Source organism: Micromonospora sp. DT41 (assembly GCF_049841715.1).
GTDB lineage: Bacteria > Actinomycetota > Actinomycetes > Mycobacteriales > Micromonosporaceae > Micromonospora > Micromonospora profundi.
Genome location: NZ_JBNCKU010000019.1, coordinates 1 through 56180, shown reverse-complemented (window position 1 = coordinate 56180; position 56180 = coordinate 1). Strand labels below are relative to the sequence as shown.

Here is a 56180-nt window from a genome sequence, read left to right as displayed (position 1 = left end):
CGGGGCCAGCCGGGCACAGACGTTCCGCCTTGTGCTGTTTCCGCTCGTCGCGCCCGGCCTGGTGGCCACCAGCATCTTCTCGTTCATCACCGCGTGGAACGAGCTGATCTTCGCGTTGACGTTCATCAACGACCAGAGCCGCTACACACTGCCGGTGGCGATGACGTTCTTCTTCGGTCGGGACGACACGAACTGGGGTCCGGTCATGGCCGCCTCCACCCTGTTCACCCTGCCGGTCATCATCTTCTTCCTGCTGGTGCAGCGGCGGATGGTCTCCGGCCTGGTGGCCGGGGCCGTCAAGGGCTGACCCCGCGCGGAAGTCGGCCGCGGGTGGCCGCCACTAGGCTGGCGGCCATGACGGGCAGGGTGGCAGCGGTGAACCTCGGCATCGTGACCGAGGCGAAGTGGGCCGGCGACGCGAGCGGTCGCAGCGGCATCGACAAGCGGCCGGTCGACGGGCCGGTGTTGATAAGCGTCGACGGGGTGGCCGGCGACTTCATCGCCGAGCGGGCCCATCACGGTGGCCCCGACCAGGCGGTCTACGCCTACGCCGAGGAGGACGCCGCGTGGTGGGCGGCGGAGCTGGGCCGTGCCATCGGGCCGGGTGGCTTCGGTGAGAACCTGTCCACGTACGCGGTCGACGTGACAGGTGCCGTGATCGGCGAGAAGTGGCAGATCGGCTCCGCCCTGCTTCAGGTCACCAAGCCTCGGACGCCCTGCACCACCTTCGCCGGATTCTGGGGCGTACCGGATCTGATCCGGCGCTTCACCGTCCGGGCCAGCCCGGGGGCGTACCTGCGGGTGCTGCGCGACGGTGAGGTGGGCGCCGGCGACCCGGTCGAGGTGGTGGAGCGGCCCGCGCACGGCGTGACGATCGGCGAGGTGTTCCGGGCGACAAGCCTGGAGCCGGAGCTGCTGCCCCGCCTGCTCGACGCGGACGACCTGCCGGAGTCGATCCTGGACAAGGTCCGCCGCCGTCTCGCCACCCGCAGCTGACGTCGCCGGAGTCGGCCGCTGTTCGGAGGCCATTTGGACGATGACGCTCCTTCATTATCATTATCAGTAGTGATAACGTGTGCCCGTGGAGATGGCGAGAGAACGCTGGGCGGACCTGGCACTGCACCCCGTGCGAATCCGGATCCTGCGTGCGGTCGCGGGCACACGTCTGACCACACAGGGCCTGCTTGAGCTGCTGCCCGATGTCCCGCAGGCCACGATGTACCGGCACCTGGCGATCCTGGTCAAGGCCGGGCTGGTCGAGGTGATCGATGAACGCAGGGTGCGCGGTGCCGTCGAGCGGGTGTACGCATTGCCCGCGCGCGGCGCGACGCTCGACCCCGCGGCCCTCGCCACGGCTACGCGGGAGGACCACGCGCGTTACTTCACGGCGTTCATGTCGAGTCTGCTGTCGGAGTTCTCCCGCTATCTCAGCCGGGAGCGGATCGACTTCAACGCCGACGGTGTGGGCTACCAGCAACTCGTGCTGCACCTGACCGACGCCGAACTGGGCGAGTTCGCCGCCGGTCTCAACGCTCTGGTGGGTCCGTTGCTCGCCCACCAGCCCGGCGGCGAACGAATACCGCGACTGTTGGCGACCGTTCTGCTGCCCACCGATCCGCCGACGGCCGACAGGCGCGCAGCGGCGCCGACGGACGAAAGGCGCGCACCGGCGCCGACGGACGACTCCGACACGACGACAGGGGATGACTGATGGCATCGGTAATGGTGACCAACGATGTGATCGACATTCGGTTCACCGGATGGGAGCGGGTCTGGGTCGGGCGGGAGTGGTTCGCGCTGCCCCTCACCGCGGTGCGGAAGGTCGCCCTGGCGGACAACCCTCTGCGTCTGGCCCGTGGCGCCCGCCGGGGATATGTGGTGTCCGGCTTCGCCAAGATCGGAGTGTGGGGCCTGTACGGCGGTCCCCGGCAGCTCGTGGCGGCCCGACGGGCGGAACCAGGGCTGCACCTCGTCCTGGACCGGGCGGCGGCCGGCGGCGAGTTCGACGAGGTCGTGCTCTCCGGGCCGGCCGCGCCGGGCCTCGTGGAGACGATCACGCGTGCCATGGCGGCCCGCGCGTGACCGGCGACCACCTCGCGATCGAGGTGTCGTGCCTGACGAAGCGCTACGGTGACGTCACTGCCGTCAATGATCTGAGCTTCACCGTGCGACCCGGCGTGATCACCGGCTTCCTCGGCCCGAACGGCGCCGGCAAGACCACCACGATGCGCATGATGACCGGGCTGGTGTCGCCGAGCAGTGGCACCGCCACGATCGGCGGGCAGCCGTACGGTCAACTGGCCCGGCCGTCGCGCACGGTGGGCGCGGTGTTCGACGGCAACGCGTTCCACCCTGGACACACCGCCCGCGACCACCTGCGCGTCTACGCCGCGATGGGCGGATACCCGGACAGCCGCGTCACCGACCTGCTCGACCTGCTCGGCCTCGCCGAGGCTGCGCACCGTCGTACCCGGGGATTCTCCACGGGCATGCGGCAGCGGCTCAACCTCGCCACGGCGTTGCTCGGCGACCCCCGCGTCCTGCTGCTGGACGAGCCCGGCAACGGCCTGGACCCGGCAGGCGTGTCGTGGCTGCGCGGCTTCCTGCGCCAGTTCGCCGACCAGGGCCGCACCGTCCTGATCTCCAGCCATGCGCTCGGCGAGATCCAGCAGCTCGTGGATGACGTGGTGGTGATCCGGCGCGGCGAACTCGTCGCCGCCGGGCCCTGTTCCCGGCTCGCCGGTCCGCCAGCGGTGCTGATCACCTCACCCGACGCGGACGCGCTCGTTGCCGTTCTGGCGGCCCACCCGCCCAACGGCGGCACGGCACCGCATGTCGAAGCCGTCGGGCCCGACCGGCTGCGGGTACGCGGGCTGGACGCGCCGGGCGTCGCCGACCTCGCCGCGGCCCATCATGTTCGGGTGCACGAGCTGGTCGTCGAGACCACCGGTCTCGAAGAACTCTTCCTCGATCTCACCAGGGACAAGGCGGCCATCTGATGAATCTCCTGATCAGAGCGGAGTTCCGCAGGCTTCTGGCCACCCGGATGTGGGGTGGCCTGCTGCTCGCCGCCGCTGCGCTGGGCGGCGGCATGTTCGGGGCCATGGCGCTGGTGGGGCCGGAGAACTTCGACCCGCCGATGCCCGGTCTGGACACCGAGGCCGGTCTCCGCGCGATTCTCGGCATCCTCGGCTACACCGCCTTCGTGCCGGCCGCGGCCGGGGCCCTTGCGGCCACCTCCGAGTACCGACACCGCACCGCCGCTGTCACCTTCCTGTTCGCTCCGCGCCGTGGGCGGGTGCTCGCCGCCAAACTCGCCACGTACGCGGTCGTCGGTCTCGCCTATGGGCTCGTCCTCGCGGGCACCGCCGCGGTGGCGCTGTTCGCCGTCGCCGCCGCCCGCGGCGTCCCACTCGGTCTGCCGGTCACCACCGTGCTGGCGCTGCTCGGCCGCATCGCCGTCGCGATGGTGGTCTACCTGCTCCTCGGGGCTGGGGTGGGCGCCCTCGTCCACCACCAGATCGCGGCGCTGTGCGTCGTGGTCGGCTATCTGTACGTGGGGGAGCCGGTGCTGATGATGATCCCGGGCATCAACACGCTGTACCCGGTCCTGCCCGGCGGAGCCACCGCCGCGCTCACCGACTTCACATACGTCGCCGACGCCATCTCCGCGGAACTCGGCAGCGGCGCCGTCCACCTGCTCCCACCGACGGCGGGCGCTCTCCTGCTCACTGCGTACGCGGTGCTCGCCGCGGCGATCGCCGTGCTGCTCCCGCTGCGCCGGGACGTCAGCTGACCGTCCCCGGGACGACACGCCGATGAGAACAGGATGACGGGGCGGACCCCTGGTTTCCCGGAGGCCGTTCTCAGCCGCAGTTGTTAGGAAGGGCCCCCTGTTATGCAAAAAGCGATAACAGGGGGCCCTTCCTTACATCGTCAGCGGAGCCAGGGGATGCTGCGGTCGAGCAGGCCGCGCTCCTTGAGCTCCTTGCGCAGCGGGATCTCGTCGTCGACGTATCCGTCCCAGTTGATGCCCCAGTAGTTGGCGGTGTGGGTGCCCTCGCCGATCAGCTGGCGCTGCACGGGGGTGCGGTTCTGGTACCACTCGCCGTTCACGTCGGGGTGCAGCTCGTCAAGCGGACGGATCCACCGGTAGGTGTAGCCGACGAACAGCATCTTGCGGGTGATCGTCGACAGGTTCGTCGACCGCGAGTGCCACTGCCGGCGGTCGAAGATGAAGGCGTCGCCCGGGTTGGCGGTGATCTCCACCGTGCCCTCCGGGTCGGGGTTGTGCACGCTGAGGTCCTTGGGCCGGTCCAGCGAGTTCCACAGGTGGCTGCCCGGGATGACCTTGGTGGCGCCGCGACCGGTCTCGGAGAGGTCGGACAGCACGTACGCGACCTTGAGCGAGAACATCGGCCGGGGCAGGTTCGGGTCCATCGTCTCCGGGTCGGAGTTCTGGCGGTACCCGTCCTGGTGCCAACCCCAGTACGGCTTCTCCGGCTCGGCGGCCGGCGGGGTGACGTCCAGGTGGTTGTGGTGGGTGTAGATGTTCCAGCCGGCCAGTCCCCACATGTACGGGAAGGCGATCGGGTGGGTGAGCAGCTCACCGAACAGCTCGTCGCGCTCCAGGAAGCCCAGCAGGTGCAGGGTGCCGTCCTTCTTGGTGGTGCCCTTTGCCTGCTCCTCCGCGTAGACGCGGTCGACAGCCGCCTCCAGCGCCGCCCGGTGGTCCTCCGTCAGGACGTTGCGCAGCAGGAGAAACCCCTGCTCATGGAACTCCTTGCGGTCAGTGTCGCTGATCGGTTCGTAGCCGGTCCGGTCGCCGTAATCGAACACCGCGTCGTACCCCTCCCCATGAGGTGAATCTGTTTCTGGCACAGGCCGCCGATCGTAACGCGGGCGTCCCGGCGGTGGGAGGGCGAGCGGTGGGAAGTGGCCCGGTGCCCGGACGGCATGCAGCGAGGTGCGTGCCGAGAGTCACATTCGTGTCGTCGGCAACGGGGTTTGCAAGTATTTGCCCGATTGTGCGGTCACTGCCGGTAAAGAGATCCGGGAACTCACCCCTCGGTGAACACCTCGGCCACTACCTGACCGGTAGGGCCCTGCTCACCGGACACCTGACCCCAGGTGCCGTTTCGGGCCGTCCACTCCTGGTCGCCGAAACGGACCCGCTTCACGCCGTGGTCCTGGGCGTGCGACACCAGCCAGTGCGCGTACCGCCAGCCGTCACGCTGGTCGCCCGCCGTCACCGCCAGCCCGGTCGGGTCGGTCGGGTCGATCCCCTTCAACCCCCAGTCCAGCACCAGGTTGCGGGTCAGCTGCGCGGCCGCCGCCGCGCCGAACATCACCGGGGTACGCCCCACAGTGCAGGCCACAGCGCTCGTGGCGTCGCCGAGCAGCGCCTTGCTGAGCACCTCGGACTCGTCGGCCCACTTCTGGTACGCCTCGGGAAACGCCGAACGCTGCACCCGCTGGGCGGCGTCGGTGACCCGCATCTCCTCCCAGCCGCGCACCTTCTTCAGCGCCGCGTAGAAGCGGTTCGCCGCGTAACGCTGGTCCCGGATCTGTGCCGGAGTGCCCCAGCCCTGACTCGGGCGCTGCTGGAACAGGCCCACCGAGTCGCGGTCACCGTCGGCGAGGTTGCGCAACCCCGACTCCTGGTACGCGGTTGCCAGCGCGACCACCACGGCCCGCTCGGGCATACCGCGCTGGGCGCCGATCGCCGCGATCGTCGCCGCGTTGGCCATCTGGTCGGCGTCAAGCACGACCCGGCCGTCGGCCTGGACCGTGCAGGTCCGGCCCGCCAGCGGCAGCCGGAGCCGATCCCCGGCCTGCCGGACCACGACCCAGATCGCGATCACGGCGACGAGGATGAGCACCACACCACCCGACACGGCTGCCCGAGTCCGCACTCACACCCCCAGATTCGACAGTCCGACAAGCGTACGTCCCCGTTGACGCCGTCCGGGTCGTCCGACCGGTTCCCGCCCCGAAAAGCGGGGAAGGTCGAAGTGACGTTCCCCGCTTTCACCAGGACAAACCGCTACTCGGCGGCCGGCACCCAGGCGGCGTCCCGCTTCTCCCGGAAGGCCATGATCCCCTCGCGTCCCTCGTCGGAGAGGAAGAAGCCTGTCGACAGGGCGGAGAGGCGGGCCAGTTCGTCGCGCAGCTCGGCGGTGCCCGGCCGGCGCAGCAGATCCTTCGCCCCGGCCAGCGCCCGGGGCGCGCCGCGCACGAGCGAGTCGCAGTAGCGGGCCACCGACGCGTCCAGACCGTCGGCCGGCACGGCGGCCGTGACCAGACCGATCTCGGCGGCCCGCCGGCCCTCGAAGGTGTCGCCGGTCAGGTACAGCTCGGCGGCGGCACGCGGGTGCAGCCGGGGCAGCACGGTTGCCGAGATCACCGCAGGGATCACGCCGATCCGCACCTCGGTGAAGGCGAACGTCGCCTCCTCGGCGCACACCGCAAGGTCGGCGGCCGCGATCAGACCCAGCCCGCCCGCCCGGGCCGGCCCGGCGACCTTAGCCAGCACCGGCTTCGGGCACTCCCACAGGGCGGTGAGCACATCGCCGAGCATCGCCGCAGGCACCGTCCCGCTGGCGTACGCCATGGCGGTCTCCTTGAGATCCGCTCCGGAGCAGAAGACCGGGCCGGTGTGGTCGAGCACGATCACCCGAACCGTGTCGTCGGCGACCGCGTCGGCGAGGCCGGTCAGCAACTGGGTCATCAGGGCCGTGGAGAGCGCGTTGCGGTTGTGCGGACTGTCGAGGGTGAGGGTGGTCACCCCATGGGCCGTGGCGACCCGCACGAGGACGTCGGGAGAGGTCATGCCGGGCACACTAGTGGCCATGCCCGGCGTCCTTCCAGATGGTGAGACCGTCCCCGTCGACGGATCGCTGCCCGCCACCGCCACCAGCGCTGTCGGCGCGCGCGGTTTCGGCGTGTACGTGCACGTCCCGTTCTGCGCCAGTCGCTGCGGCTACTGCGACTTCAACACGTACACGGCCGCCGAGTTGGGCGGAGGGGCCAGCCGTGAGGGGTACGCCGACACTGTGCTCGCCGAGTTGGCGCTCGCCGCCCGGGTGCTCGGCGACAGCCCGCCGCCCCGCGTCGACACGGTCTTCGTCGGCGGCGGCACGCCAACCCTGCTGCCCGCCGACGACCTGGCCCGCATCCTGGACGGCATCGACAGCACCTGGGGGCTGGCCGCCGACGCCGAGGTGACCACCGAGGCGAACCCCGAATCGGTCACCCCGGAATCGTTGAAGCTGCTGCGCAACGCCGGCTACACCCGGATCTCGCTGGGCATGCAGTCCGCCTCCCCGGGCGTGCTGGCGATCCTGGACCGCAAACACAGCGCCGGCAGGGCGACCGCCGCCGCCCTGGAAGCGCGCGACGCCGGTTTCGAGCACGTCAACCTGGACCTGATCTACGGCACGCCGGGGGAACGGGCCGAGGACTTCGCCGCCTCGCTGGAACAGGTCGTGGCCGCCGGGGTGGACCACGTCAGCGCGTACGCCCTGATCGTGGAGGACGGCACCCGACTGGCCGCCCGGATGCGACGCGGCGAGCTGGCGTACCCCAGTGACGACGTGGCCGCGGACCGCTACCTGGCAGCGGAGGCAGCCCTCGACGCGGCCGGCCTGTCCTGGTACGAGGTGTCCAACTGGGCCCGCACCGACGACGCCCGGTGCCGGCACAACCTGCTGTACTGGACCGGCGCGGACTGGTGGGGGCTCGGGCCCGGAGCGCACAGCCACGTCGGCGGGGTGCGTTGGTGGAACGTGAAGCACCCCACGACGTACGCCCAGCGGCTGGCCGCAGGCGCGTCACCGGGTCTGGCCCGTGAGGTGCTCACCGCCGACGAGGCGCACATGGAGGACGTGATGCTGCGACTGCGGCTGGCAAGCGGCCTGCCGCTGGCGGTGCTTGACGTCGCCGGCCGGGCCGGCGCCGATCGGGCGCTCGCCGACGGCCTGCTGGCCGCCGACGACTACGCGGCCGGGCGGGCGGTGCTCACCCTGCGCGGCCGGTTGCTCGCCGACGCCGTGGTCCGCGACCTGCTGCCCTGAACCGACGCGCCGCCCCCGACCGGCGACGTGCGCCGGACCGGCCGGGGGAGCGGCCGGCCCGGGTCACTTGATGAAGGTGGCCGACATCGGGTAGCGGTAGGACGCGCCCTCGTTGGCCTTCATGCCGGCGATGATTCCGAACAGGATCTGGATCACCACTACCGCGACGCTGGGCAGGAAGAGCAGGCACCAGCTCACGAAGAGCAGCACGAACGCGATGATCGACCAGAGGATCTGGAAGTTGAGCGCGGCCAGGGCCTGCGCCCGCACGGTCGGCGACTGGTTGCCGCGGACCAGGTAGGCGATGAGCGGGGCCACGAAGCCCAGCGGACCGAAGCTGATCAGCGCGCCGGCGGCGCCGCCGAAGTGCGCGACAAGCGCCCAGGTCTTGTCCTCGTTGTTGGCGTAGCCGCCGCCGGGGCCGCCGTAGGCGCCGCCCGTCGGATAGCCGCCAGTGGGGCCACCCGGCGGGTAGCCACCGGGCGGGGGATAGCCGCCACCTGGGGGGTAGTCGCCCGGCGGGGGATATCCACCAGGCGGAGGGTAGCCACCTGACGGCGGTTGGTCACCGGTGGGCGGCGGATACCCGCCGGCCGGGGGATAGCCGCCCGAGCCAGGTGCCCCGGACAGTGGTGCGGTGGGTGGCTCGGCCGAGTAGGGCGAGCCTGCCGGTGAGGTCGGCTCCGGCGGGTAGCCGCCAGGGTCTCCCGCACCGGGTGGGCGAGGTGGTTCAGTCATGGTGTCACGGTAGGGGTGGTTGGCAACGCCACACCAGAGCGACACCGCCGAGCCCGACCCGGCTGAACGGGCAACGAGGAACGAACAGCGGCGACCTTGATCATCGCGTCGGCGGGCGCGCCGACGTAGACTGGCACTCGTTACAGTCGAGTGCCAAGCGGCCCGCCGGCCCCGTTCGGGTCGGTGGCCGACGTGCGACAGGAGGTGCGGAGGATGGGTCTGGACGACCGGAAGCTCGCCGTGCTCCGCGCCATCGTCGAGGACTACGTCTCCACCCAGGAGCCGGTCGGCAGCAAGGCGCTTGTCGAGCGTCACCAGCTCGGTGTCTCCCCGGCCACGGTCCGCAACGACATGGCCGTGCTGGAGGAAGAGGGCTACATCCGGCAGCCGCACACAAGCGCCGGCCGGGTGCCCACCGACCGCGGCTACCGGCTCTTCGTCGACAGGCTGTCCCGCGTCAAGCCGCTCAGCCCGGCCGAGCGCAGGGCCATCGAGCGGTTCCTGGTGGGTGCTGTCGACCTCGACGACGTGGTGCACCGCACAGTCCGGCTGCTCGCCCAGCTGACCCGCCAGGTGGCCGTCGTGCAGTACCCGAGCCTGGCCCGCTCCTCGGTGCGGCACCTGGAACTGGTGCCGATCTCCACCACCCGACTCATGCTTGTCATGATCGCCGACACCGGCCGTGTCGAGCAGCGGCTGGTGGAGCTGCCCGGCCCGGTGCCCGCCGACGACGTCACCGACCTGCGCCGCATGATCAACGAGAAGCTCGCCGGCGAGCGGCTGTCCGACACCCCGCCGCTGGTGCAGGCGCTGGTCGAGGAGGTGCCGGCCACGCTGCGCCCGGCCATGACCACACTCGCCTCCGTCCTGCTGGAGACGCTCGTCGAACGGCACGAGGAACGCATCGCGCTGGCCGGCACCGCAAACCTCACCCGGGGCGGCCTGCTCGACTTCCAGGGCTCACTGAGGCCGATCCTCGAAGCCCTGGAAGAGGAGGTCGTGCTGCTCAAGCTCATCGGCGAGACCGAGCCGAGCACGACCCGGGTGCTGATCGGCGACGAGAACGAGTTCGACAACCTGCGCGCCGCCTCGGTGGTGAGCACCGGATACGGCCCGGGCAGCACAATTGTCGGCGGCCTCGGGGTGCTGGGGCCGACCCGGATGGACTACCCCGGCACCATCGCCACGGTGCGCGCCGTGGCACGCTACGTGGGCGAGCTGCTGGCCCAGAACTGACAAGTCAGGGCCGACGGCCGGCTGCGGCCGCCGGTCGGCGCAACGCGAGACGAACATGAGGACACGGAACGCAGTGGCCAGGGACTACTACGGCATCCTCGGTGTCAGCCGGGAAGCCTCCGATGATGAGATCAAGCGCGCCTACCGCAAGTTGGCGCGCCAGTTCCACCCGGACGTCAATCCGGACCCGGAGGCTCAGGAGAAGTTCAAGGACATCAACGCCGCGTACGAGGTCCTCTCGGACGACCGCAAGCGGCAGATCGTCGACCTGGGCGGCGACCCGCTCGCCCCGGGCGGCGGTGGCGCCGGCGGTCCGGGCGGCCCGGGCGGGGCCGGCCCGTTCGTCGGATTCCAGGACATCATGGACGCGTTCTTCGGCGGCGCGGCGGGCGGCGCCCGTGGCCCCCGCCCACGGACCCGTCCGGGCTCCGACGCGATCCTGCGACTCGAACTGGACCTGCACGAGACGGCGTTCGGCGTCGAGGCCCCGATCACCGTCGACACGGCTGTGCTCTGCACCACCTGCTCGGGCGCCGGCACGGCAGCCGGCACCCACCTGGCCACCTGTGAGGCGTGCGCCGGTCGGGGCGAGGTGCAGTCGGTGCAGCGCACCTTCCTCGGCCAGGTGGTGTCGGCCCGCCCGTGCACCGTCTGCCAGGGCTACGGCACCACGATCCCGCACCCCTGCCCCACCTGCGCCGGCGACGGCCGGGTGCGTACCCGACGCTCGCTGACCGTCAAGATCCCGGCCGGCGTCGAGGACGGCATGCGGATCCGCCTCGCCCAGCAGGGGGAGGTCGGCCCGGGTGGCGGCACCGCCGGCGACCTCTACGTCGAGATCCACGAGAGGCCCCACGACGTCTACTCGCGCAAGGGTGACGACCTGCACTGCCGGGTCACCGTGCCGATGACCGCCGCGGCGCTGGGCACCCGCCTCACCATCAAGACCCTCGACAGCGAGGAGACCGTCGACGTCAAGGCCGGCACCCAGCCGGCCAGCACGCTGCGGCTGCGCGCCCGAGGTGTGCCGCACCTGCGCGGCACCGGCAGGGGCGACCTGTACGTGCACCTCGACGTCCGGACGCCGACCAAGCTCGACCCGGACCAGGAGCGGATGCTTCGCGACTTCGCCAAGACCCGTGGCGAGGAGGTCGCCGAGCTGACCAAGCAGGGCGGCTTCTTCTCCCGGATGCGCGACGCGTTCAACGGGCACGCCTGAGGTGTCCGCGCCGCTGTTCCTGGTCGAGGCGCTGCCCACCGGCGACGCGTTGATCCTGGACGGCCCGGAGGGGCACCACGCCGCCACGGTGCAGCGGCTGCGTGTCGGCGAGGAGTTGCTGCTCGCCGACGGCCGGGGCGGCACGGCCGCCGCCGTGGTCACCGCCGTCGGCAGGGGCGCCCTGGAGGTCACCATCACCTCCCGGGGGTACGCGGACGCGCCCGTACCCCGGCTGGTGACAGTGCAGGGCATCGCCAAGGGCGACCGGGGCGAGCTGGCCGTGCAGGCGATGACCGAGGTCGGGGTGGACGAGATCGTGCCCTGGGCGGCGTCCCGCTCGGTCACCCAGTGGCGCGGCGACCGGGGCGTACGCGCCCGGGAGAAGTGGGTGGCCACCGCGCGGGAGGCTGCCAAGCAGGCACGCCGACCCTGGCTGCCGGTCGTGGCCGGGGCGCCTGACGAGTCCACAGCGACGGTGGCCCGCCGGATCGCCGGTGCCGCCGCCGGGTTCGTCCTGCACGAGGAGGCCGAGGAACGGCTCTCGACCGCCGACCTGCCAAGCATCGGGGAGATCGTGCTTGTCGTCGGCCCGGAGGGCGGCATCGATTCGGCCGAGCTGACAGCGTTCCGGGCAGCCGGCGGCCGACCGGTACGGCTCGGTGTCGAGGTCCTGCGCACCTCCACCGCAGGCGTGGCAGCGCTCAGCGTGCTCGCCACCCGCCTCGGCCGCTGGTAGCCCCACCTCCCGCCGCAGTAGGCCGACCCCGCCCCGACCCGGCCTCGGCTCTCGCCCCGACCCCGGCCCCGCCCACTTGTCCCTGTTCCTGTTCCCGGCGGTCGCCCGACCAGGTGCGGTCAGTGTCCTTTGCTCTGCTTCAACTGACGCAACAGTTTCGGCCCGTGGTGGCGGAGTGCGCTGGCGGCGGTCAGCTGCGCAGGTAGGACGCGCCGTTGAGGTCGACGATGGTGCCCGAGGCCCACTCCGCTTCCGGCGACGCCAGCCAGTGCACGGCTGCGGCGATCTCCTCCGGCCGGGCCACCCGGTCGAACGGGCTCTGCGCCCGGATCGCCGCGCCGCCCTCGCCGCGAAGGTGCTCGGTGGTCATGTCGGTCGCCACGAAACCCGGCGCGACGGTGGCGACGGCGATGCCGTACGGCGCTAGCGCCACGGCGAGGGACTGGCCCAGCGCGTTCAGCCCCGCCTTGCTGGCGCCGTACGCCGGCTGGTGCGGCTCGCCCCGGAACGCGCCCCGCGACGACACGTTGACGATCCGGCCGCCGCGCTCGCGCATGTGCTGTGCGGCACACCAGGTGACGTTGCCGGCGCCGGTCAGGTTGGTCTCCAGCACCTGCCGCCAGCGCCGTTGCCACTCCTCGTAGGAGGTGCCGAAGATCGGGTGTGGGTCGTCCCGGTCGCCGTACATCCCGGCGTTGTTGACAAGGACGTCCAGCCCGCCGAGCTGCTCGGCGGCATCGTCGACCATGGCCCGGACGGCGTCCGGGTCGGTGAGGTCGGCGCGGACCACCACGTGCCCCGTACCCGGAAGTTGCGCGAGTAGTTCCTCGGCCGCGGCGGCGGAGTCGCGGTGGTGGATCGCGACCCGGTCGCCGCCGGCCGCGAACGCCGTCGCCACCGCCCTGCCGATGCCGCGCGAAGAACCGGTCACCAGTACCGCCCGAGCCGTCATGGCGGCCATCCTGCCCCAGGAGCCGCGTGTGCTCCGAGCGGCCCCTTCCTTACACTGCCCCGATGGGATCCGACTGCCTGTTCTGCCGCATCGTCGCCGGGGAGATCCCGGCCACAGTGGTCCGGGAGACCGCCACGACGCTCGCCTTCCGTGACATCGACCCGAAGGCGCCGGTGCACGTACTCGTCATTCCGAAGGAGCACTACGCCGATGTCGCCACCCTCGGGCAGGGCGACCCCGGGCTGGCCGGTGAGGTGCTGGCCACGGCCGCCGCGGTGGCCGAGGACGAGGGCCTGCTCGGCGACGGATTCCGGCTGATGTTCAACACCGGGAGGTACGGCGGCCAGGAGGTGTTCCACGTGCACGCGCACCTGCTCGGCGGTGCGCCGCTCGGCCCGATGCTCGCGCGGAGCGTGGCGTGACATCAGGCCCCGGCGCGCACGACCGGTTGGACCGGCTGGTCCGGCGGGTGCAGGCCGACGCCAGGGTGCCTGCTGTGTCGGCGGCGCTGCACAGGGCCGACCGGCCGCTGTGGACCTGCACCGTCGGCGACACCGGCACCGACAGCGCGCTGGGGCCGCGCACCCAGTTCCGGATCGGCTCGGTCACCAAGACCTTCACTGCGGTGCTCACCCTTCAGTGCCGCGACGACGGACTGCTCGACCTGGATGATCCGGTCGGCCGGTACCTGGACCTGCCGGCGCACGGTGAGCTGACCGTACGGCGGCTGCTGTCGCACACCGGTGGTCTGCAACGTGAGCCGTTCGGCGACGTCTGGGACACCCTGGCCGCACCCGATGCGGAGCGGCTGGTGGCCGAGCTGGACCGGGCCGAGCGGGTCCTGCCGTCGGGCCGCCGGTTCCACTACTCCAACCTCGGGATGGCCGTACTCGGCCTGCTTGTGGCCCGGCTGCGCGGCGGCAGTTGGGCGGAGGTGCTCGCCGAGCGGGTGTCGACGCCGCTCGGGCTGACCGACACCACAGTGACGCCCCTGCCGACGGCTGCGACAGGGTTCCTTGTCGACGCGTACTCCGACGAGGCCCACCCCGAGCCGCCGACCGACTTCGGCGCGGTCGGCCCGGCCGCCCAGCTCTGGAGCACGGCGACCGACATGGCCCGCTGGGCGGCGTTCCTCGCCGACCCGGCGGCGATCGACCCGTCCGGCGCGGTGCTCGCCCCGGGCACCCTCGACGAGATGCGCTGGCCGCTGACCACCACCGACGAGACGCTCTGGGGCGCCGGCTTCGGGCTCGGACTGATCCTCGTCCCCCAGGGCGAGCGGGTGGTGCACGTGGGGCACGACGGCGCGATGCCCGGTTTCCTGGCAGCCGTGTACGGCCGCCGGGGCGGCGACGGCACGCCAGGCGCGATGGGCGCCGCGGTGGTCGGCTCCTCCGGAACGGCGACGGACCTGCTCGACCTGCCGCACCGGCTGCTCGCCGAGGCCGTCGAGCACGACCCGGCCGAGATCGAGCCCTGGCGGCCCGGCGCACCCGCCCCGGCAGCCCTGCGGGGTGTGCTCGGTCGCTGGTGGGGCGAGGGCTTCGAGTACGTCTTCTCCTGGCATGACGGCACACTGCGGGCACGCGGGGCAGGCGATCCAGCCGGGCGCCCACCTGCGGTCTTCGCCCCGCTGCCGGACCGGCCGGACGTGTTCCGGACCGTGTCCGGCCGGGAGGTGGGCGAGCTGTTGAGGCTGACCCGGGACGACGCCGGAACGGTGGTCCGGATGCACTGGGCGACCTACCGGTTCACCCGCCACCAGGAGACCTTCGACAGGTACGACTTCCGGGCCGGCGGTTGATCGCGGCCAGCGGAAATGGGCGCGATGCGTCCCGCGTTGAACGGATACGATGGCTGCAACGTCCGCACGCCGTGCCAGCAGGGCCGGCGCCCGAGATCGAGAGCAGGTGCGCAGGGCCCTTCGGCCCAACTTATGACCGGCACCCCACCTCCCGGCGCTCCCCGGGTGCAGACCAGGATCACCGTGCCCGACCCCAAGATCATGGTCAATCTGCTCGGCGCGGGCGACGAGATCCTGCGACTCGTCGAGCGTTCGGTCACGAGTGACGTGCACGTGCGGGGCAACGAGATCACCATCACCGGCGCTCCCGCCGACAACGCCCTTGCCGAGCGGGTCTTCAGTGAGCTGCTCGAACTCATCGAGAAAGGCGAGACCCTGACCACTGACGCCGTCCGGCGTACCGTCGGCATGCTCGAGCAGGGCAGCGCCGAGCGGCCCGCCGAGGTCCTGACCCTCGACATCCTCTCCCGTCGCGGCCGCACCATCCGTCCCAAGACGCTCGGGCAGAAGCGCTACGTCGACGCGATCGACTCGCACACCATCGTCTTCGGTATCGGCCCGGCCGGCACCGGCAAGACCTACCTGGCGATGGCGAAGGCCGTCCAGGCGTTGCAGGCCAAGCAGGTCAACCGGATCATTCTGACCCGCCCGGCGGTCGAGGCGGGGGAGCGGCTTGGCTTCCTGCCCGGCACCCTCAACGAGAAGATCGACCCGTACCTGCGGCCGCTGTACGACGCGCTGCACGACATGCTCGACCCCGAGTCGATCCCGAAGCTGATGGCCGCCGGCACGATCGAGGTCGCCCCGCTGGCGTACATGCGGGGCCGCACGCTCAATGACGCGTTCATCATTCTGGACGAGGCGCAGAACACGACGCCCGAGCAGATGAAGATGTTCCTCACCCGGCTCGGCTTCAACTCCAAGATCGTCGTGACGGGTGACATCACCCAGGTGGACCTTCCCGGCGGGACGAGCAGCGGCCTGCGGGTGGTTCGCGAGATCCTGGAGAACGTCGAGGACGTGCACTTCTCCCAGTTGTCCAGCTCCGACGTGGTCCGCCACCGGCTGGTCGGGGAGATCGTCGACGCGTACGCCCGCTGGGATGCCGAGCGGGAAACCCAGCAGGCGCAGGGCGTCCATGCCGTACCCGGGCGACCTGCCCAGGGCGGCCGTGCCGGCCGCCGCCGCTAAAGCAGAGGAAAGCAGTTGTCCATCGAGATCGCCAACGAGTCCGGTGCCGAGGTCGACACCGACGCCGTGCTCGCTGTCGCCAGGCACGCCCTCGACGAGATGGGGGTCAACCCCCTCGCCGAGTTGTCGGTGCTGCTTGTCGACATCGACTACATGACCGAGCTGAACCACCGCTGGATGGGTGGCGACGGCCCGACCGACGTGCTCGCCTTCCCGATGGACGAGGGAAGCGTCGACCACGGCCCGGGCGAGACCGCCCCTGCCGGCGGCGAGCCGGCGCTGCTCGGTGACATCGTGCTCTGCCCGGAGGTCGCGGCCAAGCAGGCGGCGACCGCCGGGCACGCTCCGGCCGACGAGTTGCACCTGCTCACCGTGCACGGGGTGCTGCACCTGCTCGGCTACGACCACGCCGAGCCGGAGGAGGAGCGGGAGATGTTCGCGCTCCAGGCCCGACTGCTGGCGAGCTGGCGGTCGACCCGCAACCAGTGATGTCCACTCCGTTCCTTGCGGTCGGCCCTGCCGCCGGCCTTCCCGACCTGCAACTGATCTTCTTCGCGGCCGGCCTCGTGGTGCTGGCCGGTGTGATCGCGATGACCGAGGCGGCGCTCGCCGCTGTCTCCCCGGCGCGGGCAGCCGAGCTGGCACGTGACGGCGTACGCGGCGCCCGCACCCTCCAGGTCGTGGCCGGCGACGTCGTCCGGCACCTCAACCTGCTCCTGCTGCTGCGGCTTCTCGCCGAGCTGACCGCGACGACGCTTGTGGCGCTTGTCGCGGTGGACAGCTTCGGCGCCGGCTGGCGTGCCGCGCTTGTCACCGCCGGCGCGATGGCAGTGGTCAGCTTCGTGGTGGTCGGTGTCGCCCCGCGCACAATCGGCCGGCAGCACGCGTACGCCGTGGGGCGCGCGGCGGCGCCGCTGGTCCGCTGGCTGGGCCGTGCGCTCAACCCGCTGGCGTCACTGCTGATCCTGATCGGCAACGCGGTCACCCCGGGGCGCGGGTTCCCCGAGGGGCCGTTCGCCAGTCAGGTGGAGCTGCGTGAGCTTGTCGACCTCGCCGAGCAGCGCGGCGTCGTCGAGCACGGCGAACGCCAGATGATCCACTCGGTCTTCGCGCTCGGCGACACCATCGCCCGGGAGGTGATGGTTCCGCGTACCGAGATGGTGTGGATCGAGGAGGGCAAGACCCTCGCGCAGGCGCTGGCGCTCTTCCTGCGGTCCGGGTTCTCCCGCATCCCGGTGATCGGTGAGAGTGTCGACGACGTGCTGGGCGTGCTCTACCTCAAGGACCTGATCCGTCGGTCCCGGGGTGGCGACCCGGACGCCGAGCAGTTGCCGGTGGCCGAGCTGATGCGCCCGGCGACCTTCGTGCCGGAGTCCAAGCCGGTCGACGACCTTCTCTCCGAGATGCAGGCGGCCCGCAACCACCTGGTCATCGTTGTCGACGAGTACGGCGGCACCGGCGGTCTGGTCACCATCGAGGACATCCTCGAGGAGATCGTCGGTGAGATCACCGACGAGTACGATGTCGAACGCCCGCCGGTCGAACGCCTCGGGGAATCCTCGGTGCGGGTCACTGCCCGCCTGCCGGTGGAGAACCTTGGCGAGATGTTCGACACCGACCTGCCCACCGACGAGGTGGAGACGGTCGGTGGTCTGCTCGCCCAGTCGCTGGGGCGGGTGCCGATCCCCGGAGCGCAGGCCGAGGTGGCCGGCCTCCGGCTGGTCGCCGAGGGCACCACGGGCCGACGCAACCGGATCGACACCGTCCTGGTAAGCAGGGTGGAGTCGGGCGACGAGCAGGACACCGCGGGGCGCGGCGAGCAGGCCGGCCCTGGGGACGACCCGGACCATTATCGAGACGAGGAGAGGCAACCCGCCGATGCCTGACACACCCGCCGCGCCCGCCGCCCGGCCCACCCCCGCCGCAGCGGAGCCGCTGAGTGCCGAGGACGGCAAGCTCGTCGTCCTGGCCCGGGGAGCCCGTGCGCGGGTCGGTGCCGTGGAAGGTGCTGCGGTCCGGGACCAGGACGGCCGGACGTACGCGGCGGCAAGTGTCGCGTTGCCGTCGCTGACCCTCACCGCGCTCCAGTTGGCTGTGGCGTCGGCTGTGGCGGCCGGGGCGAGCCGGCTGGAGGCGGCTGCGGTGGTGACCGAGGCGTCGACGCTTGACGGCGCCGGGCACGCCGCCGTGCGTGATCTCGCCGTGGACGCGCCGATCCACGTGGCCGCGCCGGACGGCACCGTGTTGGGCACGGTGACCGAGTGAGTGCCGTGCGGGATCCCGAGCCGCGCCCGTACCGGGCAGGGTTCGGCTGTTTCGTGGGCCGGCCCAACGCCGGCAAGTCCACGCTGACGAACGCCATCGTCGGCACCAAGATCGCGATCACCTCGAACAAGCCGCAGACCACCCGCCACGTCATCCGGGCGGTGCTGCACCGGCCGGAGTCGCAGCTGGTGCTCGTCGACACGCCGGGTCTGCACCGCCCCCGGACGTTGCTGGGTGAGCGTCTCAACGACCTGGTCCGCTCCACGTGGACGGAGGTCGACGTGATCGGTCTGTGCATCCCGGCCGACGAGCCGGTGGGTCGCGGTGACCGGTTCATCAGCGGTGAGCTGGCCGAGTTGAAGGCGACAGTGCTGGCGGTGGTCACCAAGACCGACCTGGTCGACAAGCGCCGGCTGGCCGAGCAGTTGCTCGCGGTAAGCGAGATGGGGGAGTTCGCCGAGATCGTGCCGGTGAGCGCCGTCTCCGGGCACCAGGTGGACACGCTCGTCGACGTGATGACGAACTACCTGCCACCGTCGCCGCAGCTCTACCCCGACGACATGCTCACCGACGACCCGGAGCAGGTGCTTGTCGCGGAGCTGATCCGGGAGGCGGCCCTGGAAGGGGTCCGTGACGAACTGCCGCACTCCATCGCCGTTGTGGTGGAGGAGATGATCCCCGAGGGCCGGCTCACGAAGATCTACGCCGACCTGTATGTGGAGCGGCCCAGCCAGAAGGCGATCGTGCTCGGTCACAAGGCGAGCCGGCTCAAGGAGGTCGGCACCACCGCCCGCCGGCAGATCGAGGAGTTGCTGGGCACGCGCGTCTATCTGGACCTGCACGTCCGCGTTGCGAAGGACTGGCAGCGCGACCCGAAGCAGCTGCGCAAACTGGGGTTCTGACGACCGTTCGGTCAGCCCTGGCCGAGCCAGGGCTGACCGGGCGATGGGTGCGCCACCGGACAAAGTCGTTATCGGTCGGGCGTATGGGATGATTCACGTTTGGGCGGGGCCGGTACCGTTTGGCGGCGACACCGCGAAGGGTAGGGGAGTACAACCCCCCGCTTCCCCGACCCAGATGCAGGCTGATGCGCAACCGGTATCTCGATCTGCTCCGTTTCCTGGCCATCGTCCGTGTTGTCGTCTACCACGTCACCGGGTGGGCGTCCCTCACCCTCGTCTTCCCTGCCATGTCGGTGATGTTCGCGCTGGCAGGGTCGTTGATGGCGGCCTCGCTCGCCCGTTCCGGCCCGGCCGCGGTCGGTCGTCGGCTGCGCCGGCTGCTGCCGTCGCTGTGGGTCGTGGCGGTGGTCTTCGTCCCGGCCATGCTGTTCACCGGCCTGTCGCTGTCACCCCGGGTGCTGCTGTGGCTGTTCCCGATCGCGGACCCACCGGCAAACAACTGGGGTGCCCTCGCGCTCAGCGTCATCTGGTACCTGCGCGACTACCTGTGGTTCGTGTTCGCCTCGCCGATCGCGTTCTGGCTGTTCCGCAAGGCCCCGCTGCCCACACTGCTCGCCCCGTACCTGCTGCTGCTGGCGATCGAGGCCGGCATCTACCAGGCGCCCCCGCCGGTACTGCGCGAGTTCGGGTTGTACTTCGGCGCCTGGATGCTCGGTTTCGCCCACCAGGCCGGCATGCTGCGCCGGCTCGCCGGCCGCATCCTCTACCCGCTGGCGTCGGTTCTCGCGCTGGCCGGCGGGGCCTGGCTCGCCGCGCATCCAGGCCCCCGGGGGTACGACCTCAACGACAACCACCTCGGTAACGCCCTCTGGTCGGCGGCGTTCATCCTGATCGCCCTGGGTCGCGGGCCGGCGGGGATGGCCTGGTTGGAGCGCAGCCGCCTGGCCGACAGGGCGGTGACGGTGGTCAACCGGCGGGCGCTCACCATCTACCTCTGGCACATGCCGTTCGTGGTTGCCCTCACCCCGCTGGTCGACGTCGTCGGCTGGTCCCACCAGGACCCGTTGGGGCTCGCCATCCGGGTGTTGCTCGTCTTCGCGCTGGTCGGGCTCGTCACTCTGGCCGTCGGCTGGGTCGAGGACGTCGCCGCCCGTCGCCGCCCGGAGTTGATCCCCGCAGGCCCGTCGAGCCCGATCGAGCCGTCGAGTCGGCCCACCGCTGGCTCGACGAGCCCGCCGACTGCGGGTCCGTCGAGCCCGGCGCCCGCAGGCCCGTCGAGCCCGGCGACCGCCGAGCCGGAAGGTCGGTCGCCTGTCCCGCGACCACGCTCCGGCACCGAGATCAACGCTGGCTGATCGTGACGTTGCCGCTGCCGGTGGACCCGTCCAGCACCACAGGCGAGTTCGGGTCGTTGACGACGGTGACCTCCGACTCGCCGGAACCGGTGCTGGTGCGGACCCGGTAGCTGCCGGAGGGCACCAGCAGCGTGGCGTTTCCGCTGGAGGTGCGCACCCGGGCCGAGACCTGCGTCTCCAACTCGATGGTGACGTTGCCCGAGCCGGCCTCGGCGTCCGTGGCACCGCTGACCCGGCGGGCGTTGACGTTGCCGGACCCGGCACGCAGTCGTACCGACGTGCTGGCCTCGCTGAGCTCGATGTTGCCGGAGCCGGTCTCCACGTCGACCGCCCCGGAGGCCCCGGCCACCCGTATCTCACCTGAGCCCCACCGCAGCTTCACCGCCCCGACCTGGCTCAACTCGACGTTGCCGGAGCCTCCCTCACCCTCCACGATCACGCCCGGCGGAGCTGTCACCTCGTAGGAGACGCTGCACCGGTTGCCGCAGTCGCTGTCGAGGATCAGTTCGCTGTCCTTGATTTCGTACCGTGCCTTGGGCTCGCCGCCCTGGTACCGCACCACCCGCTTGATCCGTACCTCGGTGTCCGAGCCGGTGCCCCGGACCACCACGTCACCGGACCCACCTCGGACCTGGATGTTGGTGATCTTCGCGGCTTCGGTGTCGTCGAAGTCGAGCCGCCGGAAGGCCAGGTTGTCGCACCCGGCGAGCAGGATGAGGATGGTGGCCAACCCCAATGAGACGGCCGTGGTGGTGCGGTGGCGAGGGGCTGCGATGATCCGTTGCGGTGCCATGGCGAGGACGCTACGGCCGGTGACCCGCCCTCCGCATCGGGGTTCGTCCGCGCGTCCACCCCGAACCAACCCTGATTTCGCACCCCGAGGGAGAATGGCCCGATGGCCGGGTATCGCCGACAGCTCTACCGCGACGACGCGGTGGTGCTGCGTGTGCAGAAACTCGGCGAGTCCGACCGGATCATCACACTGCTCACCCGCAGGCACGGCAGGCTGCGCGCCGTGGCCCGGGGCGTCCGGCGTACCACAAGCAAGTTCGGCGCCCGGCTGGAGCCGTTCGGCCACGTCGACCTCCAACTCGCCGGTGACCCCAAGGGCAACCACGGCAGTTCGCTGCACACCGTCAGCCAGGTCGAGGGCATCGACCTGTACGGCAAGCGGTTCCTCGGCGACTATCCCCGCTACACGGCGGCAAGCGCGATCGCCGAGACCGCCGAGCGACTGACACCTGTCGAGCGGGAACCCTCGCTGCGCCTGTTCCAGCTCACAGTGGGCGCCCTGAAGGCGCTGTCCCGGGGCGAGCACGCCACCACCCTGGTGCTCGACGCGTACCTGCTGCGGGGTATGGCCCTTGCGGGCTGGGCGCCCGCGCTTGTCGCCTGCGCGGTCTGCGGCACCCCCGGGCGGCACCGCGCGTTCTCCGTGCCGGCCGGCGGCGCGGTCTGCCCGGACTGCCGGCCACCCGGCGCGGCCCACCCCGCGCCGGCCACCATCGACCTGATGTCCGCGTTGGCCACCGGCGACTGGGTGGTCGCCGACGCCACCGAGACCGGTGTACGCCGGGAGTGCAGCGGCCTTGTCGCAGCGCACCTGCAGTGGCACCTGGAACGCGCGCTACGCTCGCTGCCGCTGGTCGATCGGGGTCCCTCGGCGGCCGGCTCGGCCCCGCTGCCGGACGACGCGGCCGGGGCCGTGGCGCCTCGGCCACGCGGTGACGGTGCGGTCGGGGTGGACGGTGCGAACAGGGAGAGAGCCGAGTGATCCGATCGACGAGGGCCGGCCGGCGCGAGCCGACGCCACCGACACCGCACCCGTCGGGTGCCCGGCCACCGGCGCTGCCCACCGAGGCGGTGCCGAAGCACGTGGCAGTGGTGATGGACGGCAACGGCCGGTGGGCCAAGGAACGCGGGCTGCCTCGCACCAAGGGGCACGAGGCGGGGGAGCACAGCCTCTTCGACACCATCGAAGGCGCCATCGAGATGGGCATCCCCTACCTGTCGGCGTACGCGTTCTCCACCGAGAACTGGCGGCGCTCGCCGGACGAGGTCCGGTTCCTGATGGGGTTCAACCGGGACGTCATCCGCCGCCGCCGCGACCAGTTGGTCGACCTCGGCGTCCGGGTGGTCTGGTCGGGCCGGCCCGGCCGGTTGTGGAAGAGCGTCATCTCCGAGTTGCAGACCGCCGAGGAGATGTCCCGGGGCAACTCGACGCTGACCCTCCAGTTCTGCGTCAACTACGGCGGGCAGGCCGAGATCGGCGATGCCGTCGCCGCGATCGCCCGGGACGTGGCCGCCGGCCGGCTCGACCCGGCGAAGGTCACCGAGAAGACAGTGGCGAAATACCTGTACCACCCGGAGATCCCGGAGGTGGACCTGTTCCTGCGCCCCTCCGGGGAGGAACGGATCTCCAACTTCCTGCTCTGGCAGACCGCGTACGCCGAACTGGTCTTCCTGGACACGCTCTGGCCGGACTTCGACCGCCGACACCTCTGGTACGCGTGCGAGCTGTACGCCCAGCGGGACCGCCGCTTCGGCGGAGCGCTGCCCAACCCTGTCGCCCCGGTCGGCTGAGAGGCTTACCGGCACGTCACAGTGGGTACCAGGACGTCACGAGCCACTGACGGAGGTGAACCCACATGATCCAGAAGCGCATTGCACAGTGGGCGGTGATGGCGATCGCGGTGCCAGTGGCCGCGGCCGGTGCCCGCCGCCTCAGCCACACCTTGGAGGCCCGGCGCGGTTCCTCCGGCCTGACCCGGATGCTCACCAAGGGCGCCGACATGGTCCGCCCGCAGAAGGCGAAGCGCCGCCGCCTCTGGTGACCTGTTACCCCGGCGCCGCCCCCGCATCGCGGAGGCGGCGCCGCACCATATCCACCCACGCCGCGTGTCCGCTCGTCCGCCCTGCCCCACCACGCACGGTCGATCATGGAGTTGTGGTGCCTGATTCAAGGCTATAAAGGGCTTTTGTGAGGCACCACAACTCCATGATCGACGCCGTGCGGGCTTGGGGCGCGGGTCGGGGCGGGTTTGCTTTTGGCGTCAGGGTCAGGGGGGTCGGGTTGTTTTCGAGGTGGGGGGCGGTGGGGCGGGGGTAGGGTCGGGCGGAGACGTACGCCGTCGTGCGGGGGTGGAGATGCGGGATCTCCGGTACAAGATGATCATGGCGTTGAATGCTGCTGACCTGGGTGATCCGCTCTGCGAACAGGTGGCCGAGATCTGCGCCGAGATCGCCGAGCAGCACTGCGCGGAGTTCGGCCACACGCCACAGGTGCGTACCGGCGAGATCGCCGAGCTGGCCACCGGCGAGCCGGCGCTGACCTGGGCACCGTCGACCCCGGACGCCGGTCAGCGGGCCTGGTGACCGCGCCCGCACCTGCGGTCGACCTGCGCCGCGCCGAAGACCGCTTCGCCACCCGGATCTCCTGGCTGGATTCCAAGCATTCCTTCTCGTTCTCCCGGCACTACGACCCGGCCAACACCCACCACGGTCTGCTGCTTGTCAACAACGACGACGTGGTCCGCCCCGGCGCCGGCTTCGAGACGCACCCGCACCAGGACATGGAGATCGTCACCTGGGTGCTGCGCGGCTCCCTGGTGCACCAGGACTCCACAGGCCACTCGGGAGTGATCTATCCGGGGCTGGCGCAGCGCATGAGCGCCGGTACGGGCATCCTGCACTCGGAGAAGAACGACGCCTGGCGGCTCAACAACCAGGAGCCGCACAGCGACCCCGTGCACTTCGTGCAGATGTGGGTGCTCCCCGACGAGCAGGGCGTCGATCCCGGCTACGAGCAGCTGGAGATCGAGGACGAGTTGCTGCGGGGCGGCCTGGTGCCTGTCGCCTCCGGGATGGACCGCTACGACGGCGCGTCCGCCATCAGGATCCGCAACCGGTACGCCACCCTGCACGCCGCCCGGCTCACCCCCGGCGACGAGGTCACCCTCCCGGACGCGCCTTTCGTGCACCTGTACGTGCCCAACGGCACGGTGACCCTGGAGGGCAGTGGCCCGCTAGGCACCGGCGACGCGGCCCGACTAACCATGACCGGCGGCCGGCGGGTAACCGCCGACGAACCGGCCGAGATCCTGGTCTGGGAAATGCACGCAACCCTTGCCTGACCTCGCTTCCCGCGATCTTGCACTTTCTGCCCCGTCATAACGGTACGTAGACCGCATTCCGGGGTCCGAAAGTGCAAGATCGCGGGGAGAGGGCGGCGGGGGTTAGGCCGGGGACTCTGTGTGGTCGCCTGCCCAGAGGGTGTGGAACGAGCCTTCGCGGTCGACGCGCTGGTACGTGTGTGCCCCGAAGTTGTCCCGCAGGCCCTGGATCAGCGCGGCGGGCAGCCGCTCGGCGCGCAGCGCGTCGAAGTACGCAAGCGACGACGAGAACGCCGGCGTCGGCACCCCGGCCCGGGTCGCGTCGGCCACCACCCGCCGCCAGCTCGGCACGCCGGCACCGACCGCCTCGGCGAAGTACGGCGCCACAAGCAGCGTCGGCAGGTCAGGCTGCTCGTCGTACGCCTCACGGATCCGGTCGAGGAAACGGGCGCGGATGATGCAGCCGCCCCGCCAGATCGTCGCCGTGCCGCCGAGGTCGATGTTCCAGTCGTACTCCTGGCTGCCGGCGCGGATGTGGTCGAAGCCCTGCGCGTACGCAACGATCTTGGAAGCGAGCAGCGCCCGGCGGACGTCCTCGACGAACGCGTCCCGGTCGGTCACCTGCCACTGGTCACCGGTGTCCGGGAACGCCCGGCGTGCCGCCTCGCGCTGGTCGACGTGCCCGGACAGCGAGCGGGCGAACGTCGCCTCGGCGATCCCGGTGATCGGGATGCCCAGGTCCAGGGCGCTCTGGACGGTCCACCGCCCGGTGCCCTTCTGCTCCGCGCGGTCCTGCACGACGTCCACGAAGGGGCGGCCGGTGGCCGCGTCGGTGTGCGCGAGCACATCGGCGGTGATCTCGATGAGGAACGAGCCCAACTCGCCAGCGTTCCAGTCGCGGAAGATCTGCGCGATCTCCGCCGGCTTCGCGTCCAGACCGGCCCGGAGCAGGTCGTACGCCTCGGCGATGAGCTGCATGTCGGCGTACTCGATGCCGTTGTGCACCATCTTGACGAAGTGCCCGGCGCCGTCCGGCCCGACGTGCGCGCAGCACGGCACACCTTCCACCTGGGCGGCGATCTTTTCGAACATCGGCCCGAGCTTGGCGTACGACTCGTCGGAGCCGCCCGGCATGATGCTCGGCCCGAGCAGCGCGCCCTCCTCGCCGCCGGAAACACCGGTGCCGCTGAAGTGCAGCCCCTTCGCGCGCAGCGCCTCCTCGCGGCGGCGGGTGTCGGCGAAGTGGGCGTTGCCGCAGTCGACGATGATGTCGCCCTCGTCCAGCAGCGGTACCAACTCGTCGATCACCGCGTCGGTGGGCGCGCCCGCCTTGACCATCACGATCACCGCGCGGGGCCGTTCCAGCGACGCCACGAAGTCGGCCATCGACTCGCCGGGAACGAAGGTGCCCTCGTCACCGTGCTCGGCGACGAGGCTACGGGTGCGCTCGGGTGAACGGTTGTGCACCGCCACGGTGAAACCGTTGCGGGCCAGGTTGCGGGCCAGGTTGCGACCCATCACCGCCAACCCGGTCACGCCGATCTGCGCTGTCGCCTGCTGAGCCATCCGTGCTGCCACCTCTCGCCGTCGTGTGGTCCTGCTGCGACCGTATCGCGCTGCGCGCAGCGCGGGAACGCTGGTCGACAGGCGGTCACTGACTGGTACCGGTCAGCTCCCGCCGATGTCCAACCTGGCGCTCGACCGCGCGACACTCACTCCCCAGCGTCGCGGCCTCCCACCGATCGCGCCAGGAGCATCCGCCACGATCGCGCCAGGGAAAACCGGTCGTGCCGGAGTCCGGCACCGGATAGTGTGCGGTCATGCGCTACTGACGCCCAGTTTCCGAGCCGGCCCGCCGCCCCGCGCCGCGGTCCGTGCGCTCCCGGGCGTCCGCGTACTCGCCATCTGCATTCGGTGGTGCTTGGCGGTCCCGGTGAGCTGTCTCTTCCCTATCTCGACCGTCGAGCTGCGACGGTCACCAGCCGATCCGACCGACCGCCGGAGCGCGGGACCGGCCGTGACGGTCGGCACCGAAGGAGGCCCGGATGCCTGCCAGGCGCAACCCGAAGAAGTTCCGTACCCCCAGAGCAACGCCGCTCGGCGCCGACCCGGCGGCCAAGCACGGCCCGCTCCAGCCAACCCGCGCCGACCTCGGCCTCGCGGTCGAGCCGGCGCTTGTCGAGCCGGCAGCGCTGGTGGACCCGGCGGTGTCGATCGAACCGGCAGCGCTGGTCGAGCCGGCGGTGTCGCTGGGTGAGCTTGTGCCGCCGGTCGACGTGCCGGCCGCGGTCGACGCGCCGACGGTGGCCGACCTGCCGAAGGCGGCGTGGCGACCTGCGGCGCCGACGGCCGGACCGCCGCATGGCGGCGGAGGCCGCTCCGGCGGCAAGAGCCAGCAGGCCGGCCAGCCGCGCCGCTACGCCTTCCGCCGCAGCTGACCGATCCCGCCCCGCCGCGCGCTGTCCGGCGTGGGCCGCCCACTGCGTGCCGTGCGTCGCGTGCCGCGTGCCGGGGACGCCGCCCGCCGCGCGTCGCCCGCGGACGCGGACGCCGCCCGGCGGACGGTGACGACAACATCAGGGATGTAGTGGCCTCGTCTGGCAGCGAGGGCACTACATCCCTGATGTTGTGCGGATCTTGGAGCGCGGCGTAGCGGCGCGCGGCGCGCTCAGCCGATCAGCGGGCGGAAGGTGCCGAGCAGGATGCTGACGGTCAGGGCGCCGCCGGCCAGGACGACCGCCCCAGCGATGAGGAGTACGTCGGCGGGGCCGAAGCGCTGGCGGCGGGCGACGGTACGTGGTGTGTCGGCGTCGAACCCGCGCGCGTCCATCGCGACGGCCAGCCGGGTGCCCCGGCGGATCGCACCGACCAGCAGCGCGAACGCGGTGGAGGCGAACAGTCGCAGCTTCGCCACCGGGTTGCGCCCGGCATCCACGCCGCGTGCCCGCCGGGCCATGCTGATCATCTGCCACTCCTGGCCGAGCAGCGGCACCAGCCGGAACGCGGCCAGCGCCCCGATGGCGAACCGGGGCGGCGCCTTCGCGTTCTGGATCAACGAGTCGGCGAGGTCGGTGGGGTCGGTGGTGGCGAACACGATCACGCCGGGCAGGGCCACCGCGAACACCCGCAGGATGAGCCCGAGCGCGGTGAGCAGGACGCCGGTGGTCACCAGCACCGGCCCTACGTCCAGCAGGACCCGGCCGGATCTGTCGGCGGCGAACAGCACAAGGGTGACGAGGATGCCGACGGCGCTGAGCAGCAGAGGCAGGGCCCGCCGGGCAAGCACCCGGTAGCGGATGCCGAACAGCGGCAGCACGGCGAGTTCCACAGCGATGGCGATGGCCGGGGCCACCGGGTCCAGGGTGGCCAGCAGGGTGAACGAGAAGACCAGAGCGGCGGCGACCTTCGCCACCGGGTTGCGCCGGGCCAGCGGCGCGCCGGGTGCGGCGACCGGCTCGATGCTGATCATCGGATGTCACCCCGCTTGGTAGCTGTCGCTCCTGAGTCGCCCGGTCGGGCAGCGCCGCCGAGGTTGGTGCCCCACGTGGTCGCGGTCGCTCCTCGAGCGCGGTGCGGTCGGGCAGAGCCGCCGCCGAGGTTGGCGCCCCGGGTGGTCACTGTCGCTCCAGGGTGACGGTGCGGTCGGCGAGCGCGGCGACGAAGTCCGCGTCGTGGGTGACAGTGACGATGCCGTGCCCTGCGTCGCGCAGGTCGGCGAAGAGGTCGACAAGTTCCCGCCAGGTCCGCCGGTCCTGACCGAAGGTCGGCTCATCGCAGATCACCAGGCGTGGCGCGGTCGCCAGGGCCGTCGCGACGCTCAGCCGCCGCGCCTCCCCACCCGAGAGGGTGTACGGGTTGGCAGCGGCGAGCCGGGTCAGCCGCAGCCGTTCCAGCAGCTCTGTCACCGTCTCCTTGACGGCCGACTCCTGTTGACCGGTTCGGCGTGGACCCAGCGCCAGCTCGTCGAAGACGGTGCTCGTGACGAACTGGTGCTCCGGGTCCTGGAAGACCGACCCGATCCGCCGGGCCAGCGCGGGTGCCCGCCAGCGGTGCGGGGGAGTGCGGTGGTCCGGCCCGGCCAACTCGGCGGACGCGGTTACCCGGCCGGTGCCCGGCTTGAGTAGACCGCCGAGCAGCAGCGCCAGGGTCGACTTGCCGGCGCCGTTCGGTCCGCGTACGGCGAGTGCTTCGCCGGCGCGTACCCCAAGGGTGGTGGGGCCCAGCCGGGGAGGCAGGCCGAGCCGGTCGACGGTGAGCAACAGATCCCCCGGGCCGGCGGTGGCCGGCCGTGGCGCGATGGGGTGACCCGGCACCCAGACGCCTTCGGCGGCGAGGGCGGCGCCGTGCGCGGCGAAGACCTCCTCGGGTGGGCCGTCCGCGCGGACTCCGCCGCCGGGTTCCAGGACGACTACCCGGTCGACAAGTGGCAGCGCTTCGGCGACCCGGTGCTCGACCAGGATCAGCGTGGTGTCCGCGTCGAGGGCGCCGGCCACCGCCTGTCGGATCAGGTCGGCGCCGGCCGGGTCGAGGTTGGCGGTCGGTTCGTCGAGCAGCAGCAGGCCGGGGCGCAGGGCCAGGGCGCCGGCCAGGGCGAGGCGTTGCTGCTCGCCGCCGGAGAGTGCGGCGGTGTTGCGGTCCCGGGAGTACGGGAAGCCGACGCGACGCAGCGCCTCGTCGACCCGGGGCCAGATCTCGGCAGTCGGTACGCCCCGGTTCTCCAGGCCGAACGCGACGTCGTCGCCGCAGCGGGCCATGACCAACTGGGTCTGCGGGTCCTGGAAGACGATGCCGACGCGTTCCCGGCCCTTGCGTGGGTCGAGCCCGTCGATTTCGACGGTGCCCTCCTGCTCGCCGGAGTCCTCGGGCAGCAGCCCGGCCAGGGCGCTGAGCAGCGTGCTCTTGCCGGCCCCCGACGGCCCGAGGAGCAGCACCCGCTCCCCAGCCTCCACACGCAGGTCAACCCCGCGCACGGCCCAGGCGCGCCGCCCAGCATGCCGCCACCCGAACCCCCGCAACACAACCGCGCTCACCACCCACCCCCAACCAACCTGCCCGCACCGACCCGCCCAACCCTCCCCGCCGCCCTCCCGCCACCCCTTCCACCTGCCCGGTGATCATGAGGTTGACGGGGGCTTGGGAGATCCATCCGCCCGTCAACCTCATGATCAACGCGAGAAAGCGGGAGGGGGGCGGGTCAGGGCCGGAGGGCTAGACGAGGGCTCGGTTGCGGCCTGCTGGGAAGCGGTCCAGGACGCCGGTGTTGGCCAGGGCCCGGGTGAGCAGCCAGCCGCCGATGCCGGCGATCACCGTGGCGCTGACGATGGTGAGCAGCGCGTACGGGATGCGGTAGCTGACAAGTTCGGTCTCGACGTTCCAGACGAAGAAGTCGAACAGCGCGGCGCTGAAACCTGTCAACGCGCCGGCCAGCGCCGCCGTCGGCAGCCGGAACGACCGGTAGCGGAAGGCGGCGAAGGCCAACTCGGCGCCGATGCCCTGCACGATCCCCTGGGGGATCACAGTGCCGGCCCACTGGCTGCCCAGCAGCGCGGAGACGACAGCCGCCACCGTCTCGCAGTAGAGCGCCGCGCCGGGCTTGCGGATGACCAGGCCGCCGACGACGGCCGGCATCAGCCAGACGCCGTAGATCAGCGTCTGCGCCGGCGGGAAGAAGGCGAACGCGCCCTCGGTGGCACTCCAGACCAGGCCCCAGGCCCAGAAGATGACGCCGAAGGCGACAGCGATCACCGAGGCGACCACGATGTCGATGGTGCGCCAACGGTTTGTGGTGTTGTCCATGGTTGCTCCCAGTTCAGTGGTACGAACCAGGAGAAGACGCACGCCGCGCGTCCGGTGGCACCGGACGGCGGCGCGGCTGGAGGTCGACCGAACTCCCTGCGCTGGCATTACCCAGATCAGGTTCGAGGGTCTGCGGGCATGCCCGCACTCTCAGCGCTGTGCGCTCCCCTGTCGGATGTGAAGTTGTCTCGCTGACGCTAGCACCGACCAGGGGTTACGGCCCAGCAGGGAGTTCCGGCGCCGGCCGGCCCGCCGCCGGCTGGGTAGGCTCACGATCATGCAGGTCGACGCGCGAGGTCTCACTTTCGAGGTACGCACCGGTGGCCCACCGGACGGCGCGCCCGTCCTGCTGCTGCACGGCTTCCCGCAGCACAGCGGCGAGTGGGACGAGGTCGCCCCGGTGCTGCACACCGCCGGGCTGCGCACGTACGCGCTGGACCAGCGCGGCTACTCGCCTGGCGCGCGACCGGAGGCGGTGGCCGACTACCGGATCCCCGAACTGGTCGCCGACGCGGTGGCGGTGCTCGACGCGCTCGGGCTGGACGCCGTCCACCTGGTCGGGCACGACTGGGGCGCGGTCGTGGCCTGGGCGCTGGCGGCCGAGCACCCCGAGCGGGTCCGTACGCTCACCGCCGTGTCAGTGCCGCATCCGGCGGCCATGGCGCACGCCCTCGGCAACGACACCGAGCAGAAGGCCCGCTCGTCGTACATCGCGCTGTTCCGCCAGCCCGGCAAGGCCGAGAAGGTGCTGTTGGCGTTCAACGCGACGGCGCTGCGCAAGATGCTCGGCGGGGTCGGTGACGCGTCCCGGGTGGACCGCTACGCCGACCCGATGCGCGAGCCGGGTGCCCTGACCGCCGCGCTGAACTGGTACCGGGCCATGTCCCGGGCCGACCTGGCCGCCGTCGGCCCGGTCGCGGTGCCCACCACCTACGTGTGGAGTGACCGGGACATCGCCATCGGCCGGACCGCCGCCGAGGCGTGCGCCGCCAACGTCACGGGTGACTACCGCTTCGTACCGCTGCCCGGGGTGACCCACTGGATCCCGGACGCCGCACCCGGCCCTCTCGCCGAGGCGATCCTGGCCCGGGTCGCGGGGACGGCCTGAGCGCCGTGCCGATCGAGGGAACGCCGTGACGACGTACCCCGGCGGGCCGGGCACCCGCCGTTCGGTCGCCGCGCAGCTGCGCCTGCTGGGCGTACGTCCCGGCTCGACAGTGCTTGTGCACGCGGGCCTGCGCCCGTTGGGTTTCGTCTGTGGGGGACCGCACGCGGTGGTGCTCGCCCTGCGCGACGCGCTCGGCCCGGACGGCACGATGGTGGTGCCGACCCACACGCCCGACAACAGCGACCCCGCGCAGTGGCGCAACCCGCCGGTTCCGGTGGACTGGTGGCCGCTGATCCGGGCCGAGATGCCGGGGTTCGACCCGGCGGTCACCCCCAGCCGCTACATGGGCGTGTTCGCCGAGACGGTTCGCGGCTGGCCCGGCGCGTTGCGCAGCGCGCATCCCCAGGTGTCGTTCGCGGCGCTCGGCCCGGCCGCCGAGCAGGTCGTCGCCGGGCACGGCCTGGCCGACATGCTCGGCGCACAGTCTCCGCTGGCCCGGCTCTACGACCTGGACGCCGACGTGCTGCTGCTCGGGGTGGACCACAGCGTGAACACGTCGCTGCACCTTGCCGAGTACCGCCTTCCCGTGCCGGCCCGCGAGCGGCTGGGCGCGGCGGTGCGGATACCTGACGGTGGCCGCGAGTGGGTGTGGTGGCAGGACGTCAGGCTCGACGCGAGCGACTTCGGCACGCTGGGCCAGGCCCTGGAGGCCACCGGCGTGGCCCGCGTGGGCCCGGTGGGCGCCGGGACTGCGAAGTTGGTACGCCAGCGGGCGGCTGTCGACTTCGCGGTGCAGTGGATGGCCCGCAACCGGACGACGGAGGACACATGAGCGTGAGCGCCGACGACTTTCTGGCAGTGGTGACCGAGACGATCGGCCGGGTGGCCGCCAGCCAGCGGGAGGCGGTGGGGCGGGCCGCCGACCTGATCGCCGACGCCGTACGCGCCGACGGGGTGGTGCACGCCTTCGGAACGGGCCACTCGGAGGCCCTCGCCATGGAGATCGCCGGCCGGGCGGGTGGCCTGGTGCCGACCAACCGGATCGCGCTGCGCGACCTGGTGCTTATCGGTGGCGAGCCGGTCGAGCGGCTCGGCCCGCTGCTGGAACGCGACCCGGCGGTGGCGCACCGGCTCTACGAGCTGGCCCCGGTACGCCCCACCGACGTCTTCGTGCTCGCCTCGAACTCCGGGGTCAACGGCGCCATGGTCGAGTTCGCCACGCTCGTCAAGCAGCGGGGGCATGGGCTCGTGGCGATCACCTCCGTGCAGCACTCCGGCCGGATGACCTCCCGCCACCCGTCCGGTCGCAAGCTGGCCGACCTGGCCGACGTGGTGCTCGACAACGGCGCACCGTACGGCGATGCGACGCTGCCGCTGCCCGGCGGTGGCGCTGTCGGCGCGGTCTCCTCGATCACGGCGGCACTGCTGGCCCAACAGGTCACCGTGGAGGTGGTTGCTCGGTTGCTGGCGGCGGGGGAGCGGCCCCCGGTCTACCTGTCGGCGAACATCCCGGACGGCGACGCGCACAACACCGAGCTCGAAGCCCGCTACGCGGGCCGCATCCGCCGCGGCTCCTGAACGCCCGCGTGGGCGGCGCTCGGCGAGGGCGGTGGCGTGACCAGCGGAGTGTCCTGGCGGTGACCGGCAGATGTCGTGAACCTGTTTCGCGCTCAGTCGTGTGGGGCATTGGCGTTGCTGCCGGCGGACCGCTCCGTCGGCAGTAGCGTCTCACCGGAGGTAGCGCGTGTCGACGGAGACCGAGAAGCAGCGTTGGCAGCGCAACTTCGCCGATCTGCTACAGGAGCTGCGGGTCGCCCAGACGGGCGTGCAGATCCTGTTCGCCTTCCTGCTGACCCTGCCGTTCAGCAACGGATTCACCCGGACCAGCGAGTTCCAGCGGGATGTCTACATCGTCGCCCTGATCGCCGCGGCCGCCGCCACCGCGATGATCATTTCGCCGGTGGCGTTCCACAGGGCGCTGTTCCGGCAGGGGCGCAAGCCGGAGCTGGTCCGCTTCGCGCACCGGATGGCCAGCGGCGGGCTCGCCTTCATGCTGATCTCGATGGTCAGCGCGGTTCTGCTGATCACCGACTTCGTGCTGGACCGGCCGATCGCCTTCATCCTCAGCGGCCTGACCGGGCTCTGGTTCCTCACGTTCTGGGCGATCCTGCCGTTCTCCCGGCGTAGCTGGGGCGAGGACGACATCGACGACGACGATGACGACCCGGAGATGCTCAGCGGTCGCTGAGGACGGCGATCCGGACGTACGCTGCGCTACCCCTTGGTAACAAGCGGAGGTAGCGTGGCGGTAGTCGCGCACGTCGACGCAGCCGCACCGAGGTTCGAGGGGGCAGCCGTGACCACGACGCAGAACGGCCGACCGGCACCGGACGGTCCTGACTCCAACCCCGCAGTCGACGCGGCCCAGGCGGGCACCGCCGGTGCGGCCGCGCCGCTGCCCGAGGAGGCCGGGCAGGTCTCCGAGAAGGAAGCCCGGCAGGTCGCCGAGGCGGCCCGGGAGTCCACCTGGGACCGGCCCAGCTTCGGCAAGGAGCTTTTCCTGGGGCGGTTCCGGCTCGACCTCATCGACCCGTGGCCGCGCTCCGATCCGGACGACGAGGCCCGCGCCGAGGACTTCCTCGGCCGGTTCCGCGACTTCCTCGCCTCCGAAGTGGACGGACAGGCCATCGAGCGGGACGCCTCCATTTCGGACTCGGTGTTCCACGGCCTTGCCGACCTCGGCGCGTTCGGCATGAAGATCGACCGGAAGTACGGCGGCCTGGGCCTGAGCAACCTGCACTACTGCCGGGCGCTGATGCTCGCCGGCTCGGTAAGCCCGGCGATCGGCGCGCTGCTCTCCGCGCACCAGTCGATCGGCGTGCCGCAACCGCTGAAGATGTTCGGCACCGCCGAGCAGAAGCAACGCTTCCTGCCTCGGCTCGCCGCCGGTGAGGTCTCCGCGTTCCTGCTCACCGAGCCGGACGTCGGCTCCGACCCGGCCCGGCTCGCGACCACCGCCGAGCCGACCGAGGACGGCACCGGCTACCGGCTCAACGGGGTGAAGCTGTGGGCCACCAACGGCATCGTGGCCACCCTGCTCGTGGTGATGGCCCGGGTGCCGGCCGGCGAGGGTCGGCGCGGTGGGATCACCGCGTTCGTCGTGGACGGTGACAGCGCGGGCATCACAGTGGAGCGGCGCAACGAGTTCGTCGGTCTGCGCGGCCTGGAGAACAGCCTGACCCGGTTCCACGACGTGTTCGTACCGGCCGAGAACGTCATCGGCGGCGAGGGTAAGGGCCTCAAGATCGCCCTGACCACGTTGAACACGGGTCGGCTCTCGCTGCCTGCCATGTGCGTGGGCGCTGGCAAGTGGGCGTTGAACGTGGCCCGGGGGTGGGCCGCCGACCGGGTCCAGTGGGGCCGGCCGGTGGGGGAGCACGAGGCCGTCGCCCAGAAGCTCTCCTTCATCGCGGCCACCACGTACGGCATGGAGACCATGCTCGACCTGTGCTGCCTGCTCGCCGACGACGACCGCAACGACATCCGGATCGAGGCGGCGCTCGTCAAGCTGTACGCCAGCGAGATGGCCTGGAAGATCGCCGACGAGCTGATCCAGATCCGGGGCGGGCGCGGCTACGAGACGGCCGACTCGCTGGCAGCCCGTGGCGAGCGCGCCGCAGCCGTCGAGCAGATGATGCGTGACCTGCGGATCAATCGGATCTTCGAGGGCTCGACGGAGATCATGCACCTGTTGATCGCCCGGGAGGCGGTCGACGCCCACCTGTCGGTGGCAGGCGACATCATCGACCCGGATGCGGGGCTCGGCCGCAAGGCCCGAGCGGGCGCCCGAGCGAGCGCCTTCTACGCGAAGTGGCTCCCCACGCTCGCGGTCGGTCGGGGGCAGAGCCCTTCGGCGTACGCCGAGTTCGGGCCGCTGGCCGCACACCTGCGCCAGGTGGAGCGCTCGTCGCGCAAGCTGGCCCGGTCGACGTTCTACGCGATGTCCCGCTGGCAGGGAAAGATGGAACGCAAGCAGGCGTTCCTCGGCCGCATCGTGGACATCGGCGCGGAGCTGTTCGCGATGTCGGCGGTCTGCGTCCGGGCGACTGCCGAGCGCGGCAGCCGACCGGAGAACGTGGAGCTGGCAGACCTGTTCTGCCGGCAGGCCCGGGTCCGGGTGGACGCGCTGTTCGCCGCCCTGTGGGACAACACCGACGCGGTCGACACCACCGCCGCGAAACGGATCCTCGCCGGCCGCTACGCCGGCCTGGAGGAGGGGGTCATCACGCCGTCCGACGAGTTGCCCTGGGTGGCCCGCTGGACGCCCGGCCCGTCCACGTCCGAGGACGTCCGCCGCCGCATCCCGCCGAAGCCCTGACCCGCGCCGGCCCAGGCTCAGCGGGCTCGGCCGCGTAGGCCGAGTTGGCGCAGCTCCAGCGCGGCCAGGGCGTCCACTGTGTCGTCGTCACCACGCCGCCACGCCTCGGCAACGTCCGGCGCGATCGCTGTGAGCCGGCCCAGCGGCTGGGTGGCCAGCGCGCGCAGGGCGAGCAGGTCCCTGCCGGCCGGTCCGGCGGCCAGTTTCGCGGCCGACCCGGCGCGGCGCATCCACCGCAGCCGCAGCGGCAGCCAACCGAACAGCACGATGCCGAGCGGGAAGATGAGCACCGCGACGGCGAGCGCCAAGGCGAGCTGGTCGACCAGGTGCTGCTGGTCACGGCCGGCGTCGGCGAGCCCCCGGGCCGCGTCGGCGGCGCGCTGGAAGGGGGCTGTCAGCTCGTCGCCGACAAGCGGAACCCGCCGAACCTTGCCTCCGGCGTCGGCGAGGTTGTCGGCGAGGCCACCGCCTGCGCCCTCCAGCTTCTGCCCGGGTACGGCAAGCTTCTGCACCAGGTCGTGCAGCCAGAGCGCGCCGCGGATCGCGACGTACACCCAGGCGACGACGAGGAGGTCGGTGAGCAACTGGCGGGCGGCGGTCGGAAAGCGATCGGCGTAGATCTTCACGCCGGACAGCGTGCCACGAACGCCCCGATCCGTGCAGTGGTGGAGGTCAGCCCAGCAAGATCATGCGCGGCGGTCAGCGCACGCAGGTCGGGCAGGTGCCGAAGATCTCCAGTGTGTGGCTGACCTCTGCGTAGCCGTGCTCTGCGGCGACCCGGTCGGCCCAGCTCTCCACAGCGGGCCCGGCCACCTCGACGGTACGCCCGCACACCCGGCAGACCAGGTGGTGGTGATGCCCCTCGCTGCACCGACGGTAGAGGTGCTCGCCGCCCGGCGGGCGCATCACGTCGATCTCGCCCGCGTCGGCCAGCCCCTGCAACGTCCGGTAGACGGTGGTCAGGCCGACCCGCTCACCGCGCTGCCGGAGCATGGCGTGCAGGTCCTGCGCGCTGTGGAAGCCCTCCATCTCGCCCAGCAGGGCGCTCACCGCCGAGCGCTGCCGGGTGTTGCGCACCGCGGCGCCGCTCTCGTTCATGATCCCTCCCCGGCGTGGCTCACCGCGTCCGCCACAATGTGCGCCACGTGCTCGTCGACCAGGCTGTAGGCGATTTCCCTGCCCCGGCGGGACCCCCGCACCACTCCCGCGCCGCGCAGCACCCGCAGGTGCTGGGAGACCAGCGGTTGCGCGGCGCCGAGCTTCTCCACCAGCTCGTGCACACACCGCTCGCCGTCGGCGAGCTCGCTGACGATGGCCAGCCGGATGGGTGCGGAGAGGGCGCGGAGCAGTTCGCTCGCCCCGTCGAAGCCCTCGTAACCCGTAGCGGTGGTCATCCTGCAACGGTAACCAATTCAGCGGAGCACCACCTCGTGCGGCTCTGCCGGCGCCACGGGGGCCGGTGTGGCCCGGCGACGCAGCGCCCGCCAGATTGCCGCGCCCACGGCCACCACGAGGAAGGAGGCGATCGCCACGAGCACCACCGAGGCGCCCGGCGCGGTGTCCGCCGTCGCCGCCACCCAGACACCGGTGCCGGCGGCGAAGAGACCGAGCGCCATCGCGGCGGTCATCGTGCTGCGGAAGCCACGGGTGACCTGCTGTGCGGTGGCCACCGGGACCACCATCAGCGCGCTGATCAGCAGCACTCCGACGGCCCGCATCGCGATGGTCACGGTGATCGCCGTGGTGACCGCGATCAGCAGATTGAGGGTACGCACCGGCAGGCCGGAGACCCGGGCGTACTCCTCGTCGTGGCTCACCGCGAAGAGCGCCGGCCGCAGCGCGATCATGGCGACGAGGATCGCCCCGCCGAGGACCACGATGGTGGTCAGGTCGGTGGCCGAGATGGTGGTCAGCGAGCCGAACAGGTAGGCGTTGAGATTCGCGCTCGTCGCATCGGACAGCCCGACCAGCAGCACACCGCCGGCGATGCCGCCGTAGAACAACAGGGCCAGGGCCAGGTCGCCGGACGTACGCCCACGGGCGCGGACCAGCTCGATGGCGACCGCACCGGCGGTGGCCACGATCACCGCCACCAGCACCGGCGAACGGTTGAGCAGCAGGCCCGCGCCGACACCCGTCAATGCCACGTGCCCGATGCCGTCGCCGATGAGCGTCAACCGGCGCTGCACCAGATAGATGCCGAGCGCCGGCGCGGCCAAGCCGATCACCAGCGCGGCGATCAGGGCGCGCTGCATGTAGGGGTACTGGAAAAGTTCCATGCTCAGCTGCTCCACAGCCCGGCGGGCTCGTCGGGACCGTGCGGGTGCACGTGGTCGTGGTCGGGCTCCGCGTGGTGGCCGGCCGGGTCCGGCACCGGGCCGTCGTGACAGATACCACCCTCGTGTACGACGACAGCCCGGCTGATCACCGGCCGCAGGGGGCCCAACTCGTGGGCCACCAGCAACACCGTCCCGCCGTCGCCGACGAAGTCGCGCAGCGCGCCGGCGAACGCCTCCTGGCTTGCCGCGTCCACCCCGGCGGTGGGCTCGTCGAGGATCAGCAGCTCGGGTCGGCCGGCCAGCGCACGGGCGATAAGCGTGCGCTGCTGCTGGCCGCCGGAGAGGGTGGCCACCGGGTCGGCGGCCCGGTCGGCGAGCCCGACAGCGCGCAGCGCGGCGTCGACGGCGGCCCGATCGGCAGCGCCCGGCGGGCGGAGCAACCCTCGACGGGCCAGCCGGCCGGAGCCCACCACCTCACGGACCGTCGCCGGTACGCCGCCGCCCGCGCCGAGGCGCTGCGGGACGTACCCGATGCGCTGCCACTGCCGGAACCGGCGCAGCGGCTGGTCGAAGAGGGTGATCGAGCCGGTGCTCAGCGGCACCAGCCCGAGCACGGCGCGGATCAGCGTGGACTTGCCGGAGCCGTTGGCGCCGAGCACCGCGACCACCTCACCGGCGGTCACGCTTAGCGAGACATCCCGCAGCACCGGGCGGCCGTCGTAGCCGACCGCCGCGTGCTCGACGTTGATCACGGGCGCGCTCACGAGCAGCTCAACGCCGTCCGCAGGGTCTCCAGGTTGGTACGCATCACCGAAAGGTAGTCGGCGTCACTGCCGGCAGCGAGTCCTTCGAGCGGGTCGAGCACCGCGGTCTTGGCGCCGACCTGACCGGCGATGGTCTCGGCCACCTTCGGGCTGACAAGCGTCTCGAAGAAGATCGTGGTGGCCTGGTGCTCCTTGGCCTCCTCGATTACCTGCGCGAGCCGCTGCGGCGAGGGCTCGACGTCCGGGCTCAGCCCGGTGATGCCGATCTGTTCGAGCTGGTAGCGGTCGGCCAGGTAGCCGAACGCGGTGTGGCTGGTGACGATCTCCCGCCGCTGGCAGGTCCGCAGGCCCTCGGTGAACTCGCCGTCCAGCTTCGTCAGGTCGGCGCGCAGCGCGGCGGCGCGGGTGGTGTAGTCGGCGGCGTGTGCCGGGTCGGCCTCGCCGAGGCGCTTGGCGAGCTGGTCGCCGATGCCGGCCAGCCGGGTCGGGTCGAGCCAGACGTGCGGGTCCTTGCCGCCGCCGTGCTCCTGCTCGTCCCCGTCTTCGCCCTCGTGCTCGTGGTCGTGGCCGCCGGCGCTCACGTCGCGCAGCGGCTGCACGCTCGCCACGTCGAACACCCGGTCGCCGCCGCTCTGCGCGATCGCCTCGTCGACCGCCGGCTGGAAACCCTTGAGGTAGACGATCAACTCAGCGTCGCTTACCTGACCGACCTGCTTCGGGCTTAGCTCCAGGTCGTGCGGCTCGGCACCGGGCCGGGCCAGGTTGGTCACCCGGACCGCGTCACCGCCGATCCGTTCGGCCAGGAACTGGAGGGGATAGAACGCGGCCACCACGTCGACCCGTTGCGGATCGGCGCCGGCCGGACCGCCGTTGGAGCAGCCAGCCCCCGCGCCCAGGGCGAGCAGGGCGGTCGCGGCGGCCAGGACACGGGATGTGGTGCGGTTGCTCATGCCCCAACTGTCCGTGGCAACGACAATGATTGTCAAAAACGCATAGCTGCATGTCAGAGCAGCTTCGCGAAGCCCACCGTCACCAGCAGGGTCAGCATCAACAGTCGGATCAGCCGGGTCTGCGGCGCCTGAACCGCCCAGGTGGTCACCAAAAGGGCGATCAGGGCAGCGGCGAGCGCCAGCGTCAACAGCCCACCGACCACCCCCGGCGTGAAGAACGCGACAAGCACCACCACCAGGGTGAGCAGAAACACCGATGTCGGGTTGGCCCCGGCCAACCGGGCCAGCAGAGGGCGCTGCGTACGCTGCATCCCACAGACTCTACGAGGAGGCGCCCGGTGCTGGTGACCAACCGGTTCGTGGTCGACGTCGATGTCGCCGACGGCTTCACCGAACGGGCGCACGCGGCCCTCACCGCGCTGGCCGCCCGCCCCGGCTACCTGCGAGGTCAACTCCTGCGGGCGCTTGACGACCCCCGGCACTGGACACTGCTCACCGAGTGGGAGTCGGTAGGCACCTACCGGCGTGCCCTGGGCGCCTTCGAGGTCAAGGTCAGCGCCGTGCCGTTGCTCGCCGAATCGATCGACGAACCATCCGCGTACGAGGCGCTTGCCAACGCCGCGCCCGGCGGAGCGGTGGTGGTCGCCGAGAGTGATCGGGCTGCTGGTCCTTACCGCTGAGCCGTCGGGCACTACCCTGCTCCTATGACCGCACCCGCCCCGCCGCCCGGTCCCGGTGTGGCTCCGCCGTTCGCCGCGCCGCCCACCGAGGGTCGCCGGACCCGGCTCTGGATCGGCCTCGGCGTCGGCGCTCTCGCCATCCTGCTCTGCTGCGGCGGGGGAGGCGCGGCCGTGATCGGCCTGGCCGTCAGCGGAGTGCAGGCGATCCGGGAGCAGGGGCGCACGGTCACCGGCGACTACTACCAGGCTCTCGTCGATCGGAACTACGGGCGGGCGTACGACCAACTCTGCGACGACGCGCAGCGGCGCGAGTCACGCCCCGAGTTCGAGCGCCGGGCCGCCGCCGAGCCGCAGGTGACCGCCTACCGGGTGGGCGAGGTCGACACGACAAACCTGACAGTGCCCGTCGACGTGACGCTCTCCGGCGGCGACCGGGAACGGCAGCAGGTCACACTGGGTCAGGACAGTCAGACCGGTGGCATGGAGGTCTGCGGGGTGAGCTGACCCGCCCCCGGTATTCTGCTGTCGCTCGGGGTGACGGTGGTCGTACCGTTGTCCCGAACCGCCCGATCCATCCACATCTCGCCCCCGCCGACCGCCAGCCGGCGTAGGAGGAAACATGCCAGCAGACCGTATCGACGCCGTCGTCAGCCTCGCCAAGCGCCGAGGCTTCGTCTTCCCCTCCAGCGAGATCTACGGAGGCACCCGATCGGCGTGGGACTACGGTCCGCTCGGCGTGGAGCTCAAGGAGAACGTCCGCCGGCAGTGGTGGAAGACGATGGTCCAGCAGCGCGACGACGTGGTCGGCCTCGACTCCGCAGTGATCCTGGCCCGCAAGGTGTGGGAGGCGTCCGGCCACATCGCCGAGTTCGTCGACCCGCTCACCGAGTGCCAGTTCTGCCACAAGCGGTTCCGGGCGGACCACATCGAGGAGGCGTACGAGGCCAAGCACGGCCACGCGCCGACCTCACTCGCCGAGGTCAACTGCCCCAACTGCGGCAACAAGGGCACCTTCACCGAGCCGAAGATGTTCAACGGCCTGATGAAGACGTACCTGGGCCCGGTGGAGAGCGACGAGGGCATGCACTACCTGCGCCCCGAGACCGCGCAGGGCATCTTCGTCAACTACAAGAACGTCGAGACGGTCGCCCGCAAGAAGCCGCCGTTCGGTATCGCCCAGACCGGCAAGTCGTTCCGCAACGAGATCACCCCGGGCAACTTCATCTTCCGTACGCGTGAGTTCGAGCAGATGGAGATGGAGTTCTTCGTCGAGCCGGGCACCGACGAGCAGTGGCACGAGTACTGGCTCCAGGAGCGCTGGAACTGGTACCTCGACCTGGGCCTCTCGGCGGACAACCTGCGTCTCTACGAGCACCCCAAGGAGAAGCTCTCCCACTACTCGAAGCGGACCGTCGACATCGAGTACCGCTTCCAGTTCGGCGGCACCGAGTTCGCCGAGCTGGAAGGTGTCGCCAACCGCACCGACTTCGACCTCTCCACGCACAGCAAGCACTCCGGCGTCGACCTGTCGTACTTCGACCAGACCAAGAGTGAGCGCTGGATGCCGTACGTCATCGAGCCCGCCGCCGGTCTGACCCGGGCCGTGCTCGCCTTCCTGCTGGAGGCGTACGACGAGGACGAGGCGCCCAACACCAAGGGCGGCGTGGACAAGCGGACCGTGATGCGGTTCGACCCGCGGCTGGCCCCGGTCAAGGTGGCGGTGCTGCCGCTGTCGCGCAACGAGGCGCTGTCGCCGAAGGCCAAGGACCTCGCCGCGCTGCTGCGCAAGCGTTGGGTGGTGGAGTTCGACGACTCGCAGGCGATCGGCCGCCGCTACCGCCGGCAGGACGAGATCGGCACCCCGTTCTGCGTCACCGTCGACTTCGACACGCTCGACGACAACGCCGTGACGGTCCGCAACCGGGACACCATGACCCAGGAGCGCGTCTCCCTGGACCAGGTGGAGCGCTACCTGATCGAGCGCCTCCCCGGCTGCTGAGGTGTAAGGAAGGGCCCCTTTCTAACGCCTCAGGTATAGAAGGGGCCCCTTCCTAACTCCGTTGTTCCGCAAGCTGAGCGGAGCGCCGTACTCGATCAGGCCCTCGCATGCTCCGGGCCGGCTGGATCGACCCGGACCCGGAGCGTGGCACCGACGCCCTGCCGGGACTCGTACGCATCCTCGACAGTTCGTCGGATGCCGTCCGGATGGCGCCGGAGCTGTGCAGGCGTGACGTGCAGAACCAGGACACCGTGCCGACTCAGCTCGTTGTGCCGCTCCAACGTCCGAGCCCAGTCGCCCGGGCTGAAGTGGTACTCCTGCGAATCGACCTCCAGCGCCACCGCCGAGTCGGTCAGGTACCCGTCCGGCGTCGGCAGCACCGCCCCGTCAAGCGTACGAAGACGGGGATTCCACCGGATCTGCGGCAGGATCGGGCTGCCCGCCAGGCATTCGCGCAGCTCCGCCTCCGGAGCCGACCGGGTGCCGGCCACGACCTCCGCGTACGCCATCCTGATCAGCGCGGTGCGACTGCGCCGCGCCCGACGGATCTCCTCGTCCAGCCTGGCGAGGTCGGTGAAACCGCGCTGGACAGACTCGGCGAGGATGGCCCGCACCGGGCGAAGCTGCCCAAGGTCGCGGGCCGCGTCCACCACCGCCCGCGCCGGCGAGCAGACGGGGTACGGCGCGCTCGACCGCGCCCGGGCGTCCAGGGTCAGGGCTCGCCGAACAAGGGCGTAGCCCGCCGACCGGCGCCGCGCGTGGTGCGGCACCACCAGGTGTACGTCGGTGTTGCGCGGAATCTGCCGGAACCCGTACCAGGCGAGCGCGGCCAAGCTGGTGAGCTGCGCCTGCGGCCCGGCGTAGAGCGCTGCGGAGATCCGCCGTTGTTCATCGGTCAGTACGCCCGTGAACAGGGCGTACGTCGCTGGCAGGACGCGTTGCCACTGGCCGCGCCGGGCCTGGCGGTACAGGTACATGTCGTCGTAGCCAGCGGCGAGCAACTGAGCCCGGGTGGCGATCTGCTGTTGCCGCTCGACCGTTGCCGTCAGCTCAGGTGGATGTTCACGCATGACCGCAGCCTGACCGTCGGAACCAGGCCGTGTCCCGCCCGGCCGCGCGGCCTGTGGAAATCCTGCCGGCTGTGGACAACACCGTCGATCATCGCGCGGTGTGATATGCGTCGTGTTAGGAAGGGCCCCTTCCTATGCACTAGGCGTTAAGCAGGGGCCCTTCCTTACACTTGGGCGGTGACTGCCTTGACCGCGCCTGTTTTGAGCCCTTTGACTCTGGGGCCGTACCAGGTGTGGCCGCCTGTGGTGCTCGCGCCGATGGCCGGCATCACGAACGTCGGGTTCCGCCGGCTCTGCCGGGAGCAGGGCGGCGGCATCTACGTCTGCGAGATGATCACCACTCGGGCGCTTGTCGAGCGCAACCCGAAGACCCTGCGCATGATCACGTTCGGTGACGACGAGAAGCCGCGCAGCCTCCAGCTCTACGGCACCGACCCCGAGATCACCGCAGCCGCCGTACGGATCGTCGTCGAGCGCAACCTGGCCGATCACATCGACCTGAACTTCGGCTGCCCGGTCCCCAAGGTCACGCGGCGTGGCGGCGGTGCGGCGCTGCCGTGGCGGCGCCGGCTCTTCGCCCGGCTGGTCAAGGCCGCAGTGGCTGCCGCGTCACCCGCCGGCGTGCCGGTCACCGTCAAGATGCGCAAGGGCATCGACGACGACCATCTGACGTACGTCGAAGCAGGGCTCGCAGCCCAGGACGCCGGCGTGGCGGCGGTGGCCCTGCACGGGCGGACGGCCTCGCAGCGCTACTCGGGCACCGCCGACTGGGACGCGATCGCCACGTTGAAGCAGGCCCTCGACGTGCCGGTGCTCGGCAACGGCGACATCTGGGAGGCCGACGACGCGCTGCGGATGGTCGCGCACACCGGCGTCGACGGGGTTGTCATCGGGCGCGGCTGCCTCGGCCGGCCGTGGCTCTTCGCCGACCTGGAGGCCGCCTTCAACGGTCGCCCCGAGCGGCGGCTGCCCACCCTCGGCGAGGTGGCGGTGACCATGCGCCGGCACGCCGAGTTGCTCGTCGACCAGTTCGTGGCGGGCGCGCGCAACCCCGCCCGGGGTGAGCGGGACGGCTGCACCGACTTCCGCAAGCACGTCGCCTGGTACCTCAAGGGCTTTCCTGTGGGCGGCGAACTGCGCCGGTCCCTGGCGATGATCGAAAGCCTGGCCCAGCTCGACGACCTACTCGGCAAGCTCGACCCGGCCGAGCCGTTCCCGCTTACTGCCCTCGGACAGCCGCGTGGCCGGACGAACTCCCCGGGCAAGGTCTTCCTGCCGGACGGCTGGCTGGCCAGCCGGGACGACGACACCGTGCCCGAGGGCGCCGAGATGGACGACTCCGGCGGCTGACCCGCACCGGCCGGCGCTGATGGGTAGCCGGCGTCGACGTCACCGCCTCGGCGCCGACGGGTGGGTGGCGTCGACTGGTCACCGGCCCGGCGCTGTTGGGCGGGTGGCGTCGACTGGTCACCGGCCCGGCGCTGTTGGGCGGGTGGCGTCGATTGGTTACCGCCTCGGCGCTGGTGGGTGGGCGGCCTCGATCGGTCACCGGCTCGGCGCGCTGGTGGTGGCTGGTGTCGGCGGGTCGGCGCCTCGGCCGGTGTGCTGAATTGCTGAGGGCGTCAGTTCCGAAGTGTCGGCGAACCGCGTGATGCCTGCCCGGGCTTCTGGCCGCCGCCGGTGGCATGGTGAAGGGCCGGGCCCCTGTGTGGGGGTCCGGCCCTTCGGTGGTGCGTGTTGGGTGGGGTCAGCTGGTGGCGTAGCCGCGGGTGGCGATCCAGTCGGCGAGGTGCTCGGTGGTGATGTCGTAGGAGGCGGTGTTGGGGTCGGCGGAGTCGGCGATGGTGACGGTGTTGCCGTTGTCGGTGTAGCCGACGACGCTGATGTAGTGGCCGCCTTCGAAGGAGTGGGTGTTGCCGTCGGTGTCGGTGGTGGTGCCGGCGATGTTGGCGACTACGGCGCGGCCGTCGTCGACGGTCTTGACCACATCGGTGCGGAGTTTGTCGGTCTGCTTGTCGTCGGCGGCGGGGGTGCTGATTTCCACCGAGCGGTAGGCGTTGTTCTTGCCGGTTTCCTTGTTCAGGACGGGGGTGATGTCGTTGATGCTGTTGGTGCCGGCTTCGGTGGTGCCCATTTCCTTGGCCATGGCGTCGACGCTGATGTTCTTGCCCTGTACGGACAGGGCGTTGCGGGCGGCGGCGGGGCCGCAGTAGTAGAAGTTGGGCTGGGCTTCGTAGCGGACGTCGAGGTGCCGCTCGCTCTTGTTCTGGGTCTGGCCGGTGGGCTTGGCGTCGGCGGCGTAGGCGGTGGTGATGGGGCCGGCGATGGCGCCGCCGGTGACGGCGAGTCCGGCAGCGGTCAGAGCGGTCTTACGAATCAGATCGGTACGCATGATGGCGTGCTCCTCTGCAATGTCGGGGGCGACCCGCGTAACACACCAATAGGGGGACGGTGCGCTGCGAGCAGGGGGAAGAAGTTCCAGGGATCTCACCCGGCGGCTCTGCCTGCTCGGGGTGGTCCAGGGGGATGTAACCAGCCGGGCCAGCGAGTCATTCCGCCGTGCTCCGGGGGACCTGCCGACAGCCTCGGAGAGGCGCTGCTCGGGTGGTCCGGGGGATGTAACCGTGGCGGCCGGGCGGGTGTTCCCGGATACCGGGGGACCGTCGAGCCGGCGGGGCCGCGACCTGTCGTCGGTTACCCCCTGTACAACCACCCGGCCCGGCCCTTCATTCCGCCGCCAGAGTGCCCCCGACCACGCCGCAGCCGAGCCGATACCAGACATAACACCCAGCGTTGCCCCGACAGTCGGCCCAGACGGGTGTGATCGACTCGGCTTCATGGAAACCGGGGTATCCCCGCGACCCGGACACCCCGATATCAAAGGAACCCGAGTCGATCAACCCGCGACTGCCTGAAATGCCTATTCTGGGCGTCTACCGTCCGCCCGACGAGCGTGCGACGGCCACGCCGAAACCGGACGCCCCGCCCGAGCGTGCGACGGCCACGCCGAAACCGGACGCCCCGCTTGAGGGTGCGGCGGACGCGGTGAAACTGGACGGCCCGCCCGTCAGGGGATTATCGGGTCGGGGTGGGGCACGCCGTGTTGTTGGGGGATGGCGGGTACCGCCGGCCAGGGGATCTCCGGTGCGGCGTGGAAGGTGATGCCGGCGGTTGCCCAGCGTGGCCCGTGCCCGGCCAACCGCGAACGGAACCCGGCCCAGTCGTGCGTCGCGCGGGGTGACCAGCCCAGCTCGGCGATCGCCGGGAGTCGGGGTAGGAGCAGCAGTTCGATCTCCGCGAGGGAGGTGACCGATTCGGTCCAGAGCGGTGCCTCCACGCCGAGCACCGCCTCCTCGGGTACGTCGGCGACGTGCGTGCCCGGATCCCAGTCGTAAGCCTTGCGTACGTCGATCAGGCCGGCCCAGTCGTGTCCGATCGGGGTGTCCGGCGCGTACTTCATGTCGAGGTATGCGTGGTTGCCAGGGGAGATGACCAGCCGGGCGCCTCGGCGGACCGCGTCGGCGGTCGTGGGGTCCTCGCCGTTGGTGCCCCACCACTGGAGGACCCGCCCGTCGACGTGGGCGGCAGGTGCGACCTGGTGCCAGCCGACCACTGTCTTTCCGAGCTCGGCCACGATGCGCTGGACCCGCTCGACGAAATCGGTGTAGAGCTCGCCCTTGACCTTGAACGCCTCGTCGCCGCCGATGTGCAGCAACGGCCCGGGTGTGATGGCGGCCAGTTCGCCGAACACGTCGGCGACGAAGTCGTACGTCCGCTCGTCGGTCGGGTCGACGTAGCTGAAGCCGACATCGGTGCCTGTGTACGGCGGAGGAGCGATCTTGTCCGGTGCCAGTTCCGGGTACGCGACGAGCGCCGAGTTGGTGTGCCCCGGCAGGTCGATCTCCGGGACGACAGTGATGTGACGGTCGGCGGCATAGGAGACGATCCGCGCGTAGTCGGCCTTCGTGTAGAAACCGCCCGGGCCGTCACCGACCTCGGTCGCGCCGCCCACGGTGGTCAACTTCGGGCGGGAGTCGACGGCGATCCGCCAGCCCTGGTCGTCGGTGAGGTGCAGGTGCAGGTGGTTGAGCTTGTAGCGGGCCAGGTGGTCGACGACCCGCAGCACGTCCTCGACAGCGAAGAAGTGCCGCGCCACGTCGAGCATCGCACCCCGGTACGGGAAGCGTGGCGTGTCGGTGATGGTCCCGCCGGGCAGGATCCACGCTTCGGTGACCGGGACGGTGCTCTCGATCGCCGGCGGGAGCAGTTGGCGCAGGGTCTGCACGCCGTGGAAGAGGCCTGTGGCGGTGACGGCGCTGAGGCGTACCCCGGAGGTGGTGACGTCGAGTCGGTAGCCCTCCGTGCCGAGGCCGACGGCCTGGTCCAGCACGAGCGCGATGCCGTCGTCGGCCTGCGGCGTGGCGGCGTCGGTGACCGGCAGCGGGTATCCGGTGGCGGGCCGCAGCAGCTCGGCGAGGTGGACGGCGGCGGCCAGCGCGGCGGGTTCGGTGCTTGCCACGATGACCGCGTCGGGGGAGAGCCGCCAGTTTCCGGCCGGGTCCGGCCGCACGTCCCGCGGAGCGGGTACGACGTCGGCGAGCTGGATGGGGGCGGGCGCGGCGAGCAGGTCGGTGGCGGCCCGCTCGGCAGCCCGGGCCAGCGCGGCGGCGGTCGGTTCCTGAGTCGGCAGCGGCACCGGACCGGCGTGCCCGGCCGCCTCGGGGGAGTTGGCGGGGCCGGGGGAGAGGTTGGTCGACACGGCGGCGGCTCCGGGGGTGTATTCGCGTCGGTTATGGCAAAAGTGAGGTTCACTGGCTGGCGTTGTCGTCAAGGGTACGGCGACAGGCCGGAATGCGTGATCGTGCGCATGGAAGCGTTCCCAAAAACCCGTACGAACGCGGTAAGTCGTGATAGCTGTGCCGATTGTCACCGAACGGGCCCAGGCCGCTCGATGTTCGCTTAACCTTCGCGCACCGATCGGCGTCGACCCCGGATTACCGGAGGTCCGTCCCGGGGTATCAGCAAACTGAACCTTCGTTAAGTGTCCATTCCGGCGCGCGTGGGAGGCTCTGGTGGCAGCGCAAGAGACCGTCGATCACAAATACGTCTACGACTTCTCCGAGGGCAACAAGGACCTCAAGGACCTGCTCGGTGGTAAGGGCGCCAACCTCGCCGAGATGACGAACCTCGGGTTGCCCGTGCCGCCCGGCTTCACCATCACGACCGAGGCATGCCAGGCGTACCTCGCCACCGGCCGGGAGCCGGACGGCCTCGCCGGTCAGATCGAGCAGCACCTGGAGTCGCTGGAGCGCGCCATGGGCAAGCGCCTCGGCGACCCGCAGGACCCGCTGCTGGTGTCGGTCCGATCGGGCGCCAAGTTCTCCATGCCCGGCATGATGGAGACCGTCCTGAACGTCGGCCTCAACGACGAGAGCGTCGTCGGCCTGTCCGCCCAGGCGGGAGGTAACGACAGGTTCGCCTGGGACTCCTACCGACGCCTCATCCAGATGTTCGGCAAGACCGTCTGCGAGGTGCCGGGCGAGGAGTTCGAGCAGGCGCTCGACGACGCCAAGGCAGTCAAGGGCACCCACAACGACCTGGACCTGGACGCCGACGACCTGCGCGGGCTGGTTGACGCGTACAAGAAGATCTTCCTGAAGCACACCGGGCGGGAGTTCCCGCAGCAGCCGCGCGAACAGCTCGACCTCGCCATCCGGGCGGTCTTCGAGTCGTGGAACGCCGAGCGCGCGGTGCTCTACCGCCGTCAGGAGCGCATCCCCGCCGACCTCGGCACCGCTGTGAACGTGGTGACGATGGTCTTCGGCAACCTCGGCCCCGACTCCGGCACCGGCGTGGCGTTCACCCGCGACCCGGGCAGCGGCGCCCAGGGCATCTACGGCGACTACCTGGCGAACGCCCAGGGCGAGGACGTCGTCGCAGGCATCCGCAACACAGTGCCGCTTCAGGATCTGGAGCAGCTCGACAAGGCCTCCTACGACGAGCTGCTCGGGATCATGGCGCGGCTGGAGGAGCACTACAAGGACCTCTGCGACATCGAGTTCACAATCGAGCGCGGCAAGCTGTGGATGTTGCAGACCCGGGTCGGCAAGCGCACCGCCGCCGCCGCGTTCGTCATCGCCGGGCAACTCGTCGACGAGGGCCTCATCGACCTGGACGAGGCGCTGCACCGCGTCAACGGCGCGCAGCTCGCGCAGCTCATGTTCCCCCGCTTCCAGCTCGACCACGAGTTCGAGGCGGTCGCGAAGGGCATCGGCGCGTCGCCTGGTGCGGCGTCCGGCAAGGTCGTCTTCACCTCCGCCCGCGCCGTCGAGATGGCCGCCGAGGGCGAGTCGGTGATCCTGGTACGCCGGGAGACCAACCCGGACGACCTGAACGGCATGATCGCCGCGAAGGGCATCCTCACCTCGCGCGGCGGCAAGACCAGCCACGCCGCAGTGGTGGCCCGGGGGATGGGCAAGACCTGCGTCTCCGGTGCCGACGAGATCGACGTCAACGTGCCGGCGAAGCGGTTCACAGTGGCCGGGCAGACCGTCAGCGAGGGCGACGTCGTGTCCATCGACGGCACCACCGGCAAGGTGTACCTGGGTGAGGTCCCGGTAATGCCGTCGGAGGTGGTGCAGTACTTCGAGGGCAGCCTCGACCCCGAGCACATCGACAACGCGCTGGTCCGGGCCGTACACCGGATCATGACGCACGCCGACGGCAAGCGGCGGCTCGCGGTCCGCACGAACGCCGACACCGGCGCGGACGCCGCCCGTGCCCGGCGCTTCGGCGCGGAGGGCATCGGGCTGTGCCGCACCGAGCACATGTTCCTCGGCGACCGGCGGGAGCTGGTCGAGCGGCTGATCCTGGCCCGCGCCGAGGGCGAGCGTGAGGAGGCGCTTGCCGCGCTGCTGCCGTTGCAGCAGGCCGACTTCGAGGAGATCTTCCGCGAGATGGACGGCCTGCCGGTGACCGTCCGGCTGATCGACCCGCCGCTGCACGAGTTCCTGCCTCCGCTGGAGCAGCTCGCCGTCAACGTCGCTGTCGCTCAGGAGCGCGGTGAGGACGTCGCCAAGGAGGAGGCGCTGCTCGCCGCGGTGCGGCGGATGCACGAGGAGAACCCGATGCTCGGGCTGCGGGGCGTACGCCTCGGCCTGGTCATCCCCGGCCTGTTCGCCATGCAGGTGCGGGCCATCGCCGAGGCGGCAGTCAGCTGCGCCCGGGAGGGCCGGGTGGCCAAGCCGGAGATCATGGTGCCGCTGGTCGGGGCCGTGCAGGAGCTGGAGACGGTCCGCGCCGAAGCCGAGAAGATCATCGCTGAGGTGGTCGGGGACAGCGGTGTCGAGGTGCTGATCGGCACCATGATCGAGGTGCCCCGGGCGGCGCTGACCGCCGGCCAGATCGCCGAGGCCGCCGAGTTCTTCTCGTTCGGCACCAACGACCTGACCCAGATGGCCTGGGGCTTCTCCCGCGACGACGTCGAGGGCGCGTTCTTCTGGCGCTACCTGGAGTTGGGCATCTTCGGCATCTCACCGTTCGAGTCCATCGACCGCGATGGCGTCGGCCGGCTGGTGCGGATCGCCGCCGAAGAGGGCCGCGCCGCCCGACCCGGGCTGAAGCTCGGCGTCTGCGGTGAACACGGCGGCGACCCCGACTCGGTGCACTTCTTCCACTCCGTCGGCCTGGACTACGTGTCCTGCTCACCGTTCCGGGTGCCGGTGGCGCGCCTGGAAGCCGGCCGGGCGGTTGTGGAGACCGACGGCTCCGACAGCCGTTGACGAGGAGCAGGCGGCGGCTCGGGGCGAGCCGCCGCCTGCGTCCCGGATGTCTCCCCATCGCGGTCGCGCCGAGGCGCATCGGCAGGCGTAATCTGGCTCCCTCACATGCGGCTGATTGCGTTCGCCGTCGACGGGGAAAGGTGACTGAATGACCAGCGTCTGGGAAAGCCTGACCATCGACGCCCACGATCCGGCTCGGCTGGCCCGCTGGTGGGCCGAGGCGCTCGGCTATCAGGTCGTCAGCGAGAAGCCGGACGAGGTGGAGATCCGGCAGGGCGCCGACCGTCTCCCCGGCCTGGTCTTCGTGCCGGCGACCGACGGCAAGGAGCGCAAGAACCGACTGCACCTCGACCTGCGCCCCGCCGACCAGGAGGCCGAGGTCGAACGGCTTGTCGACATGGGCGCCCGGCACGTCGACATCGGTCAGGTTGACGTCGAGTGGACGGTCCTCGCCGACCCGGAGGGCAACGAGTTCTGCGTCCTCCGTCAGCGCAAGGAGTGAGCCGGGGTTGTCAGACCCGCAGTCCCGACTGGTGCAGGAGCCACCCAAGGACACCGGGCACCGCCGTTCCCCGTACGAGCGTGACCGGGCAAGGGTGCTGCACTCGGCGGCGTTCCGTCGACTGGCCACCAAGACCCAGGTGCACACCGCCGGCACTGACGACTTCCTGCGTACCCGACTGACGCACTCCCTCGAGGTGGCCCAGATCGCCCGGGAGATGGGTGCCCGGCTGGGCTGCGATCCGGACGTGGTGGACGTCGCCGGGCTGGCCCACGACCTCGGGCACCCTCCGTTCGGGCACAACGGCGAGGCCGCGCTGGACCTGCTCGCCACGCCCTGCGGAGGCTTCGAGGGCAACGCGCAGACCCTGCGGGTGCTGACCCGACTCGAGGCGAAGGTGCTCGCCCCGGACGGCTCGTCCGCCGGGCTGAACCTGACCCGCGCGTCACTGGACGCGATCGGAAAGTACCCCTGGCCGCGCCGCCCCGGGCAGCGCAAGTTCGGTGTGTACGCCGACGACACGGCGGTCTTCGACTGGATCCGTGCTGGCGCGCCAGGCGACCGGCGCTGCCTTGAGGCGCAGGTGATGGACTGGGCCGACGACGTCGCGTACTCGGTGCACGACGTGGAGGACGGCATCCACGGCGGGTACGTCACGTTGCGTCCGCTGCTCGCCGACGCCGACGAGCGGGCCGCGCTCTGCGCCGACGTGGCGACCACCTACTCCGGGGAGTCCTCGGCCGACCTGGCCGAGGTGCTTGTCGAGTTGCTTGCCGACCCGCTGCTGGCCCCGCTGGCCGGGTACGACGGCAGCCACCGTGCCCAGGTCGCGTTGAAGACCACCACCAGCGGCCTGACCGGCCGGTTCGTGTCTGCGGCGGTGACCGCCACCGAGGAGCGGTTCGGCAGCGGTCCGCACCGTCGCTACGCCGCCGACCTGGTGGTGCCGAGGCGGGTACGGGCACAGTGCGCGCTGCTCAAGGGCATCGCCCTGCGCTACGTGATGCGCCGTACCGGATCCCGGGGCCGCTACGAGCGGCAGCGCACGATGCTCGCGGAGCTGGTGGCCGCACTGGTACGGCGGGCGCCGGACGGGCTCGACCCGGTCTTCGCCCCACTGTGGCGGGCCGCCCCCGACGACGCCGCCCGGCTGCGCGTGGTGATCGACCAGGTCGCCTCGCTCACCGACCCGGCGGCGGTGGCCTGGCACACCCGGCTCGTCGCGAGCTGACCTGCGGCGGTGGCCTGGCACACCCGGCTCGTCGCGAGCTGACCCCTGCTCCGGCCACCACGGGCCGGCTGCGGGACCGGTGCGGACAGTTCGACAACAGAGCCGGTACAACGCCGGACCGCATGCTCCTCCCCGACCGCAAACACCCAAGCGATCTGGGGATCTGCATGAAACGTTTCACACTGGGCGGAGTCGGTGCCGCGTTGGCCCTGGCGATCACCGTCCTGTCCGTCGCCGCGCAACCCGCCGCGGCGGCCCCGTCCACACCGGCCGACGCCGAGGCGTTCCCGGCCGCGTCGATCACGGCGGCGTACGACACGGCGCCCTGCTCCGCGAGTGGACCGAGCAGCGCCGACGCCGCCCTTGCCACAACCCTCAACAGTCGGCTCGGCGGCACGCTTGACGGCTACATGACCGCCTACCGGGTGTCCTGCGCCCGCAAGGTGGTGCAGGCGGTGCAGGCGCGGGGGCTGCCCGAGCGGGCGGCGGTCATCGCCGTCACCACCACGATCGTCGAGTCGACGATCCAGAACGTGGCCGAGGAGGTGGACCACGACAGCCTTGGTCTGTTCCAGCAGCGTGCCGCGTGGGGTTCCCGGGCGCAGCGACTGGACCCGACCTGGGCGACGAACGCTTTCCTCAACAAGATGATCAGCCTCTACCCGAACAACTCCTGGGCGAGCAGGCCGATCGGCGAGGTGTGCCAGCGGGTGCAGGTCTCGGCGTACCCCGACCGCTACCAGGGGCAGGCGTCCGACGCGCAGATCATCGTGGACGCACTGTGGACCCCGCCCACCGCGTCGGTGTACGGGACGCTTGCGGACGGCCGGTTGACGTACTCGGCGATCGACACGGCCACCGGTCGTCTCACCAAGACGGTGCTGTCGGAGGCGACACTGGGGTTCACGCCCAAGGCGTTGGCCACGCTGAACTTCAACACGATCCTGGTCACGTCGACCTCCGGTGACCTGTACCGGGTGAACATCATCACCAACAACACGGGTGTGGCATTCGAGACCCCGTCGAAGATCAAGGTCGGCGGGTGGACGCACACCCTGCTCAGCTACGACGGTCACGGCAACCTGTACGGCATCAACTCGCTGGGGCAGTTGCTGCGCTACGACGTGACGTCGTCCAAGCCGACCGGCAACAACATCGTCAACGGCACGACCATCGACAGCGGGTTCACCCTCAAGACGCTCACCACCACCGGCAAGGACTGGATCCTGGGCACGACCGCCGACGGCCGGCTGCTCTCCTACAAGATCAACGGTCCGAACTCCTGGGTCTCCGGTGAGCTGAAGGACAGCACCTGGCAGGGCATCACCCATCTGCTGTCGCCCGGCGCCGGCATCTACTACGGGCGTACCAGCAACGGCGCGTTGCACCGCTACCAGGACCAGGACCCGTTCGACCGCGACGGCAGCGACCTGTCCGGCCAGGGCGCCGTCAACGACTCCGGATGGACCCAGACCCTGCTGTCCGCCCAGCCCTTCGGCAACTGATGCGCCCGACGACGACCAACTTCCGGCACCTCCCGACCTCCGCCAACGAGGAGCGACGACACATGACCCAACCCCACCCGGTACGACGCCTGGCCTCGGCCGCCCTGGCCGCCCTGGCGCTCGCCGGCACCGGTGTCGCGGCCCTGGACGTCGCCGACCCGAGCGCCGCCCACGCCGCCGGCGTCCGGCCGAACTTCCAACTCCCCTTCGCCTGCGACGACGTGTGGCGGATGTCCACCTATCCCGGTCACGACGACTACGACATCGACATGTTCGCCACCAGCGGCAGTACGGCCGGACGGCCCATCCTCGCCTCGGCGGCGGGCACCGTCGCCTACGCCGGCTACGACAGCGGTGCGGGCAACTACGTCAAGCTCGACCACGGCGGCGGCTGGGAGTCGCTGTACCTGCACATGGTCTCGACTCCGGTGGTACGGACCGGGCAGCAGGTCGACCAGGGCCAGCTTCTCGGCAAGGTCGGCACCACCGGGAACTCCAGCGGCGAACACCTGCACCACGAGCAACGACGTGACGGCAACAAGGTGGAGTCCCACTTCAACGGCGCACCGTCCGGTATCACCACCGACGGCTCGCCCAGCGGTGAGCCGAAGTCGCCCGAGGTGCGCGCGGTGAGTGCCAACTGTGGCAACGTCTCGGTCTACGGGGCGCTCGCCGACGGACGCCTGACGTACTCGGCGATCGAGTCCGGTACCGGCCGTCGCCTGAAGACCGTGGTGTCGGAGGCGACCCTTGGTTTCACGCCGAAGACGATGGCAACAGTCAACTTCAACACGATCCTGCTCACCTCCACGAGCGGTGACCTCTACCGGGTGGATGTGATCACCAACAACACAGGGCTTGCCTTCAACACGCCGTCGAAGATCAAGGTCGGCGGGTGGACGCACACCCAGCTCAGCTACGACGGTCACGGCAACCTGTACGGCCTCAACTCCCTGGGGGAGTTGCTGCGCTACGACGTGACGTCGACGAAGCCGACAGGCAACCACATCCTCAACGGCACCACGATCGACAGCGGGTTCACCCTGAAGACGATGACGACGACTGGTGAGGACTGGATCCTGGGCACGACCTCCGACGGCCGGCTGCTGTCCTACAAGATCAATGGCGTGGGCTCCTGGACGTCGGGCGAGCTGAAGGACAGCACCTGGCAGGGCATGACCAACCTGGTCTCGCCGGGCGCGGGCACCTACTTCGGTCGCACCGAGGGTGGCGGGCTCTTCCGCTACACCGATCGCAACCCGTACGACCGAAAGGGCGGCGACCTGTTCGGCATGGGCGCCGTCGACGAGTCGGGGTGGACGCAGACACTCCTGTCCGCCGCACCGTTCGGCGGCTGACCGACCGGAGTGCGAACCCGGAACCGGGTGTCTGCGGCGTAGCCGTGGACACCCGGTTTCCGCTGCTGCGGGCCGTTGTGACGCTCCGTGACGGTACTCCGTGCGCTGTTCCCCCGTACTAGCCTCGGCCTTTCACGGCAGCCGTGATCTTGGATGTCCAGCGGGTCGGTAGATATGGCGAAGTGCCTGCCACG

The 56180-nt window shown here is 71.0% G+C and carries 58 protein-coding genes and 1 riboswitch (1 of these 59 running past the window's edge); of the genes, 38 read left to right on the top strand and 20 right to left on the bottom strand.

The genetic code is table 11. The features are described 5' to 3' along the window. The 6 genes from ACLQ23_RS27230 to ACLQ23_RS27205 form a co-directional block, all read left to right on the top strand. Window positions 1–307, top strand: the 3' end of a protein-coding gene (locus ACLQ23_RS27230; protein WP_425881347.1) for a carbohydrate ABC transporter permease. 524 nt of this gene lie to the left of the window's left edge; the window shows 307 of its 831 coding nt (coding positions 525–831); its start codon lies off the left edge, out of view; it ends in the stop codon at window positions 305–307. 47 nt (window positions 308–354) lie between these two features. Then, window positions 355–996, top strand: a complete 642-nt coding sequence (locus ACLQ23_RS27225; protein ID WP_355595992.1) for an MOSC domain-containing protein — start codon at window positions 355–357, stop codon at window positions 994–996. Between the two features lie 91 nt (window positions 997–1087). Then, entirely contained in the window at window positions 1088–1711 is a 624-nt protein-coding gene (locus ACLQ23_RS27220; RefSeq protein ID WP_355596174.1) for a helix-turn-helix domain-containing protein, read from the top strand. After that, window positions 1711–2082: a hypothetical protein gene (locus ACLQ23_RS27215; protein ID WP_167943050.1), complete on the top strand. Its 372-nt coding sequence runs from the start codon at window positions 1711–1713 to the stop codon at window positions 2080–2082. Before ACLQ23_RS27220 ends, ACLQ23_RS27215 begins: the two co-directional genes overlap by 1 nt. Further along, window positions 2079–2999 carry an ABC transporter ATP-binding protein gene (locus tag ACLQ23_RS27210; protein WP_355595994.1) on the top strand — a complete coding sequence of 307 codons (921 nt, stop codon included), beginning with the start codon at window positions 2079–2081 and terminating at the stop codon, window positions 2997–2999. Before ACLQ23_RS27215 ends, ACLQ23_RS27210 begins: the two co-directional genes overlap by 4 nt. Then, entirely contained in the window at window positions 2999–3796 is a 798-nt protein-coding gene (locus tag ACLQ23_RS27205; RefSeq protein ID WP_425735742.1) for an ABC transporter permease, read from the top strand. Before ACLQ23_RS27210 ends, ACLQ23_RS27205 begins: the two co-directional genes overlap by 1 nt. A gap of 140 nt (window positions 3797–3936) precedes the next feature. On the opposite strand, the gene ACLQ23_RS27200 is transcribed toward ACLQ23_RS27205, so the two are convergent. From ACLQ23_RS27200 to ACLQ23_RS27190, 3 genes are all read right to left on the bottom strand, one after another. Next, complete coding sequence (locus tag ACLQ23_RS27200) at window positions 3937–4839, bottom strand: phytanoyl-CoA dioxygenase family protein (RefSeq protein ID WP_425881346.1); 903 nt, start codon at window positions 4837–4839, stop codon at window positions 3937–3939. 221 nt (window positions 4840–5060) lie between these two features. Next, window positions 5061–5915: a hypothetical protein gene (locus ACLQ23_RS27195; RefSeq protein WP_355595998.1), complete on the bottom strand. Its 855-nt coding sequence runs from the start codon at window positions 5913–5915 to the stop codon at window positions 5061–5063. A 131-nt stretch (window positions 5916–6046) separates the two neighbouring features. Then, on the bottom strand, window positions 6047–6832 hold the full coding sequence (locus ACLQ23_RS27190) for an enoyl-CoA hydratase-related protein (RefSeq protein ID WP_425881345.1): 786 nt from the start codon (window positions 6830–6832) through the stop codon (window positions 6047–6049). 19 nt (window positions 6833–6851) lie between these two features. Between ACLQ23_RS27190 and hemW the strand changes: the two genes are divergently transcribed. Continuing rightward, complete coding sequence (gene hemW / locus ACLQ23_RS27185) at window positions 6852–8075, top strand: radical SAM family heme chaperone HemW (RefSeq protein WP_355596176.1); 1224 nt, start codon at window positions 6852–6854, stop codon at window positions 8073–8075. A gap of 63 nt (window positions 8076–8138) precedes the next feature. Here the strand turns inward: hemW and ACLQ23_RS27180 are convergent, their stop codons facing one another. Next, window positions 8139–8813, bottom strand: a complete 675-nt coding sequence (locus ACLQ23_RS27180; RefSeq protein ID WP_355596002.1) for a DUF4870 domain-containing protein — start codon at window positions 8811–8813, stop codon at window positions 8139–8141. Between the two features lie 213 nt (window positions 8814–9026). On the opposite strand from ACLQ23_RS27180, the gene hrcA reads away from it, so the two are divergent. The 3 genes from hrcA (at window position 9027) to ACLQ23_RS27165 (ending at window position 12004) form a co-directional block, all read left to right on the top strand. Next, entirely contained in the window at window positions 9027–10049 is a 1023-nt protein-coding gene (gene hrcA / locus ACLQ23_RS27175) for a heat-inducible transcriptional repressor HrcA (RefSeq protein WP_355596004.1), read from the top strand. A gap of 73 nt (window positions 10050–10122) precedes the next feature. Further along, window positions 10123–11268, top strand: coding sequence for a molecular chaperone DnaJ (gene dnaJ / locus ACLQ23_RS27170; protein WP_197281542.1), 1146 nt, complete (start codon window positions 10123–10125; stop codon window positions 11266–11268). A gap of 1 nt (window position 11269) precedes the next feature. Beyond that, a complete protein-coding gene (locus ACLQ23_RS27165; RefSeq protein WP_355596006.1) occupies window positions 11270–12004 on the top strand; it encodes a 16S rRNA (uracil(1498)-N(3))-methyltransferase in 735 nt (244 codons plus the stop codon). Between the two features lie 190 nt (window positions 12005–12194). Here the strand turns inward: ACLQ23_RS27165 and ACLQ23_RS27160 are convergent, their stop codons facing one another. After that, window positions 12195–12956 (bottom strand): SDR family NAD(P)-dependent oxidoreductase, encoded by a 762-nt coding sequence (locus ACLQ23_RS27160; protein WP_355596008.1) that lies wholly within the window; start codon window positions 12954–12956, stop codon window positions 12195–12197. 62 nt (window positions 12957–13018) lie between these two features. Between ACLQ23_RS27160 and ACLQ23_RS27155 the strand changes: the two genes are divergently transcribed. The 8 genes from ACLQ23_RS27155 to ACLQ23_RS27120 all read left to right on the top strand — a co-directional run bounded on the left by ACLQ23_RS27155 (window position 13019) and on the right by ACLQ23_RS27120 (window position 20473). Next, window positions 13019–13378 carry a histidine triad nucleotide-binding protein gene (locus ACLQ23_RS27155; RefSeq protein ID WP_355596010.1) on the top strand — a complete coding sequence of 120 codons (360 nt, stop codon included), beginning with the start codon at window positions 13019–13021 and terminating at the stop codon, window positions 13376–13378. Beyond that, window positions 13375–14760 carry a serine hydrolase domain-containing protein gene (locus ACLQ23_RS27150; RefSeq protein ID WP_355596012.1) on the top strand — a complete coding sequence of 462 codons (1386 nt, stop codon included), beginning with the start codon at window positions 13375–13377 and terminating at the stop codon, window positions 14758–14760. Before ACLQ23_RS27155 ends, ACLQ23_RS27150 begins: the two co-directional genes overlap by 4 nt. 132 nt (window positions 14761–14892) lie before the next feature. Further along, on the top strand, window positions 14893–15951 hold the full coding sequence (locus ACLQ23_RS27145) for a PhoH family protein (RefSeq protein WP_425881344.1): 1059 nt from the start codon (window positions 14893–14895) through the stop codon (window positions 15949–15951). A 15-nt stretch (window positions 15952–15966) separates the two neighbouring features. Continuing rightward, a complete protein-coding gene (gene ybeY / locus ACLQ23_RS27140; RefSeq protein WP_355596016.1) occupies window positions 15967–16440 on the top strand; it encodes an rRNA maturation RNase YbeY in 474 nt (157 codons plus the stop codon). Continuing rightward, window positions 16416–17837, top strand: a complete 1422-nt coding sequence (locus tag ACLQ23_RS27135; RefSeq protein ID WP_355596178.1) for a hemolysin family protein — start codon at window positions 16416–16418, stop codon at window positions 17835–17837. The genes ybeY and ACLQ23_RS27135 overlap by 25 nt, the downstream gene beginning before the upstream one ends. Beyond that, window positions 17830–18216, top strand: a complete 387-nt coding sequence (locus tag ACLQ23_RS27130) for a cytidine deaminase (RefSeq protein ID WP_355596018.1) — start codon at window positions 17830–17832, stop codon at window positions 18214–18216. The genes ACLQ23_RS27135 and ACLQ23_RS27130 overlap by 8 nt, the downstream gene beginning before the upstream one ends. Window positions 18217–18221: 5 nt before the next feature. Beyond that, entirely contained in the window at window positions 18222–19118 is an 897-nt protein-coding gene (era, locus tag ACLQ23_RS27125) for a GTPase Era (protein ID WP_355596180.1), read from the top strand. Between the two features lie 185 nt (window positions 19119–19303). After that, on the top strand, window positions 19304–20473 hold the full coding sequence (locus tag ACLQ23_RS27120) for an acyltransferase family protein (RefSeq protein ID WP_355596020.1): 1170 nt from the start codon (window positions 19304–19306) through the stop codon (window positions 20471–20473). On the opposite strand, the gene ACLQ23_RS27115 is transcribed toward ACLQ23_RS27120, so the two are convergent. Further along, window positions 20460–21266, bottom strand: a complete 807-nt coding sequence (locus ACLQ23_RS27115; RefSeq protein WP_355596022.1) for a DUF4097 family beta strand repeat-containing protein — start codon at window positions 21264–21266, stop codon at window positions 20460–20462. The two genes, ACLQ23_RS27120 and ACLQ23_RS27115, sit on opposite strands and share 14 nt — an antisense overlap. Before the next feature lie 102 nt (window positions 21267–21368). On the opposite strand from ACLQ23_RS27115, the gene recO reads away from it, so the two are divergent. The 5 genes from recO to ACLQ23_RS27090 all read left to right on the top strand — a co-directional run bounded on the left by recO (window position 21369) and on the right by ACLQ23_RS27090 (window position 24606). Continuing rightward, the gene (gene recO / locus ACLQ23_RS27110) at window positions 21369–22247 is read left to right on the top strand and encodes a DNA repair protein RecO (RefSeq protein ID WP_355596024.1); all 879 of its coding nucleotides are present in this window, start codon (window positions 21369–21371) and stop codon (window positions 22245–22247) included. After that, entirely contained in the window at window positions 22244–23056 is an 813-nt protein-coding gene (locus ACLQ23_RS27105) for an isoprenyl transferase (RefSeq protein ID WP_425881342.1), read from the top strand. The genes recO and ACLQ23_RS27105 overlap by 4 nt, the downstream gene beginning before the upstream one ends. Window positions 23057–23121: 65 nt before the next feature. Beyond that, window positions 23122–23307, top strand: a complete 186-nt coding sequence (locus ACLQ23_RS27100; RefSeq protein WP_355596028.1) for a hypothetical protein — start codon at window positions 23122–23124, stop codon at window positions 23305–23307. 313 nt (window positions 23308–23620) lie between these two features. Next, window positions 23621–23848: a thioredoxin reductase gene (locus tag ACLQ23_RS27095; RefSeq protein WP_355596030.1), complete on the top strand. Its 228-nt coding sequence runs from the start codon at window positions 23621–23623 to the stop codon at window positions 23846–23848. Beyond that, entirely contained in the window at window positions 23845–24606 is a 762-nt protein-coding gene (locus tag ACLQ23_RS27090; protein WP_425881341.1) for a pirin family protein, read from the top strand. The genes ACLQ23_RS27095 and ACLQ23_RS27090 overlap by 4 nt, the downstream gene beginning before the upstream one ends. 102 nt (window positions 24607–24708) lie before the next feature. On the opposite strand, the gene gndA is transcribed toward ACLQ23_RS27090, so the two are convergent. Further along, on the bottom strand, window positions 24709–26151 hold the full coding sequence (gndA, locus tag ACLQ23_RS27085) for an NADP-dependent phosphogluconate dehydrogenase (RefSeq protein WP_355596034.1): 1443 nt from the start codon (window positions 26149–26151) through the stop codon (window positions 24709–24711). A 479-nt stretch (window positions 26152–26630) separates the two neighbouring features. On the opposite strand from gndA, the gene ACLQ23_RS27080 reads away from it, so the two are divergent. Further along, window positions 26631–27023, top strand: a complete 393-nt coding sequence (locus tag ACLQ23_RS27080) for a hypothetical protein (RefSeq protein WP_355633178.1) — start codon at window positions 26631–26633, stop codon at window positions 27021–27023. A 230-nt stretch (window positions 27024–27253) separates the two neighbouring features. On the opposite strand, the gene ACLQ23_RS27075 is transcribed toward ACLQ23_RS27080, so the two are convergent. The 3 genes from ACLQ23_RS27075 to ACLQ23_RS27065 all read right to left on the bottom strand — a co-directional run bounded on the left by ACLQ23_RS27075 (window position 27254) and on the right by ACLQ23_RS27065 (window position 30381). Beyond that, window positions 27254–28054 (bottom strand): energy-coupling factor transporter transmembrane component T family protein, encoded by an 801-nt coding sequence (locus tag ACLQ23_RS27075; protein ID WP_355632308.1) that lies wholly within the window; start codon window positions 28052–28054, stop codon window positions 27254–27256. A 145-nt stretch (window positions 28055–28199) separates the two neighbouring features. Then, on the bottom strand, window positions 28200–29615 hold the full coding sequence (locus ACLQ23_RS27070) for an ABC transporter ATP-binding protein (protein ID WP_355596039.1): 1416 nt from the start codon (window positions 29613–29615) through the stop codon (window positions 28200–28202). Between the two features lie 178 nt (window positions 29616–29793). Next, window positions 29794–30381 carry an ECF transporter S component gene (locus tag ACLQ23_RS27065; protein WP_425881340.1) on the bottom strand — a complete coding sequence of 196 codons (588 nt, stop codon included), beginning with the start codon at window positions 30379–30381 and terminating at the stop codon, window positions 29794–29796. A 75-nt stretch (window positions 30382–30456) separates the two neighbouring features. After that, a riboswitch (TPP riboswitch) is annotated at window positions 30457–30561 on the bottom strand. Window positions 30562–30658: 97 nt separating this feature from the next. On the opposite strand from ACLQ23_RS27065, the gene ACLQ23_RS27060 reads away from it, so the two are divergent. The 5 genes from ACLQ23_RS27060 to ACLQ23_RS27040 all read left to right on the top strand — a co-directional run bounded on the left by ACLQ23_RS27060 (window position 30659) and on the right by ACLQ23_RS27040 (window position 35867). Beyond that, the gene (locus ACLQ23_RS27060) at window positions 30659–31489 is read left to right on the top strand and encodes an alpha/beta fold hydrolase (RefSeq protein WP_425881339.1); all 831 of its coding nucleotides are present in this window, start codon (window positions 30659–30661) and stop codon (window positions 31487–31489) included. A 25-nt stretch (window positions 31490–31514) separates the two neighbouring features. Continuing rightward, complete coding sequence (locus tag ACLQ23_RS27055; RefSeq protein ID WP_355632313.1) at window positions 31515–32321, top strand: aminoglycoside N(3)-acetyltransferase; 807 nt, start codon at window positions 31515–31517, stop codon at window positions 32319–32321. Continuing rightward, window positions 32318–33067 (top strand): sugar isomerase domain-containing protein, encoded by a 750-nt coding sequence (locus ACLQ23_RS27050; protein WP_425881338.1) that lies wholly within the window; start codon window positions 32318–32320, stop codon window positions 33065–33067. Before ACLQ23_RS27055 ends, ACLQ23_RS27050 begins: the two co-directional genes overlap by 4 nt. A 166-nt stretch (window positions 33068–33233) precedes the next feature. Next, the gene (locus ACLQ23_RS27045; protein ID WP_053658661.1) at window positions 33234–33737 is read left to right on the top strand and encodes a DUF6328 family protein; all 504 of its coding nucleotides are present in this window, start codon (window positions 33234–33236) and stop codon (window positions 33735–33737) included. A gap of 108 nt (window positions 33738–33845) precedes the next feature. Then, window positions 33846–35867 (top strand): acyl-CoA dehydrogenase family protein, encoded by a 2022-nt coding sequence (locus ACLQ23_RS27040; RefSeq protein ID WP_425881337.1) that lies wholly within the window; start codon window positions 33846–33848, stop codon window positions 35865–35867. 17 nt (window positions 35868–35884) lie between these two features. Here the strand turns inward: ACLQ23_RS27040 and ACLQ23_RS27035 are convergent, their stop codons facing one another. The 7 genes from ACLQ23_RS27035 to ACLQ23_RS27005 form a co-directional block, all read right to left on the bottom strand. Beyond that, window positions 35885–36493: a hypothetical protein gene (locus ACLQ23_RS27035; RefSeq protein ID WP_355596051.1), complete on the bottom strand. Its 609-nt coding sequence runs from the start codon at window positions 36491–36493 to the stop codon at window positions 35885–35887. A 73-nt stretch (window positions 36494–36566) separates the two neighbouring features. Further along, complete coding sequence (locus ACLQ23_RS27030; protein ID WP_355596052.1) at window positions 36567–36965, bottom strand: Fur family transcriptional regulator; 399 nt, start codon at window positions 36963–36965, stop codon at window positions 36567–36569. Further along, a complete protein-coding gene (locus ACLQ23_RS27025) occupies window positions 36962–37261 on the bottom strand; it encodes an ArsR/SmtB family transcription factor (RefSeq protein ID WP_355596053.1) in 300 nt (99 codons plus the stop codon). The genes ACLQ23_RS27030 and ACLQ23_RS27025 overlap by 4 nt, the downstream gene beginning before the upstream one ends. A gap of 18 nt (window positions 37262–37279) precedes the next feature. Continuing rightward, a complete protein-coding gene (locus ACLQ23_RS27020; RefSeq protein WP_355596054.1) occupies window positions 37280–38146 on the bottom strand; it encodes a metal ABC transporter permease in 867 nt (288 codons plus the stop codon). 2 nt (window positions 38147–38148) lie between these two features. After that, window positions 38149–38910: a metal ABC transporter ATP-binding protein gene (locus ACLQ23_RS27015; protein ID WP_355596055.1), complete on the bottom strand. Its 762-nt coding sequence runs from the start codon at window positions 38908–38910 to the stop codon at window positions 38149–38151. Further along, window positions 38907–39860 (bottom strand): metal ABC transporter substrate-binding protein, encoded by a 954-nt coding sequence (locus ACLQ23_RS27010; protein WP_355596057.1) that lies wholly within the window; start codon window positions 39858–39860, stop codon window positions 38907–38909. Before ACLQ23_RS27010 ends, ACLQ23_RS27015 begins: the two co-directional genes overlap by 4 nt. A 53-nt stretch (window positions 39861–39913) precedes the next feature. After that, the gene (locus tag ACLQ23_RS27005) at window positions 39914–40171 is read right to left on the bottom strand and encodes a hypothetical protein (protein ID WP_355596059.1); all 258 of its coding nucleotides are present in this window, start codon (window positions 40169–40171) and stop codon (window positions 39914–39916) included. A gap of 27 nt (window positions 40172–40198) precedes the next feature. Here ACLQ23_RS27005 and ACLQ23_RS27000 point away from each other — a divergent pair, with 27 nt between their 5' ends. The 3 genes from ACLQ23_RS27000 to ACLQ23_RS26990 all read left to right on the top strand — a co-directional run bounded on the left by ACLQ23_RS27000 (window position 40199) and on the right by ACLQ23_RS26990 (window position 42539). Beyond that, window positions 40199–40540, top strand: coding sequence for an antibiotic biosynthesis monooxygenase family protein (locus tag ACLQ23_RS27000; RefSeq protein WP_355596061.1), 342 nt, complete (start codon window positions 40199–40201; stop codon window positions 40538–40540). Between the two features lie 24 nt (window positions 40541–40564). Continuing rightward, entirely contained in the window at window positions 40565–41044 is a 480-nt protein-coding gene (locus ACLQ23_RS26995; protein WP_355596063.1) for a hypothetical protein, read from the top strand. Between the two features lie 115 nt (window positions 41045–41159). Beyond that, window positions 41160–42539 carry a glycine--tRNA ligase gene (locus ACLQ23_RS26990; RefSeq protein WP_053658681.1) on the top strand — a complete coding sequence of 460 codons (1380 nt, stop codon included), beginning with the start codon at window positions 41160–41162 and terminating at the stop codon, window positions 42537–42539. Between the two features lie 95 nt (window positions 42540–42634). Here the strand turns inward: ACLQ23_RS26990 and ACLQ23_RS26985 are convergent, their stop codons facing one another. After that, window positions 42635–43609, bottom strand: a complete 975-nt coding sequence (locus ACLQ23_RS26985; RefSeq protein ID WP_167943065.1) for a type IV toxin-antitoxin system AbiEi family antitoxin domain-containing protein — start codon at window positions 43607–43609, stop codon at window positions 42635–42637. A gap of 186 nt (window positions 43610–43795) precedes the next feature. Here ACLQ23_RS26985 and dusB point away from each other — a divergent pair, with 186 nt between their 5' ends. Further along, on the top strand, window positions 43796–44959 hold the full coding sequence (gene dusB, locus ACLQ23_RS26980) for a tRNA dihydrouridine synthase DusB (RefSeq protein WP_425881351.1): 1164 nt from the start codon (window positions 43796–43798) through the stop codon (window positions 44957–44959). Between the two features lie 397 nt (window positions 44960–45356). Here the strand turns inward: dusB and ACLQ23_RS26975 are convergent, their stop codons facing one another. Beyond that, complete coding sequence (locus tag ACLQ23_RS26975; RefSeq protein ID WP_425881336.1) at window positions 45357–46001, bottom strand: C39 family peptidase; 645 nt, start codon at window positions 45999–46001, stop codon at window positions 45357–45359. A gap of 675 nt (window positions 46002–46676) precedes the next feature. After that, entirely contained in the window at window positions 46677–48440 is a 1764-nt protein-coding gene (locus tag ACLQ23_RS26970) for a beta-N-acetylhexosaminidase (protein WP_425881335.1), read from the bottom strand. Window positions 48441–48681: 241 nt separating this feature from the next. Between ACLQ23_RS26970 and ppdK the strand changes: the two genes are divergently transcribed. The 5 genes from ppdK (at window position 48682) to ACLQ23_RS26945 (ending at window position 55986) form a co-directional block, all read left to right on the top strand. After that, window positions 48682–51390 carry a pyruvate, phosphate dikinase gene (gene ppdK, locus ACLQ23_RS26965; RefSeq protein WP_355596067.1) on the top strand — a complete coding sequence of 903 codons (2709 nt, stop codon included), beginning with the start codon at window positions 48682–48684 and terminating at the stop codon, window positions 51388–51390. A gap of 148 nt (window positions 51391–51538) precedes the next feature. Continuing rightward, entirely contained in the window at window positions 51539–51892 is a 354-nt protein-coding gene (locus tag ACLQ23_RS26960; protein WP_355596069.1) for a VOC family protein, read from the top strand. Window positions 51893–51899: 7 nt separating this feature from the next. After that, window positions 51900–53123 carry a deoxyguanosinetriphosphate triphosphohydrolase gene (locus ACLQ23_RS26955; RefSeq protein WP_355596071.1) on the top strand — a complete coding sequence of 408 codons (1224 nt, stop codon included), beginning with the start codon at window positions 51900–51902 and terminating at the stop codon, window positions 53121–53123. 167 nt (window positions 53124–53290) lie between these two features. Continuing rightward, window positions 53291–54628, top strand: coding sequence for a tachylectin-related carbohydrate-binding protein (locus tag ACLQ23_RS26950; protein ID WP_355596073.1), 1338 nt, complete (start codon window positions 53291–53293; stop codon window positions 54626–54628). A gap of 104 nt (window positions 54629–54732) precedes the next feature. Continuing rightward, window positions 54733–55986, top strand: a complete 1254-nt coding sequence (locus ACLQ23_RS26945) for a M23 family metallopeptidase (RefSeq protein ID WP_425881350.1) — start codon at window positions 54733–54735, stop codon at window positions 55984–55986. The last annotated feature ends 194 nt before the right edge of the window (window positions 55987–56180 follow it).

Coding starts and splice junctions, on each gene's coding strand:
- ACLQ23_RS27020 (WP_355596054.1), bottom strand. CDS start 38,146: ATGGAACTTTTCCAGTACCCCTACATGCAGCGCGCCCTGATCGCCGCG.
- ACLQ23_RS27180 (WP_355596002.1), bottom strand. CDS start 8,813: ATGACTGAACCACCTCGCCCACCCGGTGCGGGAGACCCTGGCGGCTAC.
- ACLQ23_RS27120 (WP_355596020.1), top strand. CDS start 19,304: ATGCGCAACCGGTATCTCGATCTGCTCCGTTTCCTGGCCATCGTCCGT.
- ACLQ23_RS27065 (WP_425881340.1), bottom strand. CDS start 30,381: ATGGACAACACCACAAACCGTTGGCGCACCATCGACATCGTGGTCGCC.
- recO (WP_355596024.1), top strand. CDS start 21,369: ATGGCCGGGTATCGCCGACAGCTCTACCGCGACGACGCGGTGGTGCTG.
- ACLQ23_RS27060 (WP_425881339.1), top strand. CDS start 30,659: ATGCAGGTCGACGCGCGAGGTCTCACTTTCGAGGTACGCACCGGTGGC.
- ACLQ23_RS26960 (WP_355596069.1), top strand. CDS start 51,539: ATGACCAGCGTCTGGGAAAGCCTGACCATCGACGCCCACGATCCGGCT.
- ACLQ23_RS27025 (WP_355596053.1), bottom strand. CDS start 37,261: ATGACCACCGCTACGGGTTACGAGGGCTTCGACGGGGCGAGCGAACTG.
- ACLQ23_RS27095 (WP_355596030.1), top strand. CDS start 23,621: ATGCGGGATCTCCGGTACAAGATGATCATGGCGTTGAATGCTGCTGAC.
- ACLQ23_RS27005 (WP_355596059.1), bottom strand. CDS start 40,171: ATGCAGCGTACGCAGCGCCCTCTGCTGGCCCGGTTGGCCGGGGCCAAC.
- ACLQ23_RS27205 (WP_425735742.1), top strand. CDS start 2,999: ATGAATCTCCTGATCAGAGCGGAGTTCCGCAGGCTTCTGGCCACCCGG.
- ACLQ23_RS27225 (WP_355595992.1), top strand. CDS start 355: ATGACGGGCAGGGTGGCAGCGGTGAACCTCGGCATCGTGACCGAGGCG.
- hrcA (WP_355596004.1), top strand. CDS start 9,027: ATGGGTCTGGACGACCGGAAGCTCGCCGTGCTCCGCGCCATCGTCGAG.
- gndA (WP_355596034.1), bottom strand. CDS start 26,151: ATGGCTCAGCAGGCGACAGCGCAGATCGGCGTGACCGGGTTGGCGGTG.
- ACLQ23_RS26950 (WP_355596073.1), top strand. CDS start 53,291: ATGAAACGTTTCACACTGGGCGGAGTCGGTGCCGCGTTGGCCCTGGCG.
- ACLQ23_RS27155 (WP_355596010.1), top strand. CDS start 13,019: ATGGGATCCGACTGCCTGTTCTGCCGCATCGTCGCCGGGGAGATCCCG.
- ACLQ23_RS26990 (WP_053658681.1), top strand. CDS start 41,160: ATGCCAGCAGACCGTATCGACGCCGTCGTCAGCCTCGCCAAGCGCCGA.
- ACLQ23_RS27215 (WP_167943050.1), top strand. CDS start 1,711: ATGGCATCGGTAATGGTGACCAACGATGTGATCGACATTCGGTTCACC.
- ACLQ23_RS27190 (WP_425881345.1), bottom strand. CDS start 6,832: ATGACCTCTCCCGACGTCCTCGTGCGGGTCGCCACGGCCCATGGGGTG.
- ACLQ23_RS27130 (WP_355596018.1), top strand. CDS start 17,830: ATGCCTGACACACCCGCCGCGCCCGCCGCCCGGCCCACCCCCGCCGCA.
- ACLQ23_RS27080 (WP_355633178.1), top strand. CDS start 26,631: ATGCCTGCCAGGCGCAACCCGAAGAAGTTCCGTACCCCCAGAGCAACG.
- ACLQ23_RS27115 (WP_355596022.1), bottom strand. CDS start 21,266: ATGGCACCGCAACGGATCATCGCAGCCCCTCGCCACCGCACCACCACG.
- ACLQ23_RS26985 (WP_167943065.1), bottom strand. CDS start 43,609: ATGCGTGAACATCCACCTGAGCTGACGGCAACGGTCGAGCGGCAACAG.
- ACLQ23_RS27220 (WP_355596174.1), top strand. CDS start 1,088: ATGGCGAGAGAACGCTGGGCGGACCTGGCACTGCACCCCGTGCGAATC.
- ACLQ23_RS26995 (WP_355596063.1), top strand. CDS start 40,565: ATGACCGCACCCGCCCCGCCGCCCGGTCCCGGTGTGGCTCCGCCGTTC.
- hemW (WP_355596176.1), top strand. CDS start 6,852: ATGCCCGGCGTCCTTCCAGATGGTGAGACCGTCCCCGTCGACGGATCG.
- ACLQ23_RS27050 (WP_425881338.1), top strand. CDS start 32,318: ATGAGCGTGAGCGCCGACGACTTTCTGGCAGTGGTGACCGAGACGATC.
- ACLQ23_RS27010 (WP_355596057.1), bottom strand. CDS start 39,860: ATGAGCAACCGCACCACATCCCGTGTCCTGGCCGCCGCGACCGCCCTG.
- ACLQ23_RS27100 (WP_355596028.1), top strand. CDS start 23,122: ATGATCCAGAAGCGCATTGCACAGTGGGCGGTGATGGCGATCGCGGTG.
- ACLQ23_RS27145 (WP_425881344.1), top strand. CDS start 14,893: ATGACCGGCACCCCACCTCCCGGCGCTCCCCGGGTGCAGACCAGGATC.
- ACLQ23_RS27160 (WP_355596008.1), bottom strand. CDS start 12,956: ATGACGGCTCGGGCGGTACTGGTGACCGGTTCTTCGCGCGGCATCGGC.
- ACLQ23_RS27030 (WP_355596052.1), bottom strand. CDS start 36,965: ATGAACGAGAGCGGCGCCGCGGTGCGCAACACCCGGCAGCGCTCGGCG.
- ACLQ23_RS26975 (WP_425881336.1), bottom strand. CDS start 46,001: ATGCGTACCGATCTGATTCGTAAGACCGCTCTGACCGCTGCCGGACTC.
- ACLQ23_RS27075 (WP_355632308.1), bottom strand. CDS start 28,054: ATGATCAGCATCGAGCCGGTCGCCGCACCCGGCGCGCCGCTGGCCCGG.